Below are 55,989 nucleotides of genomic sequence, written 5' to 3'. Positions count from 1 at the left end.
GTTGGGCGACAGCCATGCGGCCGCCCTCTCGCAGGCCATGCGGCAATTGGCCGGGCGGCAAGGGCTACGCTTCGTCGAATTGACGAAATCCTCGTGCCCGGCGCTCGCCGGGATCTCGCGCTACATTCCGGATCATCCTGGACACCGGGAAGAATGCGAGGCCTACGCGCACAAGGCGCTCGACCTGCTGGAGGCCGATCCGACGATCAGGACGGTGGTGATCGCCGGCTTCTGGTCCGCGAATTTCCAACTGGAAAATACCGGGGAGCGGTTCGTGCAGGACGACGAGACGGTGGCCTCGGTGTCGCCGGCGCAAAGCCGGAAGAATCTCGGCATCGGCATGGATGCGGTCGTGAGTCGCCTGCAGCAGGCGGGCAAGCGGGTCGTCCTGATCAAGGACGTGCCGCGCTTCGATTTCGATCCCCTGCGACGGACAGTCGCTAATTTCATCCCGGTGCGTCGCACGCTCGCCGCGATCCTGTCGCCGGAACGCGGGCTGGAGGAGGGACAGGCGCCGCAGGCCGACCTCAGCAACGCAAACGATCCTTCGGCGGCCATCATCGACCGGGTGGGGCGCGATCATCCGCTGGTCCAGGTGGTCGATCTCAAAGGCGGCCTGTGCATCGCCGACCGATGCCGCTTCGCCGATGGCCAGGACCTGTACTACACAGACCCTCAGCATCTGTCCGAAGCGGGCGCAATGCGGGCCCTGACATTCGCACAGATCGCCTTGGCGCCGTAATCCGGGGTGGCTCGAGCCATGGATGAAGCGGGGCTTCGGCCTAGCTTGCTCCGAGGTGATCGGCTAGGTTGCCCGTCACTGCTATATTTCGAACCTTAGTAGCCCGATGAACGGCATCACCGACCCAGGATTTCACCGATGATTTTCGCCATTACCTGCATCGACCGGGCCGATGCTTCCGGCGTGCGCGCCGCGACCCGCCCGGCTCATCTCGAACATCTGAAGTCGCTGGGTAAGAGCCTGGTTTTGGCCGGTCCGTTCCTGGCCGAGGACGGCGCGACCCCGACCGGCAGCTTCCTGCTGGTCGAGGCGGTGGACAAGGCGGCGGCCGAAGCCGTTGCGGTCCAGGACCCCTATGCCGCGGCCGGCCTGTTCGCCTCGGTTACGGTCCAGGCCTATCGGATCAGTTTTCTCAACCCGCCGGCGGCCTGAACGATCATGGCCTACTGGCTGATGAAGTCCGAGCCGTACGAATATTCCTGGTCGCAACTGGTGGCCGATGGCCGGAACGTCTGGACCGGCGTCAGGAATTACCAGGCGGCGAACAATCTCAGGGCGATGCAGGTCGGCGACCGCGCCTTCTTCTACCACTCGAACGAGGGCAGGGAGATCGTCGGCGTGATGGAAATCGCCAAGACCGCCTATCCGGATCCGACCGACGAGACCGCTCGCTTCGTCGCGGTCGAGGTCACGCCGCTGATGGCTGCGGTAACGCCGGTCACCCTGGCGGCGGTCAAGGCCGATCCGCGGCTGGTCGATTTCTCGCTGGTCCGGCAGTCGCGCCTGTCCGTCGCGCCGGTGCGGGACGGCGAATGGGCGATGCTGTGCGAAATGGCGGGCATTTCCGCCTGATGTTCGTCTCGTTTGGATGACGCATGTGAGTTTGGACGAGAGGGCCGGGTATAGTCAGGCCGGACGTCCGTCGGGCCTGGTCGGCTGGGCGGTCGGCCTGTACCTGCGCTGGCGCAACGCCGATCTCAACGCCGCCGCGGTCGACGCGCTGGTGCCGTTCCCCGGCGACCGGGTGTTGGAGATCGGCTTCGGCCCGGGCGAGGCGCTGCGGCGGCTTTCGGCCGTGCGCGAGATCGGCAAGATCACCGGCATCGACCATTCCGCGACCATGCTGGCGCTGGCCGACCAGCGCAACCAGCCGGCCGTCGCGTCGGGCGCCATGGAACTGCATCTGGCCAGCATCGATGCGGCGCCGTTCGCCGAACGCAGCTTCGATGCGATCCTGGCGATCGATTGCGTCCAATATTGGCCCGACCTCATCGCCGATCTGGCCGTGGTGCGCCGCCTGCTCCGGCCCGGTGGCCGCGCCCTGTTCGCGCTGCGCGGCGACGAGGTCCAGGCCGACGGGCTGAGCCCGGCCAAGCTGCGCCAGGCGCTTGCGGCCGCCGGCTTCGTCCATATCACGACCGAGCGAGCCCAGACCCGCCCGGCACCCTCGACCCTGCTTCTGGCCCGCCGGCAGGTTTAGGAACCGGACGGGCCTCGGGCGGTTCTGATGGATGATCCATCACGAGGAGCGACCGAGATGTTCCAGACCAGGGAAGTGACGATGGAAGTCGTGGCGCTGCCGAACGGGCGGTTCGCGGTGCAGGCGATCGGTTCCGACACGCTCGATCCGATCGCCGGCGAGTTCGCCTCGCGATCCGAGGCCGAGGCCTGGCTGCTCGATCGCTCGATGGCCGATGACGAACGCGCGTTCGACACCGGCATCGTCAAGCCCGGCGACGGCCAGGGCGTCGCCTGACAGGCGCCTAGTCGCCGGCCAGGAAGTCCCGGTAGAACTTCGCCAGGTCCGGCACCGCGGCGTCGTAGAGACGCTTGCCCTTGTCCGGCGTGGCGAGACCCGGGTTGGAGCCGATCCGGCCGTCCGGGTAGCGGGTGCGGAAATCGCTCGGACCATAGATGCGGCCCGACGGTGCGCGAGGCGGGTCGAGCGCTACCTGCTTGATCGTTTCCGGAAACGCCCATTGGGTGACCGACACCTCGGACGCGGTTGCGTGGCTGCCTTCGTCGGCGCCGAAAAGCTCGCGGGCGACGCCCGAGGCCTGCGGGCTGTCCCACCAGTTCACCAGCTTGCAGCGCAGCGGCGCATCGACCGCGGCCTTGCCCAGCACGCCCTCGGCGGCGGCATAGACCTCATAGAAGGCGGCGTTGACCGTGGCGATGTTGCCGCCATGGCCATTCAGGAAGAAGAAGCGGCGGAAGCCGTGCCGGGCGAGCGACAGGACATAATCGTGGATGAGCTGGATCAAGGTCGACGGCCTGACGGTCATCGATCCGGCGAAATCCATGTGGTGGACCGCCATGCCGACACCGATGGTCGGCCCGACGAAGGCATCGGCCGCCTCGCCGACGCCGCGGGCGATCACCTCGGCGCATAGAGCATCGGTGCCGATCAGGCCGTTCGGCCCGTGCTGTTCGGTCGAACCGATCGGCATGATGATGCCGTTCGATCGTTTCAGGTAGGCTTCGGCCTCGATCCAGGTGGCGTGTTGCAGCAGCATGGGGAACTCCGGGAAATGGCTGGCTTGTCTCCCTGGCAGAATCTCCCGATACTCCGGCGCGCACAAGGCGATGTGCCAATTCGCCCCGAAAAATCGGGGCGGCACTCCCGAACCGAGACCTGATCGATGCGCTGCCGCCTTTGCGACCATGACTGCACCCTCGCGTTCGAGCGGCTCGTCCTCGATCGGCACCTCGTCGAATATTACGTCTGTCCGGACTGCGGCGCGCTCCAGACCGAGCAGCCCTATTGGCTGGACGAAGCGTACGGCAACGCGATCGCGGCGCTCGACACTGGCATCGTCACGCGCAACCTGGTGGCCCAGGCGATCGTCTATCTGGTCGAGCGCATCGTCCGTCCGGTCGGGCAACTGATCGATTTCGGCGGCGGTACCGGCATGCTGTGCCGGATGCTGCGCGACATCGGCTACGATGCCTGGCTGATGGATCGCTATGCCGATCCGGTCTTCGCCCGCGGCTTCGCGCTCGGACCCGACCAGGTGCCCGAAGGCCCCGTCGCCATCCTGTCCTGCTTCGAGGTCTTCGAGCACTTCGCCGAGGTCGGCCCCGATATCGACCGGCTGTTCGCGCTGCGCCCGGCCGTGCTGGTCGCCTCGACCGAACTCTACGACGGCCAGGGCGCCGACTGGCCTTACCTTGTGCCGGAAACCGGCCAGCACATCTTTTTCTACGGCCGCCGGACTATGGCATTCATCGCCGCGCGCCACGGCTATCGCTATATCGGTCGCGGCCAGTTCCATTTCTTTCTGCGCGAACCGCCGGGCGCTTTCCGTCAGTGGGCGCTGCGCCTGGCGGTCTCGCGGTTCGGGCTGCGCGCTGCCCGGTTGGCGGTTGCCTGGCGGCTCGACGGCCGCTTTTCCCGCCAGGACCAGGCTGCTCTCGCGCGTCGGTAAGCTGCCGCGCCTCCGGCATCTTGTTTCGGCACGAAAATCTATCGATACTCCGGCGCGCACAACGGGGCGAATGTGCGCATCGACAGAGCGGCTGGAACGACGGCCGCGGCGGACCGTCGTCACGGGACCGCTCAAAGACCTGAGGAGGAAGGTAGCCTACCATGTCCGATCACAGCCTGTTCCCCGTCCCGCCCGGGTTCGCCGGCCCCCACACGACCGATGCCGCCGCCTATGATCGGATGTATCGCCGTTCGGTCGAGGAACCCGACGCCTTCTGGGCCGAGCAGGGCAAGATCGTCGACTGGATCAAGCCGTTCACCAAGGTCAAGAACACGAATTTCGCCGGCGACGTCTCGATCAAATGGTTCGAGGATGGCGTGCTGAATGCATCGGCCAATTGCATCGACCGGCATCTGGCGACCCGGGCCGACCAGGTCGCGATCATCTGGGAAGGCGACGATCCGGGCACGTCGCGCAACATCACCTATCGCGAATTGCACGAACGGGTCTCCAAGTTCGCCAACGTGCTGAAGAGCCGCGGCGTCAAGAAAGGCGACCGGGTCACGATCTATCTGCCGATGATCCCCGAGGCGGCCTATGCCATGCTCGCTTGCGCGCGGGTCGGTGCCATCCATTCCGTGGTATTCGGCGGCTTTTCGCCGGACAGCCTGACCGGCCGCATCCAGGATGCGAGCTCGACCGTCCTGATCACCGCCGACGAGGGCATGCGCGGCGGCCGCAAGGTGCCGCTGAAGGCCAATGCCGACGTGGCGCTGAAATCCTGCCCGGAGGTCTCGACCGTGCTGGTCGTGCGCCATACCGGCGGCAAGGTCGCCTGGGACGATGCCCGCGACGTCTGGTACCACGACGCGATGGACAAGGCGTCGGCCGATTGCCCACCGGAGCCGATGAATGCGGAGGACCCGCTGTTCATCCTCTATACCTCGGGCTCGACCGGCAAGCCCAAGGGCGTGCTGCACACCACCGGCGGCTATCTGGTCTATGCGGCGCTGACCCATCGCGAAGTCTTCGATTATCGCGACGGCGAAGTCTACTGGTGCACGGCCGACGTGGGCTGGGTCACCGGCCACAGCTATATCCTCTATGGCCCGCTCGCCAACGGCGCCACGACCTTGATGTTCGAGGGTGTTCCGAACTATCCGGACGCCGCCCGTTTCTGGCAGGTCATCGACAAGCATCAGGTCTCGATCTTCTACACGGCGCCGACCGCGATCCGCGCGCTGATGCGCGAAGGTCTGGAGCCGCTGCAGCGGACCAGCCGCACCTCGCTGCGCCTGCTGGGATCGGTCGGCGAGCCGATCAATCCCGAGGCGTGGCTCTGGTACCACGAGCATGTCGGCAACAGTCGCTGCCCGATCGTCGACACCTGGTGGCAGACCGAGACCGGCGGCATCCTGATCTCGCCGCTGCCGGGTGCCATCGCCGCCAAACCGGGCTCGGCGACCAAGCCGTTCTTCGGGGTGAAGCCCGTCATCGTCGATGCCGAGGGCAAGCCGCTCGAGGGGGCGGCCGAAGGCAACCTGTGCATCGACGACAGCTGGCCCGGCCAGATGCGGACGATCTTCGGCGATCATCCGCGCTTCATCGAGACCTATTTCTCGATGTATCCCGGCCGCTATTTCACCGGCGACGGCTGCCGGCGCGACGCGGACGGCTATTACTGGATCACCGGCCGGGTCGACGATGTGATCAACGTCGCCGGCCATCGCCTGGGAACGGCTGAGATCGAGAGCGCGCTGGTCGCCCATGCCAAGGTGGCCGAGGCGGCGGTCGTGGGCTATCCGCACGACGTCAAGGGCCAGGGCATCTACGCCTATGTGACGCTCATGGCCGGGATCGAGCCGTCGGAGGAGCTGCGCAAGGAACTGGTCGCCTGGGTCCGGCGCGAGATCGGTCCGATCGCGTCCCCCGATCTCATCCAATGGGCGCCGGGCCTACCCAAGACTCGCTCGGGCAAGATCATGCGCCGCATCCTGCGCAAGATCGCCGCCAACGAACAGGGCGCGCTCGGCGACACCTCGACCCTGGCCGACCCGGCCGTGGTCGATGGGCTGGTCGAGAACCGGATGAACCGGTAGAGGGAGTTACAAGGTTGCCGCCACCCGGTCCAGGTGACGCCGCGTGTAGCGGACGTAGAGTGGCAGGGCGATCAGCCCGTAGCTGATGACCGTGCCCCAGACGATGCCGGCCATGCCGAGGCGGTCGGCGAGCAGGAATTTGAGAGCCACCGCGACCAGCGCATAGCTGACCGAGGTCAGGATCTGGAAACGGATCACGCCGGCGCCGTTCAGCAGCATGCCGAACACGTTGCCGGTGCTCTGCATCACCAGCCAGACGGCGTTGGCGGCCAGTAGGCCGAACGGCAGGGCGGTGTCGCGGCCCAGCCACAAGGCGATGACCGGGTTGGCGATGACCAGCAGGATGCCGGCGCCCAGCAGACTGATGCCGAATGCCATGGCGACGCCGCGCCACAGCGCGCGACGCGCCCAGCGATGATCGCCGCGCGCCAGCGCTTCGCCGAACGCCGGCCACAGCGGCAGCAGCGCCACGATGACCACGGCCTGGGACGCACCGAAGATCTTGCCGGCGATGCCGACCGCTCCGGCGCTCTCGGGGCCGAGCAGGCGGATCGCGATCAGATTGTCGGCCGCCGTCGCCAAGGTCGCGGAGCAGGCGAGCGCGAAATAGAGCAGGCCCAGGCGCGCGACCGGCTGGAAGTCCGCAAAATTCACCGCCGCCCAGCGCGGCCGCAGGCTGTGGCGCCGCCACAGTCCGATGCCGTTGCACAGGGCGGCCAGCAGGGGGCCGGTGCCGAGCGCCACCGCAAGGCCGGCCATGCCGAGGTCGAAGCGGGTTGCCGCCACGAACAGGACGAGCGTCAGGACGACGCCCGAGGCGTCCCACGCGCTGTTCTGGAAAGCCTCCTGCAGGCCGGTCCTGATTTTGGCGGCGAGGCTGAGGGGCAGAATCAACAGCGCTACGAGGACGCAGATCGCCCCGGCGGGCTTGGCGTCGCCGGCGGCGTTGGTCCCGGCGACGTTCAGCCAGCCGGCCCAGTCCGCATGGACTACCAGAAAGGCGAGCACGATCAGCAGGACGGCGGCGATTCCGCCGACGACCAGGATGGCGGTCGAGATGGCGTGCCGGATCCGTTCGTGCTCTTCGCGCCCGGTCGCGGCCGAGATCGTGGTGATGAGCCCGTTGCCGATGCCGAGATCCGCGAGCGGCAATACCGAGCCCAAGGCCGTGACCGCCGACCACAGGCCGAATCGCTCCGAACCTAGATAGCGATAGGCGAGCGGGATGATCAGCAGGCCGCTCAGGATCTGCAGCATGCGGACCGGAAATCCCGCGAGCATGGACAGCAGCATCCGGCGATTGCGCCGCTGGGCGTGAGGTTGGGTCACTCAGGCCAGTTCGCGATAGAGGGCGGCATGCGCCTCGGCGGTCCGCTGCCAGGTGAAGTCCCGGGCGCGCAGGGAGCCCGCCTCCCCAAGGCTCTGCCGCGTGGCGTCGTCCGCGATCAGTCGGCCCAGCTGATCGACCAGCGTGTCGGGGCGGTCCGGATTGAAATAGATCGCCGCATCCCCGCCGATTTCCGGAAAGCAGCTGCATTCCGCCAGCACGGTCGGACAGCGGTTGATGAAGGCTTCGAGGATCGGCAGGCCGAACCCTTCGTAGCGCGACGGGAACAGGAAGGCTGCGGCATGGGCGTAGCACCAGGCGAGCGTCGGGTCGTCGGCCTGGATCTGTCCCACGCGGTCCTGGGCGCCGGCTGTCTGGAACGGCGCCAGCTCCGCGGTTGAGAGCGGTCCGCCGCCGATGCAGACGAGGTGCAGGTCTGGAGTTGCCGCCATCAGGGCCGCCAGCGCGGGGGCCACGCCGTCGAAATTCTTGTAGCCGCCGCGCTTGCCGACGAACAGCAGGAAGCGGTCGGGCAGGCCCGCGGGATGGCCGAGGCTCGGACGCCACAGCAACCGCTCGCCGACACCCAGATGGATCACCCGCACCCGGTCGGCCGGCACGGTGCTGAAGCGCAGCAGGTCGGCCTTGGTCGCCGCCGAGATTGCCACGACCAGGTCGGCCGCCTCGACCATGGCGAGCTTGCCGGCATGGGGATCGCCGATGCCGGCGGCGATCGCCTGGGGCATGACTTCCGGCGTCATGTCATAGACCGTCGCCACGACCCGCTTGGCCGGCTGGGCGCGGACACGGGCGAGCGCCGCGCCGTCGTACCAGCTGGCATGCCAGATCTCGAACCGGCCCCGGTCGAGGGCGGCGCGGCTGCCGAGCTGGTTGATGGCGCGGATCACCCGGCGCGATCCGGGAAAGCGGGGTGGCTGCCACCCGCTGAACGCCGGCGACTGCGCCAGGTGCCGGTTGCAGGTCAGCCGGAATGGCAACAGCGGTGTCACGCCGGCCGCCGGCAATTCCTCGACCAGATGGGTGAAATAGCGCGAAACTCCGCCCTCGAGCTGAGTCGAGAAGATTTCGTCGTCGAACAGGACGCGCAGCATCGAAGCTCCGGGCGGGTGACACCGCGCTTGATAGGGCGCCGGACGCCGCCCGGCAAGCAGTTGGCGATTCTCGGGGTGGCTGCAATTCTGATATGCAGATCACGCATATCATATTACCGTGGCGGAACGATGGCGACCGATCAGAAGTCGCTGCAGCGACCGCCGCGTTCCCAATCGCCATAGCGAGTGGGCTCAGGCCCGCTGGGTCCCCCGATTTCGGGTACCGCCGGTTCGGTGACCGGGGCATGATCGGGTTTCTTCGGCGGGACGGGATCTTTCGTCACGACGGGTGGAATGAGATGGGTGGTCTTGTCGGTCATGTTCCATATATGACTCACGGAACCGTCCCGCCAAGGGGCTAGACGGAGGGGCCATCTTGTTCCGGTGTGGCCACGGTCACACCAAACGCAACCGTCAGGTGATCTATTGAAGCCGCACGAATAGAGATATCCGCGGCCTTTTGCCGGATTTGATCCCGGCGGTGCGCCCCGGGCTTACGAGCAGGCAATATTTTGCAAACCTAAGCGGAACGATTGCCCGTTATGGGTGTTAGCCACATGATTTGGCGCGTTCAGGATAAGATGGCAGATAGTACTTTGCTGACCTCCACACCCGTACCTACAGCCCGCGGCGTCGCCGTGGATCTGCTTGGCTCCGTTTTGCGCCGGCGTCGGCCGCTCGACGATGCGATCGACGAAGCGCCGGATTTGCCGAGCCTGTCGGTTCGGGATCGCGCGTTCTCTCGACTCCTGGTTGCGACGGTCTTGCGCCGCCTGGGTCAGATCGACGCGCTCATCAGCCACTGCCTGGCTACTCCGTTGCCGCCGCGCGCCGCCCAGGTGCACGACATGCTGCGCCTCGGCATTGCCCAGTTGCTGTTCCTGCGGACGCCGGCCCATGCCGCTGTGGCGACGACGGTCGATCTGGCCGACGCCCGCGGTTTCATGACCCATAAGGGCCTGGTGAACGCCGTGCTGCGCCGCCTGTCCCAGGACGGGCCGGGGCTGGTGCTGCTGCAGGATGCGCCGCGCCTCAATACCCCGAAATGGCTCTGGCAGGCCTGGTCCGACGCCTATGGCGAGGACACGGCCCGCAAGATTGCCGAAGTGCATCTGCGCGAGGCGCCGCTCGACATCACCGCACGGGTGGATCGGGCCGGCTGGGCCGATCGGCTGGACGCGACGCTGCTGCCCAGCGGTTCGCTGCGCCGGGCGGCCGGCGGAGCCATCGCCAACCTGCCGGGTTATAGCGAAGGCGCCTGGTGGGTCCAGGATGCCGCCGCCGCCATTCCCGCCAAGCTGTTCGGCGACGTGTCCGGCCGCCGCATGATCGATCTGTGCGCCGCCCCGGGCGGCAAGACCGCGCAGCTCGTCGCCGGTGGTGCTCAGGTGACGGCGATCGATCGTTCGCCGCGCCGGCTCGATCGCATGATCAGCAACCTGCATCGCCTGTCGCTCAAGGTCGATACGTTCAGCGCCGACGCCGTCACCTGGCGTCCGTCCGAGCCGGTCTGGGGTGTGCTGCTCGACGCACCCTGCACCGCGACCGGTGCCATCCGCCGCCATCCGGACGTGCCCCATCTGAAGACGCCGGACGACGTGGCCCGCCTTGCCGCCGTGCAGGAACGGCTGCTGACCTCGGCGGTCGAAATGTTGGAGCCGGGCGGGATGCTGGTCTATTGCACCTGCTCGCTCGAGCCGGAAGAAGGGCCGCAGCAGATCGAGAAGCTGCTGTCCAAGGGCCTGCCGGTCGCGCGCAAGCCGGTAACCGCTGACGAGATTGGCGGCCTGGCGGAAATCCTGACGGCCGACGGCGACGTGCGGACCCTGCCGTGCCATCTGGCCGATTACGACGGCATCGACGGGTTCTTCGCCGGCCGGCTGATCCGGACGGCCTGACCCGCCCTTATCCTCGACCCAGCGGCCCCGTCTCGATCGGACGGGGCCGTTTCGTGTCTTACGGGACGCCCCGTTGCCCGATCGGATAGGCCCATGTCCGTCACCCTGGTCGCCGAACTCACTCTGCTCTGTCTGGTCTTGAGCCTGATCGCGACGGGCGGCGTGCTGTGGTGGCTGAAGCATCGCCGGATCCTGGACGAACCGAATCATCGCTCCAGCCACACCACCCCGACCCCGCGCGGCGGCGGGCTGGCGCTCGTGCCCGTGCTGGCGCTGGCCTGGGGCCTGCTGGCCGTGCTGGGGCTGGCGCCGCTCGCCACGCTCGCCATCGTCGCCGGGGCGGTCGCGCTTGCGGCGCTGTGCTGGCGCGACGACCGCGGCGGCCTGCCGGTGCTGCAGCGATTCGGTGCCCAGCTGGCGACGATCCTGTTCGGCCTGTTCTTCGTGCGCGGCGCCGGGCATGTGTTCCAGGGATTGCTGCCGCCGGTGCTGGACTATGCGGCGACGGCGCTGCTGTGGGTCTGGTTCGTCAATCTGTTCAATTTCATGGACGGCATCGACGGCATCACCGGCGGGCAGACCGCGGCGATCGGTTTCGGCGCGGCGCTGGTCGCCTTCGTGTCGGCCGACCCCAATAGCGGCGCTTTGCCGCTGGGCTTGTCCCTGGGTGCCGTGGCCCTGGGGTTCCTTGCCTGGAACTGGTCTCCGGCCAAGCTGTTCCTGGGCGATGTCGGCTCGATTCCGTTGGGCTACGTCATCGGCTGGCTGATGCTGAGCATGGCCGGCGACGGCCATTGGGCGCCGGCGCTGATCCTGCCGCTCTATTACCTGGTCGATGCGACCATCACGCTGCTACGCCGGGCGGTACGGCTCGAGCGGGTCTGGCACGCCCATCGCGAGCATTTCTATCAGCGTGCCGTGCAGGGCGGGCTCGGCCATGGCGCGGTGGTGCTGCGCATCCTGGGTGCCAATCTCCTGTTGATCGGCCTGGCGGCGCTGGGGCTCGCATGGCCGTGGCCCGCGACCGTGCTGGCATTCGTCGTCGTGGGCGGCCTGCTGTGGGAGCTCGCCCGCCGCAATACGGCGGCTGCACCCCTGGTTTGAGCGGCCCGACCTTCGCTTGATCGGGCAGGCGGGCGGCCCTATGGTCCGGCCTTCGTTTGGTAACCGACCCGGACGCCCGCCCATGACCCATGCATTCGATCGCCCGATCCGTCGGGCGCTGATTTCCGTTTACGACAAGAGCGGCCTCCTGCCGTTTGCGCGCGCGCTGGCCGAACGCGGGATCACGCTGATCTCGACCGGCGGCTCGTCCAAGGCGCTCTCGGATGCCGGTCTGGCCGTGACCGACGTGGCCAGCGTGACCGGCTTCCCGGAGATGCTCGACGGCCGGGTAAAGACCCTCCATCCGGCAATCCATGGCGGCATCCTGGCGCGGCGCGATCTGGCGACCCATCGCGACGCGCTGGCCAAGCACGACATCGGCGAGATCGACCTGGTCGTTTCCAACCTCTACCCGTTCGAGGCGACGGTCGCGAGCGGCGCGGGCTGGGACGATTGCATCGAGAAGATCGACATCGGCGGCCCGTCGCTGATCCGCGGTGCCGCCAAGAACCATGATTTCGTGACGGTCGTGACCGATCCGGCCGACTATGACCTGGTACTGGCCGAGCTGGCCGCCAACGATGGCGCCACGACGCTTGGCGTCCGACGCCGGCTGGCCGGCATGGCCTATGCCCGCACGTCGGCCTATGACGCGGCCATCGCGGCCTGGATGGCGACGGAGCGGGGCGAGACCTTCCCCTCGACCCTGTCGATCGCCGGCGAGCGCAAGCAGCTGCTGCGCTATGGCGAGAACCCGCATCAGCAGGCGGCCTTCTATGCCATCGCCAAGGACAGCCGCCCCGGCGTTGCGACCGCGACCCAGGTCCAGGGCAAGGAACTCAGCTACAACAACCTCAACGATACCGACGCCGCGTTCGAGGCGGTCGCCGAGTTCGATCAGCCGGCCGTCGCGATCATCAAGCACGCCAATCCCTGCGGCGTGGCGATGGGATCGAGCCTGATCGAGGCCTATCGGCGCGCGCTGGCGTGCGATCCGGTCAGCGCGTTCGGCGGCATCATCGCGCTCAATCGCCCGCTCGACGCGGCGACGGCCGAGGCGGTCGCCTCGCTGTTCGCCGAAGTCATCATCGCGCCGTCGATCGACGATGCGGCGCGCGAAATCCTGGCGCGCAAGACCCAGCTGCGCCTGCTCGCGACCGGCGGCATGCCCGATCCGGCGGCGGCGGGCATGACCTTCCGCTCGCTGTCGGGCGGCTTCCTCATGCAGAACCGCGACTCTGGCCGGGTCAGCGAATCCTCGCTCCAGGTGGTGACCAAGCGGGCGCCGACCGCGGCCGAGATGGCGGACCTGCTGTTCGCCTTCCGCGTCGCCAAGCATGTGAAGTCCAATGCGATCGTCTATGCCAAGGACGGTGCCACGGTCGGCATCGGCGCTGGCCAGATGAGCCGGGTCGACAGCTCGCGCATCGCGGCCTGGAAGGCGGCGGAGGCCGGCATCGCGGCAGCCGGCGGTGACAAGCAGGCGGCCAGCCCGGCGATCGGTTCGGTCGTGGCGTCCGATGCGTTCTTTCCGTTCGCCGACGGCCTGCTGGCCGCCGCCGAGGCCGGCGCCACGGCGGTCATCCAGCCGGGCGGCTCCAAGCGCGATCCCGAAGTGATCGCGGCCGCCGACGAGAAGGGACTGGCCATGGTCTTCACCGGTCTGCGCCACTTCCGTCACTAAGGACACGGAAGCCATGAGCACGTTCGACGTCCAGGCCAAGGTCCGCTCCGTACTGGACCGGGAAGCGGCGGCGATCCGGGCGATCCGGGTCGATGCGACCTATGAGGCCGCGATCGATGCATTGCGGCTGTGCCGTGGCAAGATCGTCGCAACCGGCATGGGCAAGGCGGGCTTCCTCGCCCGGAAGTTCGCCGCGACCCTGAGTTCGACCGGCACGCCGGCGGTGTTCATCCATCCGGCCGAGGCAGCGCATGGCGACCTGGGCCTGATCGCCGAGGGCGATTGCATCGTCGCCTTCTCGACCAGCGGCAAGACGCTCGAGATCGTCGAACTGATCGAACTCTCGCGCCACCTGACCAGCGCGCAAGTCATCTGCATCACCTCGCATCCGGAAAGCGAGCTGCGCCGGCTATCCGACGTCGTGCTCGATATGGGCGTGATCGAGGAGCCATGCCCGCTCGGCCTGACGCCGTCGGCCAGCATGGCGGCAATGTCGGCGATCGGCGACGCTCTGGCCCTGACTCTGATGGAACTGAAGGGCGTCACGCGGCGCGAGTACGGCCTGAGGCATCACGGGGGCTACCTCGGCCATAAGGCCCGCCTCGCCAACGATGTCGAATAGCGTCGGCTCGTTGCCGGATCATGGGCACCCTTCGATACGCGATGAAAACGATCCTCGGGGCGGCTGTGCTCTGCGGCGCCCTGCTGACCCCGGCCAGCGCGTCGGCCGGCACGACGGTGCATTTCCTGACCGAGGATAGCGGTCGTTTCAGCTACGTCGAGGATGGCGAGATCAAGGGCATCCTGGTCGACCTGGTTCGCGAGGTCGCGCGCCGCGCCGATATCGATGCCACGTTCGACCTGCTGCCCTGGAAACGCGCCTATGAAGGGGCGCTCGGCAATGCCGACACTTGCGTTTTCGCCACGACCATGACCGAGGAGCGCCGGCCGCTATTCAAGTGGGTGGCGCCGCTGGTCTTCAACAACTGGGCGCTGCTCGGGCTGAAGTCGCGCCACATCCGGCTAACCCGCCTCGACGAAGCCCGGCCCTATGTCATCGGCGTCTACCAGGGCGACGCCCGGGAGACGTTCCTGCGTCAGCGCGGCTTTTCGCTGGCACCGGTCAGCCGCAACGAATTCAACATCAGCGGCCTGGAGAGCGGCCGGATCGATCTCTGGGCTTCCAGCATCTACACGCCGCTGCAAATGGGGCCTGATGTCGCCGCCAAGATCGAGACCGTCTTGGAATTCCACGCGGTCGAACTGGGTGTCGCCTGCAACATCGCCGTGCCCGACGCCACGATCGAGCGGTTGAACCGGGTCATGGCCCAGGTCCGGGCCGAGCACGGCTACAACCAGGGCGACAGCGCCGACGAGGCGAATTGAGCCGGTGCCGCACGGCTTGACCGGGGCCTTCGATCGGGCATGATCGCTGTTTCCGCCGATCGCAACGGGAGCGCGACCGATGCCGCCGAAAGCCCACTCATTGCCTTTGGCCGATGCAACGACGACCGCGTCGGTCCATGATTGGCTGGAGCATTTCGCCGCGTGCGTGCGCGCGGTCGACTATCGGGCGGCCCGGCCATTCTGGCATGCCGACATCATCGTCTTCGGCACCTACCAGGAACTGATCCACGGCCTCGGCCGCTGGACCGATACGCAATGGGACAATGTTTGGCCCCGCACCGAGGGCTTCGCCTTCGACCTCGACAATACCGCCGTCCTGGCGAGTGCCGACGGCAGCATGGCAACGGTGATCGCGCCCTGGACCAGCATCGGCTTCCATCCTGACGGTGCGCGGTTCGACCGGCCCGGACGGGCGACCATCATGCTCGCCCGGCAGGAGGACGGCCGTTGGCTCGGCGTCCATTCCCATATGTCGCTGCAGCGTGGCGTGCCCCAAGACAGCCACGGCGTGAGGCCGGTCAAGGCGCGATGAACGGCCTTACGCGACGCTGACCTGGTAGCCTTCCTCCACGATCGCTGCCGCAAGGTCGGCGCGCGGTACCCGGCTGTCGATCTCGACCCGGCCGGTCGCGAGATCGACGCGCACGGCGGCGCCGGCATCGCGCTGGGTGACGGCGGAGGTAACGGCGCGAACGCAATGGGGGCAGGTCATGCCGGACACGATGAAACTCTGCATCGATCGAACTCCTTCTCCAACAACATGGGGCTTCCCACCATGGCAAGGTCAAGGAGCGTGGCTTCGCGGATTTTCATGCTAGGCTCCCGGTCGGATGGAAGCACATGGGAGGGGTGAAGATGAAATTCGCGGTAACGGGTGTGGTGTTGGCGGCGGCATTGGCGGCCACGGGCGCAGCGAAGAAACCGGCCGACGACAGCGTGTTGAAGCAGATCCAGCATGCGGGCGTGCTGAAGATCGGCACGACGGGCGATTACAAGCCGTTCAGCTTCAAGACGCCGGACGGCACGCTGGTCGGCGCCGACATCGAGATGGCGAAGGATCTGGCGGCCACCCTGGGCGTCCGGCCGGAATTCGTGCCGACGACCTGGAAGACGATGCTCGACGACTTCAAGGGCGGCAAGTTCGACGTGGCGTTGGGCGGCATCACGATCAACCCGGACCGCGCCGCGGTCGGCGATTTCTCGATCCCCAACGTCAGTGACGGCAAGCGGCCGATCGTGCGCTGTGCCGACAAGGACAAATACACCAGCCTGGATGCGATCGACGTGCCCGCCACCAAGGTCGTGATCAACCCCGGCGGCACCAACGACAAGTTCGCCCACGAGCATTTCACCAAGGCGCAGATCGTGGTCTGGCCCGACAACAAGACGATCTTCGAGCAACTGGTGGGCAGCCAGGCCGACGTCATGGTGACCGACGGGGTCGAGGTCGACTTGCAGTCGAAGTTGCATCCGGGCGTGCTGTGCCCGGCCGCAGTCGCCGCACCCTTCACCCACTTCGACGATGCCTATCTCCTGCGCAAGGACAAGGATCTGCACGCCGTGGTCGATGGCTGGATGTGGCAGGCGATCGCATCCGGCAAATGGAAACGGACCTACGACGCGGCCATGAACTAGGCCGCATCGCTCGGTCGCTCCGTCAGCCGCTATTTCCGGCAATTCGCCGTGGAATAGCGGCTCATGTCGATGTTGCCGTACTGGTTGGGCAGGGCATAGATCGCGGCCGACCCGCCGGGATCGCACACGCCGGCCGGCAGGGCCACGGCGCCTTCGGGGGCACAGCCGCCCGCGAACAGCGGCAGCAGGAGCGTGGCGGCGAAAAGAGGCAGACGAACGTTCATCACGAAGCACCCTTTTTTGGCTTGGCAGGCACGCCTACCGGGATAGCGCCTCCTATGAACGAAGGCGGTGCCGGTTGGTTCCAGGGTTGCACCCGCGGGCCGATTTACCCGGTTTCCGAAAAGCAAACGGCCGGCGGGTTTCCCCTGCCGGCCGTTTCGTCTTGGCGCCGAATGCGGATCAGACCGTGAGCGCCCTCAATTGCCGGCCGATCACGGTCAGCATGGCGAGGTCGGGTGGCGAGATGCGGCTGACTTCGGCCACCATCTCCTGCACCTTGCCCATGGCGTCGGCGCGCCGCGCGGTCCAGGCGTCGAGCCGGGCTGCGACCGGCCCCGTGCTTTCGGACAGGACATGGCCGACGATCTCCCGCTGCATCGACGAGAAGTCATCGACCAGCGCGCCGATCGCCAGCCGCTGCCACGGCGTCGACGCCGGCAGCGCATGGGCCTTGTCGCGCAGCATGCCGAGGCCGAGCCGCGCGCCGGTCGCGAAATACAGCCGGCCCAGTTCGACCATGTCGAGCTTGGTGCCCTCGTCGATCCGCACGATGTCCATGGCGGCCGACAGGCTGTCCAGCGCCACGACGCGTTCGGCCAGTTCCATCGAGACGCCCTGGGCGACGTAGGCCTGGACCCGGTCCTCATGCGCCGCACGCTCGCTGTCCGGCAGCAGGCTCAGGAGCTTCGCCGACAGCGCCTTGATGCCGGGGCCGAACTCCTTGATACGCGGCGTCACGCCGAGGTTCTGGCCCGACTGCAGGAACCACCGCGCCGCCTGCTCGGCCACGGTGCGCACCGCCAGCAGCAGCTTGGTCTGGGTCGCGGCCGGGATGATGTTGTCCAACACCTCGATCGAGCGCCACAGGCTGGGCAGGTCGAACACGACGCGGGTGATGCGATAGGCCCGCGTCACGTCGGCGGTCGACCGGCCGGTCTTGCCCTGCATCTCGCTGACGAAGCTTGGTCCCAGGCGGTTGATCATGGCGTTGGTGACCACGGTCGCGATGATCTCGCGCCGTAGCCGGTGCGCCTTCAGGTCGGCCTTCGAAAGCTGAACCATCTGGCGCGGGAAATAGGCCAGCAATTCCTCTTCCAGCTCCGGCTCGTCCGGCAGGTCGGTGGTCAGCAGTTCGGCATAGATCGCGTTCTTGGCATAGGCGAGCAGGACGGCCAACTCGGGCCGGGTCAGGCCGCGCTTGGCCGCGGCGCGCTGGATCAGGGCTTCGTCGTCCGGCAGATACTCGATCGCGCGGTCCAGCTTGCCGGCCCGCTCCAGCGACCGCATCAGGCGGGCGTGCTCGTCGAGCAGTGCCGGCGCCTCGGCTTCGGCGATCGTGACTGCCTGGGTCTGCAGGTAATTATCCTCCAGCACCAGCAATCCGACCTCGTCGGTCATGGTCGCGAGGAACGCGTTGCGCTTGTCGGCCTTGAGCTTGCCGGAGCTCAGCATCGCGCTGGCGCCGATCTTGATGTTGACCTCGTGGTCCGAGGTATCGACGCCGGCGGAGTTATCGATCGCGTCGGTGTTCAGGCGGCCGCCGTGCAACGCATATTCGATGCGTCCGCGCTGGGTCAGGGCCAGGTTGGCGCCTTCGCCCACCACCTTGGCGCCGATCTCGCGCCCGTCGATGCGCAGCGCATCGTTGGCCCGGTCGCCGGCTTCGGCCGCACTCTCGGTCGATGCCTTGACGTAAGTGCCGATGCCGCCGAACCACAGCAGGTCGACCGGCAGCTTCAGCAGCACGCGGATGAGATCGTTCGGCGAGATCGTCGCCGATTTGAGGCCGAGCCGCGCCTTGGCCTCGTCCGACAGCGTCAGCGACTTTGCCGATCGCTCGTAGATGGCGCCGCCCTTCGACAGGAGCGAGCGGTCGTAATCGTTCCAGGTCGAGCGCGGCAGGTCGAACAGGCGCTTGCGCTCGAGCCAGGTCCGGGCCGAATCCGGTTCCGGATCGATGAAGATATGCATGTGGTTGAAGGCGGCCAGCAACCGGGTGTGCTGGGACAGCAGCATGCCGTTGCCGAACACGTCGCCCGCCATGTCGCCGATGCCGATGCAGGTGAAGTCGGTGGTCTGGATGTCGGTGCCCAGTTCGCGGAAATGCCGTTTCACCGCCTCCCACGCGCCCCGGGCGGTGATGCCCATCGCCTTGTGGTCGTAACCGATCGAGCCGCCCGACGCGAAGGCGTCGCCCAGCCAGAAGCCGTATTCGATGGCGCAGCCGTTGGCGATGTCGGAGAAGGTGGCCGTGCCCTTGTCGGCGGCCACGACCAGGTAGGGATCGTCGCCGTCGCGCCGCACCACGTGTTTGGGCGGCACGATGCCCGGCCCCTCGATCGTGTCGGTGATGTCGAGCAGGCCGTACATGAGGGTCTTGTAGCAGGCGACGACCTCGGCCATGACCGCCTCGCGGTCGCCCGTGGCCGGCCGCTTCACGACGAAGCCGCCCTTGGATCCCACCGGCACGATGACGGAATTCTTGACCTGCTGCGCCTTCATCAGGCCCAGGATCTCGGTACGGAAATCCTCCTTGCGATCGGACCAGCGGATGCCGCCGCGCGCGACCTTGCCGCCGCGCAGGTGGCAGCCTTCCATGCGCGGGCTATAGACGAAGATCTCGACCAGCGGCCGCGGCTGCGGCAGCAGGTCGATTTCCTGGCTGGCGAGTTTGATCGACAGGTACGGCTTCGGTTTCCCGTCCGCACCCGGCTGGTAGAAATTCGTGCGCAGCGACTTGCGGACCAGCAACAGGAAGCTGCGGAGGATCCGGTCTTCGTCCAGGTTCGAGACCTGGTCGAGATCGGCCTCGATCTCCGCAGCCAGCTTGTCGGCGGCAGCATCCCGGGCCTTCGCCTTGATCGCGGGATCGAACTGCGCCTCGAACAGGCGCACCAGCTTGTGGGCGATTGCCGGGTGCGCGCTGACCGTGTCTTCCATGTAGGCCTGGCTGAACGCCGAGCCGGCTTGGCGCAGCACCTTGCAATAGGTGCGGATGACGACGATCTCGCGCGCGGCGAGGCCGGCCAAGGCCACCAGGCGGTTGAAGCCGTCGTCCTCGACCGTGCCGGCATAGACCGCCGGGAACGCTTCCTCGAAGCGCGGGCCGACTTCGGCCAGGTCGACCGGCATCTGGCCGCGGGTGATCAGCTCGAATTCCTGGACCCAGGCCTTGCTTGCGGCGTCGCGCGCCTTCACCCGGAACGGGTTCTCGGTGATCACCTTCATGCCCAGGTTTTCCAGCATGGGCAACACGTCCGACAGCGGCACCGGCTTGCCGGTCGAGAACGTCTTCAGCCGCAACTCTGACAGGGCGGCGCCGGGCGTGCGGTAGAGCGCCAGCGCGATCGGCGCACCGGCTTCCAAGGTCGCGATCTTCTTGATGTCCTCGACCGCCGACGTCGCGGTGAAGCGTTCGGTATAATTCGTCGGGAACGCGTCGGCATAGCGGCGCAGCAGGGCGTGCGCTTCGTTCTCGTCGAAGGTGTTGCCGAGAGCCTCGCTCAGCTTGTCGGCCCAGACGCGACCGGCCTCGACCAGCTTCTTCTCGAGCGCGACCGGATCGACCTCGGGCACCTGGCTCGGATTGGTGTTGATGATGAAATGGATGCGGGCCAGCACGCTCTCGTCGAGCTGAACCGCGTCGGAGGCGAGCTTGCCGTTGTAGGTGGTCTCGAGAATGTCGGCCATCCGCCGGCGGACAGTCGAGCTGTAGCGGTCGCGCGGCACGTAGACCAGGCAGCTGATGAAGCGCTCGAACGGGTCGCGCCGGGTGAAGGCGGCGATGCGCTGGCGTTCCTGCAGGTTGAGGATGCCGATCGCGGTCGAGAACAGCTCGGCCTCGGTGATCTGGAACAGCTCGTCGCGCGGGAACGCGTCGAGGATATGCTGCAGTGCCTTGCCGTCGTGGCTGTCCGGTGCGAAGCCCGAACGCTCGACGGTGCGCTGGACCTTGCGGCGCAGGACGGGGATCGACCGGGGCGATTTCGCGTAGGACGACGAGGTGAACAGGCCGACCACCAGCTTCTGGCCGACGACTTCGCCCGCCGCGTTGAAGGTCTTGATGCCGATCGTGTCGAGCTGCACCGGGCGATGCACGGTCGAGCGCCGGTTCGACTTGGAGATCATCGTGAGCTGCGGCGAGCGCAAGAATTGCTGCACGTCGGGCGACAGGGTCGTGAAATTCCTGAGCCCGTCGAACACCAGGTAGGAATCGTCGCGCAGCACGCCGCGGCCCACGCCGGGGATGACCTTCAGGCCATCCTTGTCGAAGGCATATTCGCGATAGCCCAGGAAGGTGAAGTTGCGGTCCGCGAGCCAGGTCAGGAAAGCCGAGACCTCGACGGCTTCGGACGCCGGGACGGGCAGGGCGGCATTGCCGATCTCGTCGGCGATCTGCCCGACCTTCTTGGTCATGGCTTCCCAGTCGACCACGGCGGCGCGCACGTCGCCCAAAACCGTCTCGAGGTCGGCGATGATGCGCTTTTCCAGCGCGCTGTCGGCCCGGCCGGCGATCTCGATCTGCATGACCGACTCGCGCTGCGCGTCCGGGCTCGTCTCGTCGACCGAGATCAGCTTGCCGCCGCCGGCACGCACGACCGGGACGACCGGATGGATCACCAGATGGACGACCAGCTCCAGCGCGTTCAGGCACGCGGTCACGCTGTCGACCAGAAAGGGCATGTCGTCGTTGACGATCTGCACCACCGTGCGACCGGCGGTCCAGGCATTCGCCTTGTCGGCGGGCGACAGCACCCGGATCTTGGCTTTGCCGGGTCGCCGTTCGGCCATGAATTGCCACAGCGCCTCGGCCGCAGCGACCAGGGCCTCGGCGGGCCTTGGCAGGATATCGTCGGGCGGCACGTTCTTGTAGAACGTCCTGACAAAGCGTTCGTCGACGCCGCTCTTGGCTTTCGCGGCGGCGGTCGCCACCTTGTCGATGAGGGCCAGTTTCTCGGTTTCCGCGTGCAGCGGCATGGATATCTCCCGGATGTCGGCCGAAGCCTGGTGCCTCTCTTGCGTCGATTGGTCCCGATCGATCGACGCCGGGGCTGCGCTTGGGCTTCGCCTTCTTCGTTCTTCTCTATTACAACGGCATGCGCAAAGCGATCGGCGGTTTTCCGCTGGGATATGAATGCCTTAAAAAGCGGCACCAATTGCCTACGCAAGCGGCAACCTAACCGATTGGGGGAATGCGACAACCCCCAATCTTGCTAAGACCTCTAAGTGACGGAGGCGAAAACGGAGCGTTTGACCCTGAAGACGACCCTGAAAAGCACGCTGCGGTCGACTCGACACGATCGTTTGCAAGCCGCCGCCTGCCAGCTGAAGCGCGGCAATTCCGCGGCTTTCTTCTTCCTGCAGTGGTTGCGTGCGCCCGGCCGCATGGGTGCCGTGGTGCCGTCGAGCCGCCGGCTCGCCGACGCGATGGCGCGACAGATTCCGTCCGAGGCGCGCCACGACACCGCACCGGTCGTCGAGCTGGGCGGCGGTACCGGCAGCATCACGCGCGGTATCCTCGATTCCGGGATCCCGCCGCACCGGCTGATCGTGCTGGAGCGCGACCAGCGCCTGGCCGACCTGCTGGCCAAGCGGTTTCGCGGCATCATCGTGCTGTGCGGCGACGCGCAGGACTTGCAGTCCCTGCTGGCCGACCGGGGCATCACCCGGGTCGCCGCCGTCGTCTCGGGCCTGCCGCTCCTGCTGTTCCCGGAAGAGGCGCGCAAACAGGTGGTCGATGCCTGCTTCGCGGTGCTGGCGCCCGGCCGCCCCTTGGTGCAGTTCACCTATGGTTTCAACGCGCCGCTGCCCCCGCACGAGCATCACCTGCATGCCCGCCGCGTCGCGCGCGTGTTCCGCAACGTGCCGCCGGCTTTCGTCTGGACCTTCCGGGCGGCGGCCTGACGCTCATTCCATCTGGTGCAGTGCCAGCAATCGCTGGTAGCTGCCGTCCGCGCGCATCCGGGCAAGGCCGGTATTGAAGGCGGCAAGCAACTGCTCCGCATCCGGGCGCTGCTTCGAAAAGCTCACGAACAGGGGCTGCTGGGACAATACGCCCTGGGTCAGCGCCAGCAGCGGCGCCAGGTCCGGTGCGCGGCTGCGGATGATGAAGCGCAGGGTCAGTTCGTCGTCGAGTGTGAGATCGATGTGCCGGGCCGCGACCATCTTCAGGTTCAGCAGGATATCGGTGACCGCCGGTCGCTCGAACAACGGCGATGCCAGGAACTCCGGCTCGTAGGTGTATCCGGCGATGGTGCCGACCGTGAGCCCGGCCAAGTCTTCGAGGGAGCGGAACTCGAACGGTGAGCTCGCCGCCTTCACGAAGACCAAGCGACTCATGGCGATCGGTGCGCTGAACAGCAGCGTCTGCGCCCGATCTTCCGTGCGCCAGGCCGACGGCAGGATGTCGAACCGGCCGGCCTCGGTTTCCTCCAGTGCACGGATCCAGGGCAGCATCGTGACCGACGTATCGTAGCCGGCCTGCCGCATGATCCGGGTGGTGAGATCGTTCGCGAAGCCGTCGCCCGGCAGGGCGGCGTCGGAATAGGGTGCGTAGTTCTCGCAGCCGGCGATGGTTAACGTGTCCGCCCGGGCGGCGGTGGACAGCGCGATCGCGAGGGCGCCGATCAGCGATCGGAAAAGAAACTTCGTCATCCGGGCAAAGGCTCTTGTGTTCCGAACCGCGTCTCGACCATCAGCTTGGTCGGATTTCGTGAAGGAAAGATGTCTATCCCAAGCGAATCGCGAAGGTCGCCGTCACCAGGGTCGGGTCCTCGGGGTCGGCCCGGACCGTGAAGCCCAGACGGCGGACCAGGTCGATCATGCCGGTGTTCTCGTGCAGGATGGTGCCCCAGACCTCGGCCAGACCGCGGTCCCGGGCATAGTCCAGGATCAGGTCCATCAGCGCGCGACCGAGGCCGCGGCCCTGCCAGTCGCTGCGCACGATGACCGCGAATTCCGCGCGCTCGTTGTCCGGGTCGGCCGCGATGCGCACCACGCCATAACCGTCGTCGAACTGTCCCGTCTCGAGCGGCGGCAGGGCGACGAACGCCATCTCGCGGTCGTAGTCGATCTGGGTCAGGCGGGCCAGCAGCTGGACCGGCAGGGCCTTCATGGCGGCGAAGAAGCGATGCTGGATATCCTCCGGCCGCATCCGCTGGAAATTCCGCTCGAAAGCCGGCGCATCCTCGGGCTTGACCGGCCGGACCAGGATCTGGGTGCCGTCCTTGAGCGCGATCCGCCGTTCGAGTGCCGACGGATAGGGCAGGATCGCAAAGGGCGCGCGTCGGCCCAGGCGGATGCGCGCGTCGAGCGCCATGACGCCATGCGGGTCGGCGAGCAGCGGGTTGATGTCGAGCTCGACCAGTTCCGGCAGGTCGGCCGTCATCTGCGACAGCTTGACCAGGCTGAGCGCGATCGCGTCGAGGTCGGCCGGCGGCACGGTGCGAAATCCGGCGAGCCGGCGCGAGACCCGCGTCGACGCGATCAGGTCGCGGGCCAGCATCATGTCGAGCGGGGCCAGCGCCAGCGCCTTGTCGCCGATCACCTCGACCGCCGTGCCGCCACGCCCGAACAGCAGCACCGGGCCGAAGATCGGGTCCGAAACCAGGCCGATGATCAGCTCGATCGCATCCGGACGCGTCACCATTTCCTGGACCGCGAAGCCTTCGATCCGGGCGTCGGGCTTGGCCGCGCGGATGCGCGCCAGCATGGCGTGGGCGGCGATGCCGGCCGCTTCCGGCGTGGCGAGATCCAGGGCCACCCCGCCCATGTCGGACTTGTGCGTAATGTCGGGCGAGATGATTTTGACCGCGACCGGTCGATCGATCTCGCGGGCCGCGTCTGCCACCTGATCCGCCTGGGCCACCCGCCGGACCGTGGCGACCGGAATGCCGTAGGCCGCGAGCAGCGCCTTGGAATCGGCCTCGTCCAGCCATTCCTGCCCTGCTGCGCCGGCGGTGGCGACGATCGCGCGCGCGGCACCGAGGTCGGGCGCGAAACCCACCGGCGTCGCCGGCGGGACACGGATCAGCAATTGCTGGTTCCGGCGGAACTCACGCAAATGCATGAAGCCGGTCACGGCCCGCTCGGGCGTTTCGTAGCTGGGCAATCCTGCCTCGGCGAAACGGCTGCGCGCCGCCCGGGCCGCCCCTTCGCCCAGCCAGTTGACCATCACCTTGGACTGCGCCCGCACGTCGAGCTTGCGCAGTGTCGCGATCACCGCCTCGGCGGATTCCAGGGTCGTGGTGACCGCCTGGGGACAGTTCAGCACCAGGCAGGCGTCGGTCTCGGGATCGGCCAGCACGATCTCCAGCGCCGCCGCATAGCGCGCACCGTCGGCATCGCCGATGATGTCGACCGGATTGCCGCGCGACCAGGTCGCCGGCAGGATCCCGTCCAGCGCCGCCAGGGTCGCCGCCGACAGTTGGGCTAGCGTGCCGCCGACCCCGATCAGCGCGTCGGTCGCCAGCACGCCGACACCGCCGCCGTTGGTCAGGATGGTCAGGCGGTCGCCGGGGATGCGCCGTGCATGGCTCAGAGTCTCCAAAGCCGAGAACATCTCGTCGAGCGAGCCGACGCGCAGCATGCCGGCACGCCGGAATGCCGCGTCATAGACCGCGTCGGCACCGGCGAGCGCGCCGGTGTGGGACGTGGCCGCCGTGGCACTCGCCAGATATCGCCCCGCCTTCAGGATGATGACCGGCTTGGTGCGCGCGGCGGCGCGGGCCGCGGACATGAATTTGCGCGCTTCGGTCACGCCTTCGACATACAGCAGGATCGCGCGCACCTGACCGTCGTGGGCCAGATAGTCGAGCATGTCCCCGACATCGACGTCGGCCATGTCGCCCAGCGAGACCATGTGGCTGAAGCCGATGCCGCGGCTGGTCGCCCAGTCGATCAGGGTCGTCGCGATCGCGCCGGACTGGGTCAGGCAGGCGACGTCGCCGGTCAGTGGCGGAATATGGGAAAAGGTGGCGTTGAGCCCGATGCCCGGAACTGCGACGCCCAGGCAATTCGGTCCGATCACGCGCAGCAGGTGCGGCTTGGCGGCATCGAGCAGGGCCTGGCGCAGGTCGGCGCCGTTCGCCGCACCCCGGCCGAAATCGGCGCTCAGCACGATCGCGGCGCGGCAGCCGCGCGCGCCCAGCGCGTCGACCAGGGCCGGCACGCCGACCGCCGGAGTCGCGATCACGGCCAGGTCGGGCACGACGGGCAGATGATCGATATCCGGGTAGCACAGCACGCTCTCGATCGCGGCATGGCGCGGGTTGACCGGCATGATCGGGCCGGCGAACCCGCCGCGCAGCAGATTGCGGGAGACCACGGCGCCGACCGACTGGGGCCGGTCGCTGGCACCGATGAGGGCGACCGAGCGAGGGGCGAACATTCGGCCGAGATTGCGGATCGACATGGGGCGCGGCTCCTCGGTCGGGTCGGGCGGCATTCAGGATAGGCGGGTGGGGTCCGGACTTCCATCGCCGCTTGCACCGGCGCCGCTTCCGTCTAACTTGAAGGGCAGGGAGACAGGTCATGAGCGAAGGGATCGAGCGGTTGCGGCGCTGCATTGCGGGCTTCACGCGCCTCGTGGAGACGGCGCCGGACGAGCCGCGCGCGCTCGAGGAAGGCGCGCGGCTGCTGGCCGATCTGGTGGCGGTCGACGATTGGTTGCCGCCCGAATGCGCCGTGCCGGATCGCGAGCGCTATCAGCAATACCTGCTGCATTGCGACCCGCTCGAACGCTTCTCGGTGGTCAGCTTCGTCTGGGGGCCGGGCCAGGCGACGCCGATCCACGACCATGGCGTCTGGGGGCTGATCGGTATGCTGCGCGGTGCGGAACTGTCGCACGACTGGGACTTGGCGGCCGGGCGCAGGACCGGCACGACGCGGCTCGAGCCGGGCATGGTCGCCGCCGTCTCGCCGCGGATCGGCGACGTGCACCAGGTCGAGAACGCGTTCGGCGACCGCAGCTCGATTTCCATTCACGTCTATGGCGCCAACATCGGTGCCGTCGCCCGACGCGTGTTCCGCGAGACGGGCGCCGCGGTACCGTTCGTTTCCGGCTACACCAACGCGACGGTGCCGAACCTGTGGGATCGCTCCGCCGCCGTGCGCGCCGGCCTGCCCGATCGTGCCTGACGGCCCAATCTATCTCGATCATCAGGCGACGACGCCGGTCGATCCGCGCGTGCTCGCGGCGATGCTGCCCTGGTTCACCGAGCGGTTCGGCAATCCTCATTCGGTCGATCACGCCCATGGCTGGACGGCGGAAGAGGCGGTCGAGCAGGCGCGCCGCGAGGTCGCCGCCCTGATCGGTGCCGAGGCGCGGGAGATCGTCTTTACGTCCGGTGCCACCGAAGCGAACAACCTGGCGATCCGCGGCCTGGCGCCGGCGCTGGTTGCGGCCGGGCGGTGCCAGATCATCGCGTCGCCGCTGGAACATCCTTGCGTGATGGCTTGCCTCGACACGCTGGCGTCCGAGGGGTTCACCATCCGCTTCCTCGCCGTCGGCCCCGCAGGACTGGTCGATCCGGCGGAGGTGGCGTCGCTGCTAGGGCCCGCGACCGGGCTCGTCTCGGTCATGGCGGCCAACCATGAGATCGGTACGGTGCAGCCGATCGACGAGATCGGCCGGCTGGCCCGGGCGGCGGGCGCGCTGTTCCATGTCGACGCAGCGCAGGCGGCCGGCAAGATCCCGCTCGCCATGGCCGGGGTCGACCTCATGACCCTGTCGGCGCACAAGCTCTATGGCCCGAAAGGCATCGGCGCCTTGGCCGTGCGGCGCACTGTCCGGCCGTTGCTGAAGCCGCTGATCCTGGGCGGCGGGCAGGAACAGGGCTTACGTTCCGGCACGGTGCCGGTGCCGCTCGCCGTCGGGTTCGGCGCCGCCGCGGTCCTGGCCGGGGCCGAGATGGGTGCCGAGACCGCCCGTCTGGTGCAACGCCGTGATCGCCTGCTCGACCGGCTGCGGGGCGCCGGCCTGATAGTGCATCTGCACGGCGATCCCGTCCGACGGTTGGCGGGTAATATCAATTTCCGGATCGATCGTCTCGATGCCGAAACGATCATCGCTCTTGTCCGCGATCGGGTGGCGCTATCGACCGGTGCGGCCTGCGCGTCGGCCGAACGGGCGCCGTCCCGGGTATTGCGGGCGATCGGCCTGGGCGATACGGAGGCGCTGGGCGCCCTCAGGATCGGGCTCGGTCGCAGCACCAGCGAGGCCGATGTCGATGCGGCGGCGGCCGCGCTCATCGAGGCCTGTCGGGAATTGGGCGCTTGAGGTAGGTTTCCCGCCCATGGTCATCAAGCAACTGGTCTATCTGCTGGCGCTGGCCCGCGAGAAGCATTTCGGCCTCGCCGCCGAACGCAGCCACATCAGCCAGCCGACCCTGTCCGCGGCGATCCGCCACCTCGAGGACGAGCTGCAGGTGCCGATCGTCGAACGCGGCAACCGCTTCATCGGCTTCACCCCCGAGGGCGAGCGGGTGCTCGAATACGCCCGCCGCATCGTCGCCGATTGCGACGCGCTGCGGCAGGACCTGTCGGAACTGCGCCAGGGGCTGACCGGGCATCTGCGGATCGGCGTCGTGCCGTCGGCGCTGCCCATCGTTTCGCGCATCACCGGGCCGTTTGCGGTCAGTCACCCGCGAGTCTCGGTTTCCATCCTGTCGCTGACCTCGATCGAGATCCAGAAGCAGATCGAGGAGTTCACGCTCGACATCGGCCTGACCTATCTCGACAACGAGCCGCTGACGCGGATGCGGACGCTGCCGCTCTACCGGGAACATTACATCCTGCTGACTCCGGCAGACGGGCCGTTCGCCGGACGCGACCGGGTGAGCTGGGCCGAGGCGGCCGAGGCGCCGCTCTGCCTGCTCAGCCCCGACATGCAGAACCGGCGCATCGTCGACAAGATCTTCCAGTCGGTCGGCAGGACGCCCCACCCGACCATGGAAACCAACTCGATCGTGACGCTGTGCCTGCATGTCAGCGCCGGCCACCTGTCGAGCGTCATGCCTCATACACTGCTCGACATGCCCGGGTTGCCCGGCGGCACCATCGCCCTGAAACTGGTCGAGCCCGAGGTGTCCTATATGATGGGCATCGTCATGCCCGACCGACAGCCGGCCCAGCCGCTCGCTCGGGCGCTGTTCGCCCTGGCGCCGACCCTGGGGCTGGAACAGGCCGTCCATTGGCCACCGCAATCGAACCGATAGAAGAGAACATGGAAACCACAGAAGTCTCCGACCATATCGCCGAGGCGGCCGACCATCATCACGGCCATCCGGACCATCCGGTCAGCGATGCGACCTTCCGCAAGCGCGTCGGGCTATTCATCAGCCTGCTGGCCGTGCTGCTCGCCATCACCGGCACGGGCGGCAGCAACGCGATGAAGACCGCGATCAACGCCAATATCGAACGGTCGGACGCCTGGAACTTCTATCAGGCACGCAACATCCGCGAGACCGCGACCAAGCTCGCGCAGGAGCAGTTGGAACTGTCGCTGGCGACACGCGCCGACCTGCCCGATGCCGCCCGTGCCGCGATCGGCAGCCGGATAGATGCCTACAAACAGACGATCCAGCATTTCGAGAGCGACCCCGCGAACGACGGCAAGGCGGAGTTGAAGGCCAAGGCCGAAGCGGCCGAGGGTCACCGCGACCTGGCCCAGGCGCGCGGCGAGAGCTTCGAGATCGCCGAGGCGCTGCTGCAGATCGCCATCGTGCTGGCGTCCACCTGCATCCTGACCGCGTCGCGTCAGCTGCTGCTGGTCTCCGCTCTGTTCGCCGGCATCGGCGTCGTGCTGTCGGTCAACGGCTTCCTGCCCTTCTTCGAGTGGCCGTTCGGACATTGATTGGGGCAGGTCCGGTTCAGCGCAGACACTCGATGAAGACCGTCGACCGGCGCGCGTGTTCCGGCACGCGACCATGCGTCTTTCCGGCGGCGGTGGTCTCGTACGGGATCGCCTTGGCATCGAGGAACTCGCGGACCGAGGATGCCTTGATGGCAAAATTGGCGTTCTGCGCGATGGTTCCGGCAGCTGCGAGCGCGGCCGTGTTCAGCGCGCTCTGAACGACGCCGACGACAGCGCCGTCCGCATCGAAAACCGGGCCGCCGGAATTTCCCGATTGGATCGGCGCACTGATCTGGATCTGCCGGGCACTATCGGCCAGGCCGGAGAGCGCGCTGACGATGCCTTCGGAGATGTTCATGTCCGTCGTCAGGAGGCCGGATAGCGGGAAGCCGGCGACAATCACCGTCTCGCCCTGGCGTGCGGCCTTGTCGCGGAGGGCGACCGGCTCGCCGAGGCGGACCGCAGGACGCAGGACCGCCAGGTCGCCGATCTTGTCGGTGACGATCAGGGTCGCCGCGGTCGGCTCGCCGTTGGCAAGGCGGGTGCGGATCGAGGTGCAGCGATCGACGACGTGATTGTTGGTGAGGACCTCTCCGGCGGTATTGAAGATGAAGCCCGAACCGGAGCCGGAGCCGGACGGCGGTCTGCCGCCGGGGGCCTGGGGCGCCGGCGTGGCTGCGGATGCAATCCGCACCGGTGATGGCCCCGGTCCGTTCGGCGGCAGACCGGCTTGAGCGAGAACGGAGTCGAGGGCGCCGCGCGCCGGGATCCAGGTGGTCGCCGATGCGGCGATGCTCTGGACTTCGGTCGCGCTCAGATGGGCCGCCAGACCGTCGGCGTATTTCTGATGCTTGGGTCGCTCCGGTCCGTTCGGCGGCATTCGTTGGATGGCGACATCGAGCCAGAACAGCGCCTGGGAATAGCTCTGCGCAACCCCGAGACCTTCGGCATAGTGCGTCCCGAGATTTGCGAGCGACACGGCATGGCCTTGTTCGGCTGCCTTGATCGTCCAGCGGATTGCTTCCTTCACGTCGGGGGGCGTTCCACGGCCCCTGCGATACATGAAGCCGAGGTTCGACTCGGCGTCGGCATTGCCTTGCTCCGCCGATAGCTTGAACCAGCGAAATGCCTCGTCGTCATTCGGACCGAGCTTCCCGGACTGGTAGACAATGGCGACGTCCTTCTGTGCGATCGCATCGCCCTTCTGGGCCGGCCCCATGAACCATTTCAGGGCCGCGTTGGCATCGACCGGCGTACCGAGTCCGAGGAAGTAGATGCCGCCCAACTCCTGCTCGGCTGCGGAATTGCCCTGCTCCGCGAGGGGCTGCAGGATCGCGATGGCGCGGCCGTAGTCTTTGGCCCGGATCGCTTCGCGCGCATCTGCCAAACTGCCTTGCTGGGCGGCGGCCTGACATGCCGCTGTCAAGCCGACGGCGAGGATCAGGACGAATTTCCCGACGGCGCGTAGCGACATTTTCCATCCAACTCAAGTTGCTTCCTCTGGCTAACCTTTAGATTGAGCGCAGTATCGCTGCCCAGCGAAAAACGCGGTTTCGCCGCGGATGGTTAGCTCCGATGGGCAGGCCCAATCTATTTCGCATCTGCACAGACGGCTTTTCGCTATCGCAAAATAGATAAAAACGAATGGACCCTGGTTCGCGCCGAGCGCAAATAGCCAGAGGGGACCAATTGTCTGGTGGGACCCAAAGGGTTGCGTGGGAGGAACATTATGGCGCATTCCGCGCCCTTCGATCCGGTGACCGCCCGGGACGTCATCGACGGTCTGAAGCATCTGCAAGGCGCAACTTTGCCGATCCTCCATGCGCTGCAGGCACGGTTCGGCTGCGTCGATGCGGCCGCCGTGCCGCTCATCGCAGACGCGCTCAATCTTTCCCGGGCGGAGATCCACGGCGTCATCAGCTTCTATCATGATTTCCGCGATGCGCCGGCCGGGGCGCACGTCGTCAAGCTATGCCGCGCCGAGGCGTGCCAGTCGATGGGCTGTCGCGATCTCGAACGTCATGCCAAGGCGCGCCTGGGCGTGGCGATGGGGGCGACCATGGCGGACCGGCGCGTGACGCTCGAAGCGGTCTATTGCCTGGGCAATTGCGCGCTGTCGCCGGCCGTCATGATCGATGGCGAGCTTCATGGCCGGGTCGATGCGGCGCGGTTCGACGAACTGATGGCCGAGATCGGAAGCCGGTCATGAATGTCCGCGTCTTCGTACCGATCGATGCTGCCGCCCTGTCGGTCGGGGCCGAGCGGGTCGCCGTCGCCATCGCCCGGGAAGCGGTCGCGCGCGGTGTCGCAATCGATCTGGTCCGCAACGGTTCGCGCGGACTGTTCTGGCTCGAACCGCTGGTCGAGGTCGAGACCCCGGCGGGCCGGATTGCTTATGGGCCGGTCACGCCGGGCGATGTCGCCGGTCTGTTCGACGCGGGGTTCCTAGGCGGCGGCGCCCACGCGCTCGCGCTCGGCCCGACGGAGGAGATCGACTATCTGAAGCGGCAGGAACGCCTGACCTTCGCGCGCTGCGGCATCGTTGATCCGCTGTCGCTCGACGACTACCGCGCCCATGGCGGCTGGAAGGGTCTGGAGACGGCGCTGACCCTGACCGGCGCCGAGATCGTCGAACAGGTGACCCAAGCCGGCCTGCGCGGCCGCGGCGGCGCGGGATTCCCGACCGGCATCAAATGGCGCACCGTGCTGAACGCGCCGGCCGACCAGAAATACGTCGTGTGCAACGCCGACGAGGGCGACAGCGGAACTTTCGCCGATCGCATGCTGATGGAGGGCGATCCCTATTCATTGATCGAGGGCATGGCCATCGCTGCGATTGCCGTGGGGGCCACCCGGGGCTTCGTCTATATCCGCTCCGAATATCCCCACGCGTTCAAGACCTTCTCGGCGGCGATCGATCGCGCGACCGCGGCGGGCCTCATCGGCGCGTCTGTCATGGGCACCGGTCCGGCGTTTCATCTCGAAGCCCGGCTCGGCGCCGGCGCCTATATCTGCGGCGAGGAGACGTCGCTGCTGGAAAGCCTCGAAGGCAAGCGCGGGCTGGTGCGCTTCAAGCCGCCGCTGCCGGCGATCGAGGGCCTGTTCGGCAAGCCGACCGTCGTCAACAACCTGGTTTCGCTCGCGACCGTGCCAGTCATCTTCGAGAAGGGCTGGCAGGCATACCGCGACTTCGGCATGGGCCGCTCGCGCGGGACATTGCCGATCCAGCTTGCCGGCAACGTGAAGCGGGGCGGCCTGATCGAGCGGGCGTTCGGCATCACGTTGCGCGAACTGATCGAGGACTACGGCCAGGGCACGGCCAGCGGCCGGCCGTTCCGCGCAGTCCAGGTCGGCGGTCCCTTGGGCGCTTATTTCCCGGAAAGCCTGCTCGACACGCCGCTCGATTACGAGGCGTTCGCGGCGGTGAAGGGCATGGTCGGCCATGGTGGCGTCGTGGTGTTCGACGACCAGGTCGACCTCGCCGAACAGGCGCGCTTCGCCATGGAGTTCTGCGCCGAGGAAAGTTGCGGCAAATGTACGCCGTGCCGGATCGGCTCGACCCGCGGCGCCGAAGTGATCGAGCAGATCATTGCCGGGGAGTCCGTCGCCAAGAACCTCGTGCTGCTCGACGACCTCTGCACCCTGATGCTCGACGGCTCGCTCTGCGCGCTGGGCGGCCTCACGCCCTATCCGGTGTTGAGCGCCCTGACCCATTTTCCCGACGATTTCGACCGTTCGGCTGCAGCGCCCCCGGCGCGCGCCGCGGAATAGGAGCCGCTTTCCATGTCGCTCATCCACGAGACCGATTTCGGCACGCCGCCAAGCCCATCCGCCCAGATGGTCACGCTGGAAATCGACGGCATGGCCGTAACCGTGCCGGTCGGCACCTCGGTGATGCGTGCGGCGGCCGAGATCGGCACCAAGGTTCCGAAACTGTGCGCGACCGACAGCCTGGAGCCGTTCGGCTCATGCCGGCTGTGCCTGGTCGAGATCGACGGACGGCGCGGCACACCCGCGTCCTGCACCACGCCGGTCGAGGCCGGCATGAAGGTCAAGACCCAGACCGAGCGTCTCGCCAAGCTGCGGCGCGGGGTCATGGAACTCTACATCTCCGATCATCCGCTCGACTGCCTCACCTGCGCCGCCAATGGCGATTGCGAGTTGCAGGACATGGCCGGCGTCGTGGGTCTGCGCGAAGTCCGCTACGGCTACGAGGGGCACAATCATCTGGACGCCGGCAAGGATACGTCCAACCCGTATTTCACCTTCGACCCGTCGAAATGCATCGTCTGCTCGCGCTGCGTCAGGGCGTGCGAGGAGGTGCAGGGCACCTTCGCGCTGACCATCGACGGGCGTGGCTTCGCGTCGGCCGTGTCGCCGGGCGGCACGGACTTCTTCGCGTCCGAATGCGTCTCGTGCGGTGCCTGTGTCCAGGCCTGCCCGACCGCGACGCTGATGGAGAACTCGGTCATTGAGGCCGGTCAGGCCGAGCATAGCGTGATCACGACCTGCGCCTATTGCGGCGTCGGCTGCGGCTTCAAGGCCGAGATGCGCGGCACCGAGGTCGTGCGCATGGTGCCCTGGAAGGATGGCGCCGCCAACCACGGCCATTCCTGCGTCAAGGGCCGCTTCGCCTGGGGCTATACGACCCATAAGGAGCGGATGCTGAAGCCGATGATCCGGTCGAAGATCAGCGATCCCTGGCGCGAAGTGAGCTGGGAGGAGGCGATCGGCTATGCCGCGTCCGAGTTCAGGCGCATCCAGGCGAAATACGGCCGGGATTCGATCGGCGGCATCACCTCCTCGCGCTGCACCAACGAAGAGACCTACTTGGTGCAGAAGCTGGTGCGCGCCGGCTTCGGCAACAACAACGTCGATACCTGTGCCCGCGTCTGCCATTCGCCGACCGGCTACGGTCTCAGCGCGACGTTCGGCACCTCGGCCGGCACCCAGGATTTCGACAGCGTCATGCAGGCCGACGTCATCCTGGTGATCGGGGCCAACCCGACCGACGCCCATCCGGTGTTCGGCAGCCGGATGAAGAAACGCCTGCGCGAAGGCGCGCGGCTGATCGTCGCCGACCCGCGGCGGACCGATCTGGTGCGCACGCCCCATGTCCAGGCGGACTATCACCTGCAGCTGAAGCCCGGCTCCAACGTGGCGCTGCTGAATGCGCTCGCCCATGTCGTCGTGACCGAGGGCCTTGTGGCGGAAGCTTATGTGGCCGAGCGCTGTGAGCCGATGGAGACCGCACGTTGGCGCGCCTTCATCGCCGATCCGCGCCATTCGCCCGAGGCGGTCGAGGCGATCACCGGCGTGCCGGCGGCCGACCTCCGCGCCGCCGCCCGGCTCTATGCGACCGGCGGCAACGCCGCGATCTATTACGGCCTGGGCGTGACCGAGCATAGCCAGGGCACGACGGCGGTCATGGGCATGGCGAACCTCGCCATGATCACCGGCAACGTCGGGCACGAGGGCGCCGGCGTGAACCCGCTGCGGGGGCAGAACAATGTGCAGGGCTCCTGCGACATGGGCTCGTTCCCCCACGAATTCACCGGCTACCGCCATGTCTCGAACGACGCGGTGCGCGAGAGCTTCGAGGAAGTATGGAACGTCACGCTCCGCGGCGAGCCGGGCCTGCGCATCCCCAACATGCTGGATGCCGCGGTCGACGGCACGTTCAAGGGGCTCTACATCCAGGGCGAGGACATCGCCCAGTCCGACCCGGACATCACCCATGTCACGGCCGGCCTCGCCGCCATGGAATGCGTCGTGATCCAGGATATCTTCCTGAACGAGACGGCGAGCTTCGCCCATGTCTTCCTGCCGGGCTCGTCGTTCCTGGAAAAGGACGGTACCTTCACCAACGCGGAACGCCGGATCAGCATGGTCCGCAAGGCCATGCCGCCGATGGCAGTCTACGCCGACTGGCAGGCGACCATGCTGCTGTCGAACGCGCTCGGCTATCCGATGAACTACCGGCACCCGTCGGAGATCATGGACGAGATCGCGCGTCTGACGCCGACCTTCGCCGGCGTGTCCTTCGCCAGGATCGAGGAACTGGGCAGCATCCAGTGGCCGTGCAACGACAAGGCACCGAACGGCACGCCGACCATGCATGTCGACGGCTTCGTGCGCGGCAAAGGCAAGTTCGCGATCACCGAGTTCGTGCCGACGGAAGAGCGCAGCACCGCGCGCTATCCGTTGATCCTGACGACGGGCCGCATCCTGTCGCAATACAACGTCGGCGCGCAGACCCGGCGGACGGAGAACGTGGTGTGGCACGAGGAGGATCTGCTGGAGATCCATCCGTTCGACGCGGAGTACCGGGGCATCGCCGACGGTGATTGGGTCTCGCTGGCGAGTCGTGCCGGGGAGACCAGCCTCCGCGCGAAAGTCACTGACCGGGTGCAGGCTGGGGTGGTATATACGACGTTCCATAATCCGGAAACGGCGGCGAACGTGGTAACGACCGATTTTTCCGACTGGGCGACCAATTGCCCTGAATACAAGGTCACGGCGGTTCAGGTCCGGCTGACCAACCATCGCTCGGGCTGGCAGGATCGCTACGCGGCGCTGCGCGAGGAAACGACGCGCATCGTCGATCCCGCGGCGGCGGAATAGCGACGCCATGACGGCAGCGCGCTTGGCAGACGCTCCTTCGGTCCAGCGTGCAGGCGTGGTGCCGCGTCAGGCCTGGCGCCTCGGCGCGTTGGCGGAAAACGTTACGGCGCAGCTGATCGAAGAGGTGCCGGTCGCCCTTGTCTACAATGGCGTCAGCCACGCGGTCATGCTGGCCAGCCCCAGCGACCTCGCTGATTTCGCGCTCGGGTTTTCGTTGAGCGAAGGGATCATCGCGACGCCGGACGAGTTGCTGGACCTGGAAATCGTGTCGGCGGGCGAGGGGATCGAGCTGCGCCTGACCATCACGGCGCGCCCGTTCGCCGGGCTCAAGGATCGTCGCAGGGCATTGACCGGACGCAGCGGCTGCGGGCTGTGCGGGGTCGAAAGCCTGGCTGATGCGATGCGCCCGCTGCCGAGGCTCGACGATCGGACTCCGCTGTCGCTCGAAGCGATCCATCGCGCGCTCGACGGGCTGGCGCCGATGCAACGGCTCAATCGGCAGGCGGGCGCGGTCCATGCCGCCGCCTGGGCCGATCCGGACGGCGCCATTCGACATCTCGCTGAGGACGTCGGGCGGCACAACGCATTCGACAAGGTGATCGGCGCGATGGCCGGTCGGCGCGGGGGCCGGCCGCCCGGTTTTGCGGTGCTGACCAGCCGCCTCAGCTACGAGCTGGTGCAGAAGGCCGCGACCACGGGGATTTCGGCGCTGGTGGCGATCTCGGCGCCGACAGCCCTCGCGGTCGAGGCGGCCGACCGTGCGGGCATCTGCGTGGTGGCACTCGCCCGTGCCGATGCGGTCACGGTCTATGCGCATCCCGCCCGGATCGCCAATCTCGCCGGAGTAGCCTGATGCACGCCGATCGCCTGATCCGGATGGCCAACCAGATCGCCACCTATTTTTCCTCCTATCCGCACGACGAGGCGGTCGCGGGAATAACCGACCATCTGAAGCAGTTCTGGGAACCGCGGATGCTCGTGACGATCAAGCAGCATGTAGCGGACGGCGGCACGGGCCTGCATGGCCTCGTACCCGAGGCGGTCCGCCGGCTGTCCTGACCGGCGCCCGCTATCGAACGAAAACGGCAAGGTGGTCAAACACCGACGCGAAATCCGACAGGGGTCGCGCACATTAGGGGGGTCACAGACGATGAGTTCATTCTTGGATCGGGCGCATACGATCGCGCCGCCAGGCTATAACCGGTTCATGGTGCCGCCCGCGGCGCTCGCGGTGCATCTGGCGATTGGCCAGGCATACGCTTTTTCGACCTTCAACCTGCCGCTGACCAAGCTCATCGGAATCACGAAGTCGGCGCCCGACGATTGGAACCTGGCGGAACTGGGCTGGATCTTCTCGATCGCGATCGTCTTCCTGGGCGTTTCGGCGGCCGTGTTCGGGCGCTGGGTCGAGAACGTCGGTCCGCGCAAGGCGATGTTCACGGCGGCGCTCTGCTTCGGCGGCGGTTTCCTGATCTCTGCCGTCGGCATCCATCTCCACGCCTTGTGGCTGCTGTACCTCGGCTACGGCGTGCTGGGTGGTTGCGGCCTCGGCATCGGCTATATTTCCCCGGTTTCTACCCTGATCAAGTGGTTTCCCGACCGGCCGGGCATGGCAACCGGAATGGCCATCATGGGCTTCGGCGGCGGCGCCATGATCGCGGCGCCCTTGTCGGTGTTCCTGATGAATTATTTCAAGAGCGCCACGTCGACCGGCCTGGTCGGCACATTCGTCGTGATGGGCGTGATCTATTTCGTCTTCATGATGATCGGCGTCTATGCGGTTCGCGTGCCCGCCGCCGATTGGAAGCCTGCGGGCTGGGTGGCGCCGACGCAGCCGAAGAAGCTGGTGACGACGAGCCAGGTCCATGTCGACATCGCCTGGAGGACGAAGCAGTTCTGGCTGCTCTGGGCCGTTCTGTGCCTGAACGTGACCGCCGGCATCGGCGTGATCGGCCAGGCGTCGCCGATGATCCAGGAGATGTTCGGCACCCGCATCACGCCCACCACCGCGGCCGGGTTCGTCGGGCTCCTCAGCCTGTTCAACATGGGCGGTCGCTTCTTCTGGGCGACGACCTCGGACTATCTCGGCCGGCGCAACACCTACATGGTGTTCTTCCTGCTGGGCATCGCGCTCTATGCCCTGGTGCCGACGACCGGCCAAATCGGCTCGGTCACGTTGTTCGTGGCAGCCTTCGCCATCATCATCTCGATGTATGGCGGCGGGTTCGCAACCGTGCCGGCCTATCTGCGCGACGTCTTCGGCACCATGCATGTCGGCGCCATCCACGGCAGGCTGTTGACCGCCTGGTCGGCCGCGGGCGTGCTGGGCCCGGTTCTGGTGAACTATATCCGCCAGTACCAGATCGAAGCCGGCGTGCCGAAGGCGCAGGCCTACTCGATCACTATGTACATCATGTGCGGCCTGTTGCTGGTCGGCTTCCTCGCCAATCTCGCCATGCGGGCCGTCGAGGAACGTCATCATTATCGTGAAGTCGCTTCGGCGCATTCCTGAGAAGGGGAAGCATCATGACCGCTCGTCTCGTCGTCCTCTGGCTCGCCGTCGGCATCCCGCTGCTGTGGGGTGTCGAACAGACTCTGGAAAACGCGCTGAAACTGTTCCAGTAACGCAGGCAAGTGAGGAGCTGGCGCCTGGCGCCGGCTCCTCGGACTTGCTCGGCCGGGAGCGTTTCGTCATGGTCAGGCTTCTCACGCTCGGGCAGTGTGCCGACAAGGGGCTCGACGTCGAGGTGCTGTGCCTGGGCTGCCTGCGACGCAAGACCGTACCGGCCAGGACCCTCGCCGCGAAATTCGGCGCCGACCTCATGCCGCTCAACCTCAACGGCAAGCTCAAGTGCGGTGTCTGTTCCACGACGCGCTGCGAGGCCAAGGCCGTGGGTGGGTAAGCGTCACCCGCCGACGCGTTTGGCCATATGGACGATGTTGCGGCCGTCGTCCGTCGTCTCGCGCCCCGTCTCGGCATAGCCCAGACCAAGGTAGAGCGTGATGTTCCGAGCCATGAGCGCATTGGTGTAGAGCCTCACTTCGCCGAGGCCGCGGCGCACCGCTTCGGCCTCGGCGAAGGCAACCAGCGCCCGGCCGATGCCGCGCCCGCTCAGGCCGTCGGCCGCGGCCACGCTCCAGATCAGCAGATGGTCGTCCAGGATCGCGACGACGAGGGCGCCGGCTTCCGTGCCATCGGCGAGATGGGCCAGCCATGCGTCGTGATCGTCGAGCAACTGCCGGTAGTCCGCCCGATACGGCAGCGGTTCCAGGCCGAGCACGGGAAGCCATTGCGCATACGCGCTGCGCTGCAGTCGGGCGAGCTGGTCGACCTGGTCCGGGCGGACGGGGTGCAGATGCAAGCCGGCGCCGATCGCCACGATGGTCCGGTCCATTTTCGCTCCCCGATTTCAGTCGCCGTTCGTACTTCGCATGCGCCCGTCTCGCGCCGCAAGCGGGCCGCCTCCGGTATTTCGCTCGAAGGTGTGCTTCCTGTGCAACGGAAGGCGGTGGGACTCATCTCATGCCAGGGGGGCAAGCGATAAAAGCGCGCCCAATTGTCCCAAAGGCGTGGTAAATATCCAGACGCGCGACGTGCAAGGTGCCGCCGCGTTGAAAGACGGCTGCCGATGCCCCTGCCCGGGGTGACGCGGTCGGCGCGAAGTAGTAAACTTCGGCAGCAGCAGAAAGACTGCCCTGCGGGAGACGGGTGCGGAGCAGAGCTCCCGCCACAATGGAGATGAGTAGGCGACATGAGCAAGGGCAGGGATTTCCGGCAGCCGCGGCGGCGTGGGTTCGATGATGATATGCCGCAGCCTTACGATACGCGGGGGCCGGCAGCACGCCCGGCAGCGCGCCCGTTCGGCGGTCCGTCATCGTTCGATCAGTCCCCCGCAGCGGGGCCGGTGGTCGAAGCGACGGTAAAATGGTTCAACCCTGAAAAGGGCTTTGGTTTCGCGGAGCTGGCCGATGGGTCGGGCGATGCCTTCCTGCATATCGGCGCGCTACAGGCCGCCGGTCATGAAGCGGTGGCGCCGGCCTCGAAGCTGAAGGTCCAGGTCGGCCAGGGCGCCAAGGGCATGCAGATCACCCGCGTGATCGAGGTCGACGAGAGCACGGCCCAGGCTCAGCCGCCGCGCGCTCCGCGCCCCGGTGGGTTCGGCGGTGCTCCCGGCGGCATGGCCGGCAGCCGTCCGCCGCGCTTCACGCCGGACGCGTCGTCGGCGGTGGCACTCGACGGCAGCGTCAAGTGGTTCAATCCCGAGAAGGGCTTCGGCTTCGTCGCGACGCAGGATGGCGGCAAGGACGTGTTCGTCCATATCTCCATCCTGTCCCAGGCGGGCATCTCGCACCTCGTCGAAGGCCAGACGGTCTCGATGAAGGTGGTGGATACCCCGAAGGGTCGCGAAGCGCTGTCGATCTCGCTCGGAGACTAGACGGACGAGGTTCCCGGCGGATAGTGCCATCCGCCGGACCAAACCAGATCAGGCCACATGCTGCCCAGACGGGCGGGATGTGGCCTTTTCTTTGCGCATTGCCGTGGCCCCTGGGTGCTCAAGCATTAAGAGACGGGCAAGGTGGGGTTTGCTACGGTTGCCGTCATGCGCGCTCGCGGTCCAAGCACAGGGAGAGAAGCACGCCAAGCCGGGCCGATGGCCCAGGCTTCCATTCTGCTGTGCGCGATCGCCCTCTGTATCGTCTTTCTCGCCTTCGACGTCGCCATCGTGCTGCGGGCTCGAACCATCGAGCGGGGCGAAGGGATCACCAGTGCCCACAACCTGGCGCTGGCGCTGTCCCAGCATGCGGAACGGACGTTGCAGGCCGCGGACCTGGTATTGGCGGGCCTCTCGCAGCGGATCGAGGACGACGGGCTGCAACCCGGTTTCCTCGATCGTCTGAACGTCATCCTGGCCAGCCGGGCCCAGCAGGCGCCGCAGATCCGCGAATTGGTGCTGATCGGGATCGACGGGCATTGGCAGGCCAGTTCGCTGCCGCAGCTGCGTACGGATATCGACAATTCGGGTCGCGATTATTTCATCTACCTGCGGGACCATCCGGACGCCAGGACCTTCGTTTCCGAACCGATCTTCAGCCACTCCAGCGGCAAGCTGACGATCATCATGGCTCGCAGGATCACCGGCCCTGACGGGCGGTTCCGGGGGGTACTCGTCGCAGCGCTCGACGGCGGCCAGTTCCAGCAGTTCTACAAGAACTTCGACATCGGCGCCGAGGGTACGATCTCGTTGATCCGGCTCGACGGGGTCGCGCTCATCCGGCATCCGTTCCGGGCCGATCTGATGGGGCGGAGCGATGCCGGCGAAACCGTGCTCAAGCAGGAACTGCCAAAGGCTCCGGCCGGGGAATATGTGAACAAGGGGCGCTACGACAAGATCGTCCGCTTCAAGGCCTACCGCCGGCTCGACGCCTATCCGCTGGTCGTGGTCATCGGCCTGTCCGAGCGCGAATGGATGGCGTCATGGCGCCAGGACACCATCGAGCAGACCTCCGCGGTGCTGGTCGTGGATATCGCGATCCTGCTGTTCGCGTGGTTCCTCTATCGCCAGGTGAAACGCCGGGCGACGACCGAAGCGCGCTTCGCCGACTGGGCCCAAGCCTCGACCGACTGGTTCTGGGAATGCGACACCGCCAATCGCATCACCTACATGTCCGAAGGCATCCGGCGGATCGGCGACGATCCGGTGGCGGCGATCGGTCGGGATCGGACCTCCTACGTCAAATTCAGCCCGGACGTGGTGCCGGGGGCGGTGCAGGATCATCTGGAAACGATTGCGGCGCGCAGGCCGTTCCGCGACTTCGTCTATCAGTTGCCGGTGCCGGACGGGCACGCCTTCATCTCGGTCAGCGGCAAGCCGCGCTTCGACCGCGGCGGTCAGTTCCTGGGCTATCGCGGCACGGGGCGCGACGTGACCGAAGAGGTGCGCAATGGCCGTGCCAGAGCGCGCGAGGCCGAGGTCCTGGCCACTACCTTCATGACGATTCCCGACGGGATCGAGGTGCTGGACCCGGAGCTTCGCCTGGTCAATGCGAACGAGCGCTTCTTCGAGATCTTGAAGCTCGACCGCGCCGAAATTCTTGGGGCCGAGGACCCAGGCGCCCAGCTTCGTCAGACCCTGATCCGGCGCGGCGATGTAGGTCCGGGTGACCCGGATCGGATCATGGACGACTATGCCCAGCGGATCCGCGTGCTGGAGCCGACCGTCTATGAACGGCAGCTCTCGGACGGGACCTGGATCGAGGTGCGGCGCAATCCCATGAAGAACGGCCTGGGTTATGTCGTGCTGTTGCGCGATATCACCGAACGGCGCGCCCGCGAGATCGAGCTGGACCGACGGCGGATCCAGACCGAGAGCCAGGCGGCCGAATTGGCGGCGGCGGCGGACGATCTGCGGGCAGCGCGGGCGGCGGCTGAGGCGGCGAGCGAGGCCAAGAGCGAGTTTCTGGCCAACATGAGCCACGAGATCCGCACGCCGATGAACGGCGTGATCGGCATGAACGCCCTGCTGCTGTCGACCGGCCTCACTGCCGAGCAGCGCCGCTTCGCCGATGCGGTCAAGCTGTCGGCGGAGGCGCTGCTGACCGTCATCAACGACATTCTCGACCTGTCGAAGCTCGAGGCCGGCAAGCTCGAACTCGAGGCGATCGATTTCGATCTGGAGACGCTGATCGAGGATGTGGTCGAGTTGATGGCGCCCCGCGCCTATGCCAAGCAGCTCGAGCTGGTCGTCCTCGTCGACGGGACCGCAAGCCAGCCATTCCAGGGCGATCCGACGCGGCTGCGCCAGATCCTGCTGAACTTCCTGTCCAATGCGGTGAAGTTTACGGCCCAGGGCTTCGTTTCGGTCGAGGTAAAGGCGAGCGCCGGCATGCGCGACCGGATCCGGATCGAAGTCGCGGACACGGGGATCGGTCTCGACGACACGGCCAAGGCGCGCCTGTTCGAGAAATTCATCCAGGCGGACGATACCATCGCGCGCCGCTTCGGTGGCACGGGGCTCGGCCTCAGCATCTCCAAGCAACTGGTCGAACTGATGGGCGGCACTCTCGGCGTCGATGACAGGCCGGGCGGCGGTGCGCTGTTCTGGTTCGAGGTGCCGCTCGCCCCGGCCCAGGGACCGATTGCAGCCCGGCGCGTCTTGTCGGGCACGGATCTCGCCGGCCGTCGACTGCTGGTCGTCGACGATCTCGACATCAACCGGCTGATCCTCGCGCGGCAACTGACCGGCTACGGCGCCGATGTCGTCCAGGCCGACGACGGCCCGGCGGCACTCGCCGCCCTCGCTGCGGCGCAGATGGATGCCCATCCGTTCGATCTCGTCCTCGTCGACGAACTGATGCCAGGCATGAACGGGGTCGAACTCGCCGATCGTATCCGCGCGGAGGCGGTCGGTCGTCCGCCGCGTCTCGTGCTGATCTCGTCGGTCGGGACGCCGCTCAAGGCTGATCCTGCGGCGGTGGTCGGGTTCGACGCCTTCCTGACCAAGCCGGTGCGTCATCAGATCCTGGTGGGCACGATCGATCGGCTGCTCGGTGATCGGGCGATTGAAGCGGAGCGGCTGCCGGAAGATCCGGTCGAGCAACCTAGGGGCGAGCAGGGTCCTCATGTGCTGATCGCCGAGGACAACGCGATCAACCAGGAGATCGCGGCGACGATCCTGCGGGGTGCGGGCTATCGGGTCGATCTGGCGAACGACGGTCGCGAGGCGGTCGAAGCCGCCACTCGTCACCTTTACGATCTGGTATTGATGGACGTGCAGATGCCGGGCGTCGATGGGTTGCAGGCGGCGCGGGAAATCCGCGCCGTACCGGGGCCATCCGGGCGGGTCCCGATCGTGGCCCTGACCGCGAACGCCATGCTGGGCGATCGCGAGGCCTGCCTCGCCGCAGGAATGAACGACTATGTCTCGAAACCATTCGAGCGGGTCGGGCTGCTGGCGACCATCGCGCAATGGATTTCCGGCGGCGTGTCCGATGTGCCGGCGGAAGCGGTGGCCGCGGCGGCGGGAGGCGGGCTCGATACCGGTCATCTCGATCGGTTGGCGGAAATGATGTCCGACACGCGATTTTCCTTGATCGTCGAAAGCTATCTCGGGGCAATCCCGGTGCAGCTGGCGGAATTCGCGACCATGACGAGGGCCGCAAATTTCGAAGGCATGGCGCGGGCATCCCATGTCCTGAATGGGTCGTCGGGCAACCTCGGCGTGCGCGAGATGCAGCGCCTGTCGGCCGAACTGGAGCAGGCCGCCCGGGCAGAAGATGGAGCGGCGATCGAACGTCTGCTCGTCGCCGTCGAGGCGGCCGCGCGGTCCAGCGTCAATGCCCTCGGTGCGTATCTTGCCGCCCGACGGAGCCGGATCGGGGTCAAGCAGGGGGCCGATTCATGATCTCGACGTCGGAACGCCGCAACAAGATCATCATGGCCATCGACGACCAGGCCGAAACGCTGCTGCTGATCCAGGGCTTCGTCGAAAGCGCCGGGTTCAGCTTCGTGGGCGCCCGTCGCGGCCGCGAGGCGGTCACACTGACAGCGCGCATGGTGCCGCGGCTGATCCTGCTCGACATCCAGATGCCCAACATCGACGGATTCCAGACCTGCCGGCTGCTGCGCGCCAATCCGGCGCTACGGATCGTGCCGATCGCGTTCCTGACCGCGCTCAAAACCAGCGAGGACGTGACCGCCGGGCTCAGTGCCGGCGGCAATGATTTCATCGTGAAACCGTTCGACCCGGACAAGCTGATCGAACGGATCGAATATTGGACGACGCGGCGGATCAGCTGATCTCAGGCGAGCGCATCCTCGAGCAGCCGTAGCGCCGCGACCGCGAAGGCCTGCATGTTCCCGGCGCGATCCGGCGAGCCGGTTTCGATCGTGCGGACCAGACGAGCGGGGCCGTCGATGGCGAGGCAGGCATGGCCGGCGGCATCGCCATAGCGATTGCCCGCCGGGCCGGTCGCGCCGGTTTCCGCCAGCCCCCAGCTCGCCTCGAACTTGCCGCGGACCGTCCGGGCCAGCAACTCGGCATAGGGTTCCGATGATGGACGCATGCCGGTGATGTCGTCGGGTGTGATGCCGAGCAGCGCCTGTCGCGCCACGCCGGTGTAGACGACGGCGCCACCCAGGAAATAGGCCGACGCGCCGGGCACGGCCAGCAGCGCCGCCGAGATCAATCCGCCGGCCGAGGATTCCGATACGGCGATCGTTTCGCCCCGCTCGATCAAGCGTCGGGCGATGCGGGTCGCGATGCTGTCCAGGTCCATGGGCGATGCTCCTCCGCACCGATGATGGCGTGGCGTCTGGTGGCGGATCAAGGGGTCACGATGCCCTCTTGCCGGCACGCGCGCGGTGGGCCGCGACCTTCGCCCGGTTGCCGCACACCGCCATGCTGCACCAGCGCCGACCATGGGCCTTGGTCTTGTCCAGGAACACAAGCGTGCAGGCAACGCCCTCGCAGGTGCGGATCAGGCGGAAATCCGCATGGCAGACGAGGTCGGCAATGGCGGCGGCGAGAGGTTGCAGCAACTGGTCGGCTGTCGTCCAGCGGCGGACGCGGTGGCTGTGCGGACCATGCCCGCGGCCGTCGATCCCGATCTGCAGATAATTGTCGTCGCGCGCCAGCAGCTGGTTCAGCGGCGCCAATTCCGCGGTTGCATCAGGGCCGAGCGCCTTGCCTTCGTGGCGCCGGACGAAACCATGCAGCCAGTCGCGCAGGTCCCGCGCCTGGACAGCCACGCGATCGAGCGCCGGGCGGTCGCCCAGGCGGAACAGGACTGCGACGCCGGGCTCGATCGCGCCGGCCTGTTCCAGCCAATCCACCAGATCGATGCCGTCGACCAGCCATTCGGTCGAGCCGCCGGCGGCGGCGGTCGCCACGCTGTTCAGGAAATCCAGCGCCAGATGATCGCCGACGAAGAACGCTGCGGGTCGGGGGGCGGGGGCGATGTTCATACGGTGTCCTCGGAGCCGGCATTCGTACCAGCTCTCGATAGGTAACTATCAAAAACGTGTTTGACAAGTTACTTAGATTAGAGTAACCATCAATACGCTACTTAATTGGTTACGCTCCCTCGCTTCCTGCTCACCGTTTCGGAGTCGCCCATCATGGTTCAGTTCCGCACCGCCGCCGTCGACGGACACGAGATCTTCTACCGCGAGGCCGGCGATGCCACGCGTCCCACGCTGCTGCTGCTGCACGGCTTCCCGAGCTCGTCCCACATGTTCCGCGACCTCATCCCGCTGCTCGAGGATCGCTTCCACATCGTGGCACCCGACCTGCCGGGCTTCGGCTTCACCCAGTCGCCGGCCGGCTTCGTCTATTCGTTCGACAATCTGGCGCGAGTCATCGAGGGCTTCACCGATGCGGTCGGCCTTACCCGCTACGCGCTCTACGTGTTCGACTATGGCGCGCCGGTCGGCTTCCGCTTGGCGCGCGCCCGGCCGGAGCGGGTCACCGCCATCATCTCCCAGAACGGCAATGCCTACGAGGACGGGCTGAGCGCCGACTGGGGGCCGGTGCAGACCTATTGGCGCGATCCGACCCCGGCGAACCGCAATGCGTTGCGGGCCATGCAGACGCTGGAGACGACCAAGTGGCAATATACCCACGGCGTCGCGGATCCGACGCAGGTCGCCCCGGAATCCTACACGCTGGATGCGGCGCTGATGACGCGTCCGGGCAATGACGAGATCCAGCTCGACCTGATCGGCGACTATGCCAACAACGTGGCGCTCTACCCGGCCTTCCATGCCTATTTCGCCGAGCATCAGCCGCCGCTCCTGGCAGTCTGGGGCCGGAACGATCCGTTCTTTCTGCCGGCCGGTGCCGAAGCATTCTGCCGCGACCTGCCGAAGGCCGAGGTGAACTTGTTCGATACCGGCCATTTCGCGCTCGAAACCCATGCGGCCGAGATCGCGGCCAAGATCCGTGATTTCCTCGACCGCACCGTCGTCTAGAGCCGGCGGGCGTGGAAATCCGACCGCAATTGCCAGGTCGCCCCGTCGTCCAGCGAGCACTCGCCCAGCCAGCGGAAGCTGCTGGGCGTGATCTCCCGGAAGCTCCAGCGTACCGGCACGCCGGCGTCGGTCTTGCCGAGCTGGACGATGTCCGCGCCTTCGGCGCGGCCGATCTGGCGGGAGTAGAACTGGTGAAGCGGATCGCTCCACACGATGTGCCAGGCGTCGATGGCGGGATCGTAGACGCGTAGCGTGGTGCCGTAGAACCTGCCGGGCAGGATCCAGACATCCTGGATCGCCCGGCCTTCCAGCGCCCAGGCAAAGCGGACACGGCCCTGTCCGGTCGATTGCGTCCCGTCGTCGGCGGTCAGGACGGCATCCATTTCCCAGGCGCCGACGAACTGGCCGTAAAGGTCCATCTTATCGGCACGGTCCGGGGCGGGGCCTGCGGAAAACAACAGATCGGCGAGCGAGAATGATGTGGCGTTCATGGTCGGGAGGCTCCTTGTTGGGAGCCCTGTCGTAGGACGAGTGCGATCGCCGCCGCTTGGGAAAAATTGCTATGATGGCCGCATGAGTGCGATCACCGAATTGCTGGCGTCCGGACCCGGCTGGAGCGTGCGGAACATCGTCTGCACCGCCGGCCCGGGCGATCGTCCGTTCGAGGAACGGCACGATGCCGTCTGCATCGGCATGGTGCTCGGCGGCACGTTCCAATACCGCACCCAGCAGGGCCGGGCCACGCTGGCACCCGGCGCGCTGCTGCTCGGCAACGCCGGCGCCTGCTTCGAATGCGGCCATGACCATGCGGCGGGCGATCATTGCCTGTCGTTCCATTTCGAGCCGGGCCTGTTCGACGCGATCGTCGCTGCCGTGCCGGGCGTTCGCCGTGCCGATTTCCGGCATCCCCGCCTGTCGCCCTCATCCGCCTTGCTGCCGTTCGTCGCGGCTGCCGAGGCGGCGGCGGACGATCCCGCCGCCCTCGAGGAAGTGGCGCTGGGCCTCGCCGGCGCGGTCGCGGCAACGCTGGCGGACAGCCCGACGAGGTCGCCCGGCCGGCGCGACGAACGGAGGATCGGCGAGGTGCTCCGCCTGCTGGAGGTCACGATCGACGAGACCTTCCCGCTGATCGATCTCGCCGCCCGGGTGGCGATGAGCCCCTATCATTTCCTGCGGACCTTCCGCGCCGTGGTCGGCGTCACCCCGCACCAGTTCGTCCTGGGCGAACGCCTGCGCCGCGCCGCCGTCCGCCTGCGCCGGTCGGGCGAGCCGGTGTCCGCCATCGCCTACGACGCGGGCTTCGGCGACCTGTCGACTTTCAATCGCCGCTTCCGGCGGGTGATGGGGGTGAGCCCGACGGAATACCGGCGGAACACGCCAGGCTGAACGACCCCGCTATGGCGATCCCGCGATTGCACCCGCCTCCGCGCCGAACACCTCGCCGAACGCCACCCGCAGGGCCGCATCCACTTCTGGCATCGAGACCAGGATGCCCTGGGCGGCGAGCGAGGTCACGCCGTGCTGCAGGATGCCGCAGGGTACGATGCCATCGAAGTTCTTCAGGTCCGGCTCGACGTTCAGCGAGACGCCGTGGAACGTCACCCAATGGCGCACACGCACGCCGATCGCCGCGATCTTGTTTTCGCTGCCGTCGCGCTCGACGACCCAGATGCCGACGCGGCCCTCGCGCCGCTCGCCCTTGACCTGGAAGCGGGCGAGGGTGCGGATCAGCCACTCCTCCAGGTCGTGCACATAGCGCCTGATGTCGCCGCCATGGCGCTTCAGGTCGAGCATGACATAGCCGACTCGTTGTCCCGGCCCGTGATAGGTGAATTGCCCGCCGCGGCCGGTGCGATAGACCGGCAGGCCTGCGGCATCGATCAGGTCTTCGTCCTTGGCGCTGGTGCCGGCGGTATAGAGCGGGGGATGCTCCAGCAGCCAGACCTGCTCGCCTGCGGTGCCGTCGTGGATCGCGGCCACGCGCGTCTCCATGTCCCGGCTCGCGCTTTCGTAATCGACCAGCCCGTCGCTGATCCGCCATTCCATGCTCATTGCCCGAAACCGCCCGTTCGCCCGGATCCTGTCAATCGATCGCGTGTTTTTCCGGCCCGCAGGGCAGATCTGTCACGTCGGCCGAAACCATCGCTTGATATGGTAATCCCGATTTGCTATCCACCCCGAACCTCAACGGACCGCCCATGCTTCGGGCGGGTAAGTATACGACGTGCGGTCGTGGCGGAATTGGTAGACGCGCAGCGTTGAGGTCGCTGTGGGGGAAACTCTGTGGAAGTTCGAGTCTTCTCGACCGCACCATCTCTCTTCTAAGAAAAATCTGATCTGATTCGCGTGACGTGCCCCTTGTGCACGGGCACGCGCATCGGCTTACCTGTGGGCCAGGGGTGGAGCGACGTTCCATCACAAGGGGTTCTGGGGAAGAAAAGCCGATGGCCGAAGATCTGCGCGACGCCGCCCTCGATTATCATCGCTATCCGACGCCGGGAAAGATCGGGGTCCACGCCACCAAGCCGCTGTCGACCCAGCGCGACCTGGCGCTGGCTTATTCGCCGGGCGTGGCCGAGGCCTGCATGTTGATCGTGCGCGACCCGGCGGAGGTCGCCAACATGACCTCGCGCGCCAACCTGGTCGGCGTCATCACCAACGGCACCGCCGTGCTGGGCCTGGGCAACATCGGCCCGCTCGCCTCCAAGCCGGTGATGGAAGGCAAGGGCGTGCTGTTCAAGAAGTTCGCCGGCATCGATGTGTTCGACATCGAGGTCGAGGCGCTCGACCCGGATCTGTTCGTCGAGGTCGTGGCGGCGCTGGAGCCGACCTTCGGCGGCATCAACCTGGAAGACATCAAGGCGCCGGAATGCTTCGAGATCGAGGCGAAGCTGCGCGCGCGCATGAAAATCCCGGTGTTCCACGACGACCAGCACGGAACGGCGATCATCGTTGCGGCGGCGATCCGCAACGCGCTCAGGCTGCGCGGCAAGAAGCTGGACGAGATCAAGCTCGTGGCGTCGGGCGCCGGCGCTGCGGCGCTGGCGTGCCTCGACCTGCTGGTCGACATGGGGCTCCGCGTCGAGAACGTCTGGGTCACCGACCGGTTCGGCGTGGTCTGGAAGGGCCGGGTCGAGGAGATGGACCCGCGCAAGGATCGTTACGCCAAGGACACCAACGCGCGCACGCTCGCCGACGTGATCGGCGGGTCCGACGTGTTCCTGGGCCTGTCGGCGCCGAACGTGCTGAAGCCGGAACTGCTGGCCCAGATGGAGGCCGGCCCGATCATCATGGCGCTGGCCAACCCGACGCCGGAAATTTCGCCCGAGGAGGCGCGCGCGGTGCGTCCGGACGCGATCATCTGCACCGGCCGGTCGGATTATCCGAACCAGGTCAACAACGTGCTGTGCTTTCCCTACATCTTCCGCGGCGCGCTCGACGTCGGCGCCACCACGATCAACGAGGCGATGAAGATCGCCTGCGTCGAGGCGCTGGCCGATCTCGCCATGGCCGAGGCGTCCGACGTGGTCGCGGCCGCCTATGGCGACCAGACCCTGACCTTCGGGCCGGAATATCTCATTCCGAAGCCGTTCGATCCGCGCCTCATCACCACGCTCGCCCCCGCCGTCGCCAAGGCGGCGATGGACAGCGGCGTCGCGACCCGGCCGATCACCGATTTCGACGCCTATCGCCAGCGGCTGGAACAGTTCGTCTTCCGCTCCGGCCTGGTCATGAAGCCAGTGTTCGAGCGCGCGAAGCAGGATCCGCGCCGCCTGGTCTATGCCGAGGGCGAGGACGAGCGCGTGCTGCGTGCGGTGCAGACCGTGCTCGACGAAGGCATCGCCAAGCCGATCGTCATCGGCCGGCGCGAGGTGGTCCAGAAACGGCTGGACCGGCTCGGCCTGCACATCAAGATCGACAAGGATTTCGAGCTGTGCGACCCGCAGGACGATCCGCGGTTCCACGCCTATTGGACCCACTACCACGGGATCATGGAGCGCAAGGGCGTCTCGCCCGACTTCGCCCGCCACATCGTCCGCACGCGCAACACGGTGATCGCGTCGCTGATGGTCGAGCGCGGCGAGGCCGATGCGCTGATCTGCGGGGCGGTCGGCGATTTCCAGCGCCATCTGCACCATATCGTCGACGTGGTCGGCCTGCAGCCGGGTGTCGACCGGCCGTTCGCGCTGTCCGTGCTGATCCTGCCGACAGGCACGTTCTTCCTGGCCGACACGTTCGTCGCCCATGACCCGTGCGCGGAGGATCTGGCCTGGATCGCCGTCCATGCCGCGGCGACGGTGAAGCATTTCGGCTTCGAGCCCAAGGTGGCGCTGCTGTCCCACGCCAGTTTCGGCAACTCGAACGCGCCGTCGGCGATCAAGATGCGCAAGGCGCTGGAGCTGATCCGCGAGCGCGCGCCGGAGCTCGAGGTCGAGGGCGAGATGCAGGCGGACCTGGCGTTCTCGGTCGAACATCGCACCCGCGTCTTCCCGAACTCGCGCCTGTCTGGCCAGGCCAACCTGCTGATCATGCCGACGCTCGACGCCGCCAACATCGCCTTCAACCTGCTGAAGGCGCTGGGCGACGGCCTGGCGATCGGCCCGGCGCTGCTGGGCGTGCGCAAGCCCGCCCATATCGTGACCCCGTCGACGACGGTGCGCGGCCTCGTCAACATGAGCGCCATCGCGGTCTACGACGCCCAGATCACGATCGCCACGGCGGCTGAGGCGGAAGCCGGCACGACGGGCATCTAGCATGGGGCGGGCCTGGGAGGCTGCGATGATCGGACGGCGTTTCATCTGCAGCCTCGCGGCCGTTCTTCTGTTGCTCGCCGGTTCCGGCGCCGCAGAGGCGGCGAAGCCGGTTCCGGCGGAACTCCAGATCGCCGGAGCAACCTTGGTGCTGACCACCGAGGCCAAGGGCGTGCAGATCTACAAGAGCGTCGCCGACGCCGACGGTCATTTCAAATGGATGCTCGAGGCGCCGCTCGCCCGCCTGGCGACCCGCGGCAAGCCGGCGCTCTACCACTATGTCGGTCCCTCCTGGGAATCGCCGGACGGCAGCAAGGTCGTGCGCGACACGGACGCGCCGGTGAAGTCGGTTGCCGCCCCTGATGCGGCGGCCGATATCCCATGGCTGCTGCTCAAGGTCACCGCCGACCCGGCTCCGGGGGTGCTGAGCAAGGTCGGCTTCGTGCAGCGGATCGAAACCCATGGCGGTCAGCCGCCGTCGGCGGCGCCGATCCGGGTCGATACCCGGATCGGCGTGCCCTATACCGCGACCTACCGGTTCTACGCGAAAGCGCCTTAGACCAGCGGCCGATTCAGCATCGGAAAGCCCTTCTGGTGCCACGTCGGATAGGATGGCTTGGCGTCGCTCGCCGCATCGAGCTTCGCAACCTGTTCCGGCGTCAGGTTCCAGCCGACCGCGCCGATGTTCTGCACCAGCTGTTCCTCGTTGCGGGCGCCGATGATGATCGACGACACGGTCGGCCGCTGCAGCAGCCAGTTGAGTGCGACCTGCGGGATCGATTTGTCGACCTCCTTGGATACGGCGCCCAGCGCGTCGACGATTGCGAACAGCCGCTCCTCGGGATAGGCCGGGCCGGTGCCGGCGATGTCGTGGGCGCGACTGCCGGGCTGGGCCGGCTGGTCGCGGCGGATCTTGCCGGTCAGTTTGCCCCAGCCCAGCGGGCTCCACACGACGGCGCCGACGCCCTGGTCGCGGCCGAGCGGCATCAGTTCCCACTCGTAATCCCGGTTCAGCAGCGAGTAGTAGGCCTGGTGCGCGACGTAGCGCGGATAGCCGTAGCGGTCGGCGGCGGCAAGCGATTTCATCATGTGCCAGCCGGCGAAGTTGGAGCCGCCGACATAGCGCACCTTGCCGGCCCGGACGAGCTGGTCGAGGGTCGAGAGCGTCTCTTCGACCGGCGTGTGATTGTCCTGGCCATGCAGCTGCAGCAGATCGATGTGGTCGGTGCCGAGCCGCTTGAGCGCCTTGTCGACGGCCTCGACCAGGTGGAAGCGCGACGAGCCATAGTCGTTCGGCCCGTCGCCGGTCGGGAATGTCGCCTTGGTCGAGATCAGCAGCCGATCGCGCTTGCCCTTGATCGCGGCGCCCAGGATCTCCTCGGCGGCACCGTTCGAATAGACGTCGGCGCTGTCGAACAGGGTGACGCCATGGTCCAGGCAGACATCGACCAGGCGATTGGCGGCGGCGACGTCGGTCGAGCCCCAGGCCTTGAAGAAATCGGTCGTGCCGCCGAAGGTCGCGGTGCCGAAGGCTAGGGCGGGTACGCGAAAGCCCGAGGCACCGAGGTAGCGATATTCCATGGGTCGATCTCTCTGGTCAGTGGATTTCGTATGAGTACATGAGGGCGGCGCCGGCTTTCTCAAGCCTTGGGCAGTTCCGTTCCGATCCAGTCGAGCACCGATCCGTATGTCGGCGCCCAGCCGAGCACGCTACGAGCCCGGTGCGCGCGCACGCGGCTGTTCGAACCGAGCGAGAAGACCGCCGTCTGTCGTCCGAGCGCGGCGATCGCCTGCTCGGCCGGCCAGGGCTGCGGCGCGCCGAGGCCGAGCCGCGTGGCGATGGCCCCGACCATGGCGCCGAACGAGGTTTCGCCATTCTCGACGAAGCAGAAAGTGCCGGCCGGCGCCTTGTCCAACGCCAGCAGGTAGAGGGCGGCCACGTCGGCGATATGGACGGTCGACCAGATGTTGCGGCCGCGGCCGATATGGCGGGCGATGCCGGTCTTGTGCGCCTCGGCCGCGAGCCGCGGCAATTGGGCGCTTTCCGGCTCGGCGCCCAGGCCGGTGCCGTAGATCAGGCTGTTGCAGAGCACGATCGATCGTACGCCGGGGGCGGCGAGCACGAACCGGTCGAGCGCCACGCGCGCCGCCTTCTCGGGCGCCGGGTTGAAGGGCGTATCCTCGTCGAAGATCCGGTCCGACGGTTCTCCCATCGCCTCGTCCGCGACGATGCTGCTGCCGCTGGTATGGATCAGCGCCTTGCCGGAGCCGGCGAGCGCGGCGACGATCGCTTCGATCGCAGGACGATCATCGCTGCTCGCCGCATTGATCACAGCGTCGGCCGCCTGGGCCTCGCGGCTCAGCAGGGCGGTATCGTCGAGCGTGCCCAGCACCGGCTCGACCCCGGTCCGGCGCACGGCGCCGAGCTTGGCCGGATCGCGTACCAGCCCGCGCACCGCATGGCCGGCCAGGACCAGGCGGCTCGCGACGGAACCGCCGATGAAACCGCTGGCACCCGTCACGAAGATCTTCATGGACCGTCCTTTCCATCGCCGAACCCGGGCCCGAGAGATGGCGCTCGGCACGGGCGTTTACCATCCCGAATGCTGCGCCGACACCCTTGGCGCGCCCGGTTCATCGGCCTAGGGTCGGTAGGCTCCGGTCGCCGCTGCCTCTCGATAATTGACGGCCGAAAACTCCGATGATACGAACGTAAACAACGATAAGCAGGCCCCGCCGCAATCTGGTCGAGGGCTGCGTGAAAGGGGAGGCGGCATGCTGTCCAGCGATGTCGGCAAGAAATCTCGTGGGCGCAAGAGCTTGGCGCCGCCGCGTCCTCCCGTGGCCGGCCTGCCCGGGGCGATCGTCGAGACGCTCGGCAAGAAGATCCTCAACGGCGAACTGTTGCCCGGCGACGTGCTGCCGGCCGAAACCGTCTATCTCAGCCAACTGGGCGTCAGCCGCACCACCTTGCGCGAAGCGATCAAGGTGCTGGCCGCCAAGGGGCTGGTGCTGGCCAAGCCCAAGACCGGCACCGTGGTGCGGGCGCGGGACCATTGGAACCTGCTCGATCCCGCGGTCCTCACCTGGCAGGCCGCATCGGACGGGTTCGCCGACACGATGGGCGAATTGTTCGAGATCCGCCGCCTGGTCGAGCCGGAGGGGGCGGCACTTGCCGCCCGGCGTCACGACGCTGCATCCGCGATCGCCATGCGGGCGGCATTCGAAGCGCTGGCGCCTCATGCCGACGCCGGTCCCGACGCGCTCGACGTCGACATCGCCTTTCATCTGACCATCCTCAAGGCGGCGGGCAACCGATACCTGAACTCGCTCGGCGCCGTGGTGGACACGGTCATCCGCTCGACCGCGCGCCTGGCGCTCGGCCGACCGGGGGGCCTCGGTCATTCCATGGGGCTGCATCGCGCCGTGCTCGACGCGGTGCTGGCGCGCGACGAGACCGCGGCGCGCGCCGCCATGCACCGGCTGCTGGCCGATGCGGAGGACGATGCCCATCAGGTGCTCGAGCACGACCGTTAGCTCACGGGAAATTGAGGGAAGCAATCGCCGGCTCGGCCGGTCTTTCTGTCGGGGAGTCATGGCGCCCGCCTCTCTGCATTCCCACATGGCTGAAAGCGTCGGCAACAGGGGCGCCGATCATCCTCGAAGGAGACCATCATGCGGAAGCTGGGTTTCATGCTGCTCGTCGCGTCGGCCGGACTCGCCGCCTGTGCCGGACCTGCCGATCCATCGGTCGCCGACGGCTCGACCGCCTACCGCACCGGCAGCCGGATCAAGCAGCCGGATGGGGTGCAACCGAACCTGAGCTATTACGGCCAGAATGAGTTGAGCCGGTCGCCAGACCAGACACTCACGGGGGCGATCCTGCATTCGCCGCGGACGCCGGTGCCGCCCCCGCCCGAGCCGCCAGCGGACTGACGGGGTTCGCCGGCGCCGCCGATGCCACTGGGCAGGGCGGCGGACCCGCGCTAAATAGGGGAGGTCCCTCGAGGGAGATCCCTGATGCTGTCGAACCAGATGCCGTCGTTGAACTTTGATCTAGGGGAGACGGCGGACGCGATCCGGGAGAGCGTTCTGAGTTTTTCGGCGGCCGAGATTGCGCCCCGGGCGGCGGAG

At 67.1% G+C, this 55,989-nt stretch carries 53 protein-coding genes and 1 tRNA gene (1 of these 54 only partly in view); 37 read left to right on the top strand and 17 right to left on the bottom strand.

Features of this window, described 5'->3' with window-relative positions:
* The 5 genes from VGV37_RS10110 to VGV37_RS10090 form a co-directional block, all read left to right on the top strand.
* Positions 1 to 742: the 3' portion of an acyltransferase family protein gene (locus tag VGV37_RS10110; protein ID WP_326879540.1), read on the top strand. Its footprint begins 1,409 nt before the window's first position; the window shows 742 of its 2,151 coding nt (coding positions 1,410-2,151); the start codon falls outside the window, past its left edge; the stop codon is at positions 740 to 742.
* Between the two features lie 138 nt (positions 743 to 880).
* Entirely contained in the window at positions 881 to 1,174 is a 294-nt protein-coding gene (locus tag VGV37_RS10105; RefSeq protein WP_326879539.1) for a YciI family protein, read from the top strand.
* A gap of 6 nt (positions 1,175 to 1,180) precedes the next feature.
* Complete coding sequence (locus VGV37_RS10100; protein ID WP_326879538.1) at positions 1,181 to 1,594, top strand: EVE domain-containing protein; 414 nt, start codon at positions 1,181 to 1,183, stop codon at positions 1,592 to 1,594.
* Between the two features lie 25 nt (positions 1,595 to 1,619).
* Positions 1,620 to 2,222 carry a class I SAM-dependent methyltransferase gene (locus tag VGV37_RS10095; RefSeq protein ID WP_326879537.1) on the top strand — a complete coding sequence of 201 codons (603 nt, stop codon included), beginning with the start codon at positions 1,620 to 1,622 and terminating at the stop codon, positions 2,220 to 2,222.
* A 57-nt stretch (positions 2,223 to 2,279) separates the two neighbouring features.
* On the top strand, positions 2,280 to 2,498 hold the full coding sequence (locus VGV37_RS10090; RefSeq protein ID WP_326879536.1) for a hypothetical protein: 219 nt from the start codon (positions 2,280 to 2,282) through the stop codon (positions 2,496 to 2,498).
* A 7-nt stretch (positions 2,499 to 2,505) separates the two neighbouring features.
* Here the strand turns inward: VGV37_RS10090 and VGV37_RS10085 are convergent, their stop codons facing one another.
* Positions 2,506 to 3,258 (bottom strand): creatininase family protein, encoded by a 753-nt coding sequence (locus tag VGV37_RS10085; protein WP_326879535.1) that lies wholly within the window; start codon positions 3,256 to 3,258, stop codon positions 2,506 to 2,508.
* 126 nt (positions 3,259 to 3,384) lie between these two features.
* Between VGV37_RS10085 and VGV37_RS10080 the strand changes: the two genes are divergently transcribed.
* Together VGV37_RS10080 and acs are read left to right on the top strand one after the other, a co-directional pair.
* On the top strand, positions 3,385 to 4,170 hold the full coding sequence (locus VGV37_RS10080; RefSeq protein ID WP_326879534.1) for a class I SAM-dependent methyltransferase: 786 nt from the start codon (positions 3,385 to 3,387) through the stop codon (positions 4,168 to 4,170).
* Positions 4,171 to 4,331: 161 nt separating this feature from the next.
* Positions 4,332 to 6,269, top strand: coding sequence for an acetate--CoA ligase (gene acs, locus VGV37_RS10075; RefSeq protein ID WP_326879533.1), 1,938 nt, complete (start codon positions 4,332 to 4,334; stop codon positions 6,267 to 6,269).
* A 6-nt stretch (positions 6,270 to 6,275) separates the two neighbouring features.
* Here acs and VGV37_RS10070 read toward each other — a convergent pair whose 3' ends face one another.
* From VGV37_RS10070 to VGV37_RS10060, 3 genes are all read right to left on the bottom strand, one after another.
* Complete coding sequence (locus tag VGV37_RS10070; RefSeq protein ID WP_326879532.1) at positions 6,276 to 7,598, bottom strand: lipopolysaccharide biosynthesis protein; 1,323 nt, start codon at positions 7,596 to 7,598, stop codon at positions 6,276 to 6,278.
* Entirely contained in the window at positions 7,599 to 8,708 is a 1,110-nt protein-coding gene (locus VGV37_RS10065) for a glycosyltransferase family 1 protein (protein WP_326879531.1), read from the bottom strand.
* A gap of 140 nt (positions 8,709 to 8,848) precedes the next feature.
* Entirely contained in the window at positions 8,849 to 9,028 is a 180-nt protein-coding gene (locus VGV37_RS10060; RefSeq protein WP_326879530.1) for a succinate dehydrogenase assembly factor 4, read from the bottom strand.
* Between the two features lie 261 nt (positions 9,029 to 9,289).
* Between VGV37_RS10060 and VGV37_RS10055 the strand changes: the two genes are divergently transcribed.
* The 6 genes from VGV37_RS10055 (at position 9,290) to VGV37_RS10030 (ending at position 15,333) form a co-directional block, all read left to right on the top strand.
* Positions 9,290 to 10,606 (top strand): RsmB/NOP family class I SAM-dependent RNA methyltransferase, encoded by a 1,317-nt coding sequence (locus VGV37_RS10055; protein ID WP_326879529.1) that lies wholly within the window; start codon positions 9,290 to 9,292, stop codon positions 10,604 to 10,606.
* A 93-nt stretch (positions 10,607 to 10,699) separates the two neighbouring features.
* Positions 10,700 to 11,710, top strand: coding sequence for a glycosyltransferase family 4 protein (locus VGV37_RS10050; protein WP_326879528.1), 1,011 nt, complete (start codon positions 10,700 to 10,702; stop codon positions 11,708 to 11,710).
* 82 nt (positions 11,711 to 11,792) lie between these two features.
* A complete protein-coding gene (purH, locus tag VGV37_RS10045) occupies positions 11,793 to 13,394 on the top strand; it encodes a bifunctional phosphoribosylaminoimidazolecarboxamide formyltransferase/IMP cyclohydrolase (protein WP_326879527.1) in 1,602 nt (533 codons plus the stop codon).
* A gap of 13 nt (positions 13,395 to 13,407) precedes the next feature.
* A complete protein-coding gene (locus VGV37_RS10040) occupies positions 13,408 to 14,016 on the top strand; it encodes an SIS domain-containing protein (RefSeq protein ID WP_326879526.1) in 609 nt (202 codons plus the stop codon).
* Positions 14,017 to 14,057: 41 nt separating this feature from the next.
* Positions 14,058 to 14,780 carry an ABC transporter substrate-binding protein gene (locus VGV37_RS10035; protein ID WP_326879525.1) on the top strand — a complete coding sequence of 241 codons (723 nt, stop codon included), beginning with the start codon at positions 14,058 to 14,060 and terminating at the stop codon, positions 14,778 to 14,780.
* Between the two features lie 79 nt (positions 14,781 to 14,859).
* On the top strand, positions 14,860 to 15,333 hold the full coding sequence (locus VGV37_RS10030) for a YybH family protein (protein WP_326879524.1): 474 nt from the start codon (positions 14,860 to 14,862) through the stop codon (positions 15,331 to 15,333).
* Between the two features lie 6 nt (positions 15,334 to 15,339).
* On the opposite strand, the gene VGV37_RS10025 is transcribed toward VGV37_RS10030, so the two are convergent.
* Entirely contained in the window at positions 15,340 to 15,537 is a 198-nt protein-coding gene (locus VGV37_RS10025) for a heavy-metal-associated domain-containing protein (protein WP_326879523.1), read from the bottom strand.
* A gap of 119 nt (positions 15,538 to 15,656) precedes the next feature.
* On the opposite strand from VGV37_RS10025, the gene VGV37_RS10020 reads away from it, so the two are divergent.
* The gene (locus tag VGV37_RS10020; protein ID WP_326879522.1) at positions 15,657 to 16,436 is read left to right on the top strand and encodes a transporter substrate-binding domain-containing protein; all 780 of its coding nucleotides are present in this window, start codon (positions 15,657 to 15,659) and stop codon (positions 16,434 to 16,436) included.
* 29 nt (positions 16,437 to 16,465) lie between these two features.
* Here the strand turns inward: VGV37_RS10020 and VGV37_RS10015 are convergent, their stop codons facing one another.
* A complete protein-coding gene (locus VGV37_RS10015; protein ID WP_326879521.1) occupies positions 16,466 to 16,660 on the bottom strand; it encodes a hypothetical protein in 195 nt (64 codons plus the stop codon).
* Positions 16,661 to 16,838: 178 nt separating this feature from the next.
* The gene (locus VGV37_RS10010; protein WP_326879520.1) at positions 16,839 to 21,635 is read right to left on the bottom strand and encodes an NAD-glutamate dehydrogenase; all 4,797 of its coding nucleotides are present in this window, start codon (positions 21,633 to 21,635) and stop codon (positions 16,839 to 16,841) included.
* Positions 21,636 to 21,884: 249 nt separating this feature from the next.
* Between VGV37_RS10010 and VGV37_RS10005 the strand changes: the two genes are divergently transcribed.
* Positions 21,885 to 22,562: a hypothetical protein gene (locus VGV37_RS10005; RefSeq protein WP_326879519.1), complete on the top strand. Its 678-nt coding sequence runs from the start codon at positions 21,885 to 21,887 to the stop codon at positions 22,560 to 22,562.
* 3 nt (positions 22,563 to 22,565) lie between these two features.
* Here the strand turns inward: VGV37_RS10005 and VGV37_RS10000 are convergent, their stop codons facing one another.
* Together VGV37_RS10000 and VGV37_RS09995 are read right to left on the bottom strand one after the other, a co-directional pair.
* Complete coding sequence (locus VGV37_RS10000) at positions 22,566 to 23,312, bottom strand: substrate-binding periplasmic protein (protein WP_326879518.1); 747 nt, start codon at positions 23,310 to 23,312, stop codon at positions 22,566 to 22,568.
* Positions 23,313 to 23,385: 73 nt separating this feature from the next.
* The gene (locus tag VGV37_RS09995) at positions 23,386 to 26,070 is read right to left on the bottom strand and encodes a bifunctional acetate--CoA ligase family protein/GNAT family N-acetyltransferase (RefSeq protein ID WP_326879517.1); all 2,685 of its coding nucleotides are present in this window, start codon (positions 26,068 to 26,070) and stop codon (positions 23,386 to 23,388) included.
* A gap of 119 nt (positions 26,071 to 26,189) precedes the next feature.
* Between VGV37_RS09995 and VGV37_RS09990 the strand changes: the two genes are divergently transcribed.
* The 4 genes from VGV37_RS09990 to VGV37_RS09975 are packed head-to-tail and all read left to right on the top strand — an operon-like array spanning position 26,190 to position 29,511.
* Complete coding sequence (locus tag VGV37_RS09990) at positions 26,190 to 26,795, top strand: cysteine dioxygenase (protein WP_326879516.1); 606 nt, start codon at positions 26,190 to 26,192, stop codon at positions 26,793 to 26,795.
* Complete coding sequence (locus VGV37_RS09985) at positions 26,788 to 27,936, top strand: cysteine desulfurase family protein (protein WP_326879515.1); 1,149 nt, start codon at positions 26,788 to 26,790, stop codon at positions 27,934 to 27,936. The genes VGV37_RS09990 and VGV37_RS09985 overlap by 8 nt, the downstream gene beginning before the upstream one ends.
* Before the next feature lie 16 nt (positions 27,937 to 27,952).
* A complete protein-coding gene (locus VGV37_RS09980; RefSeq protein ID WP_326879514.1) occupies positions 27,953 to 28,873 on the top strand; it encodes a LysR family transcriptional regulator in 921 nt (306 codons plus the stop codon).
* 8 nt (positions 28,874 to 28,881) lie between these two features.
* A complete protein-coding gene (locus tag VGV37_RS09975; protein WP_326879513.1) occupies positions 28,882 to 29,511 on the top strand; it encodes a DUF4337 domain-containing protein in 630 nt (209 codons plus the stop codon).
* 16 nt (positions 29,512 to 29,527) lie between these two features.
* Here VGV37_RS09975 and VGV37_RS09970 read toward each other — a convergent pair whose 3' ends face one another.
* Positions 29,528 to 30,985, bottom strand: coding sequence for a trypsin-like peptidase domain-containing protein (locus tag VGV37_RS09970; RefSeq protein WP_326879512.1), 1,458 nt, complete (start codon positions 30,983 to 30,985; stop codon positions 29,528 to 29,530).
* 255 nt (positions 30,986 to 31,240) lie between these two features.
* Here VGV37_RS09970 and VGV37_RS09965 point away from each other — a divergent pair, with 255 nt between their 5' ends.
* The 8 genes from VGV37_RS09965 (at position 31,241) to VGV37_RS09935 (ending at position 39,038) form a co-directional block, all read left to right on the top strand.
* Positions 31,241 to 31,720: a formate dehydrogenase subunit gamma gene (locus tag VGV37_RS09965; RefSeq protein WP_326879511.1), complete on the top strand. Its 480-nt coding sequence runs from the start codon at positions 31,241 to 31,243 to the stop codon at positions 31,718 to 31,720.
* On the top strand, positions 31,717 to 33,282 hold the full coding sequence (locus VGV37_RS09960; protein WP_326879510.1) for a formate dehydrogenase beta subunit: 1,566 nt from the start codon (positions 31,717 to 31,719) through the stop codon (positions 33,280 to 33,282). The genes VGV37_RS09965 and VGV37_RS09960 overlap by 4 nt, the downstream gene beginning before the upstream one ends.
* Before the next feature lie 12 nt (positions 33,283 to 33,294).
* Entirely contained in the window at positions 33,295 to 36,135 is a 2,841-nt protein-coding gene (gene fdhF, locus VGV37_RS09955) for a formate dehydrogenase subunit alpha (RefSeq protein ID WP_326879509.1), read from the top strand.
* Positions 36,136 to 36,142: 7 nt separating this feature from the next.
* The gene (fdhD, locus tag VGV37_RS09950) at positions 36,143 to 36,988 is read left to right on the top strand and encodes a formate dehydrogenase accessory sulfurtransferase FdhD (protein WP_326879508.1); all 846 of its coding nucleotides are present in this window, start codon (positions 36,143 to 36,145) and stop codon (positions 36,986 to 36,988) included.
* Positions 36,988 to 37,194: a formate dehydrogenase subunit delta gene (locus VGV37_RS09945; RefSeq protein ID WP_326879507.1), complete on the top strand. Its 207-nt coding sequence runs from the start codon at positions 36,988 to 36,990 to the stop codon at positions 37,192 to 37,194. The genes fdhD and VGV37_RS09945 overlap by 1 nt, the downstream gene beginning before the upstream one ends.
* Before the next feature lie 91 nt (positions 37,195 to 37,285).
* On the top strand, positions 37,286 to 38,647 hold the full coding sequence (locus VGV37_RS09940; RefSeq protein ID WP_326879506.1) for an L-lactate MFS transporter: 1,362 nt from the start codon (positions 37,286 to 37,288) through the stop codon (positions 38,645 to 38,647).
* Between the two features lie 14 nt (positions 38,648 to 38,661).
* Entirely contained in the window at positions 38,662 to 38,760 is a 99-nt protein-coding gene (locus VGV37_RS30325) for an MFS transporter small subunit (RefSeq protein ID WP_414637964.1), read from the top strand.
* A gap of 68 nt (positions 38,761 to 38,828) precedes the next feature.
* Positions 38,829 to 39,038 (top strand): hypothetical protein, encoded by a 210-nt coding sequence (locus tag VGV37_RS09935; RefSeq protein WP_326879505.1) that lies wholly within the window; start codon positions 38,829 to 38,831, stop codon positions 39,036 to 39,038.
* A gap of 3 nt (positions 39,039 to 39,041) precedes the next feature.
* On the opposite strand, the gene VGV37_RS09930 is transcribed toward VGV37_RS09935, so the two are convergent.
* Positions 39,042 to 39,530, bottom strand: coding sequence for a GNAT family N-acetyltransferase (locus VGV37_RS09930; RefSeq protein WP_326879504.1), 489 nt, complete (start codon positions 39,528 to 39,530; stop codon positions 39,042 to 39,044).
* A gap of 411 nt (positions 39,531 to 39,941) precedes the next feature.
* Here VGV37_RS09930 and VGV37_RS09925 point away from each other — a divergent pair, with 411 nt between their 5' ends.
* The 3 genes from VGV37_RS09925 (at position 39,942) to VGV37_RS09915 (ending at position 44,932) form a co-directional block, all read left to right on the top strand.
* Positions 39,942 to 40,571, top strand: a complete 630-nt coding sequence (locus VGV37_RS09925; protein ID WP_326879503.1) for a cold-shock protein — start codon at positions 39,942 to 39,944, stop codon at positions 40,569 to 40,571.
* 216 nt (positions 40,572 to 40,787) lie between these two features.
* Complete coding sequence (locus VGV37_RS09920) at positions 40,788 to 44,537, top strand: response regulator (RefSeq protein WP_326879502.1); 3,750 nt, start codon at positions 40,788 to 40,790, stop codon at positions 44,535 to 44,537.
* Complete coding sequence (locus VGV37_RS09915; RefSeq protein WP_326879501.1) at positions 44,534 to 44,932, top strand: response regulator; 399 nt, start codon at positions 44,534 to 44,536, stop codon at positions 44,930 to 44,932. Before VGV37_RS09920 ends, VGV37_RS09915 begins: the two co-directional genes overlap by 4 nt.
* Before the next feature lie 2 nt (positions 44,933 to 44,934).
* Here the strand turns inward: VGV37_RS09915 and VGV37_RS09910 are convergent, their stop codons facing one another.
* Positions 44,935 to 45,411 (bottom strand): CinA family protein, encoded by a 477-nt coding sequence (locus VGV37_RS09910; RefSeq protein ID WP_326879500.1) that lies wholly within the window; start codon positions 45,409 to 45,411, stop codon positions 44,935 to 44,937.
* Between the two features lie 55 nt (positions 45,412 to 45,466).
* Positions 45,467 to 46,099, bottom strand: coding sequence for a CGNR zinc finger domain-containing protein (locus VGV37_RS09905; RefSeq protein WP_326879499.1), 633 nt, complete (start codon positions 46,097 to 46,099; stop codon positions 45,467 to 45,469).
* Between the two features lie 153 nt (positions 46,100 to 46,252).
* Here VGV37_RS09905 and VGV37_RS09900 point away from each other — a divergent pair, with 153 nt between their 5' ends.
* Entirely contained in the window at positions 46,253 to 47,104 is an 852-nt protein-coding gene (locus VGV37_RS09900) for an alpha/beta fold hydrolase (RefSeq protein WP_326879498.1), read from the top strand.
* Here the strand turns inward: VGV37_RS09900 and VGV37_RS09895 are convergent.
* A complete protein-coding gene (locus VGV37_RS09895) occupies positions 47,101 to 47,595 on the bottom strand; it encodes a hypothetical protein (protein WP_326879497.1) in 495 nt (164 codons plus the stop codon). The two genes, VGV37_RS09900 and VGV37_RS09895, sit on opposite strands and share 4 nt — an antisense overlap.
* A gap of 82 nt (positions 47,596 to 47,677) precedes the next feature.
* Between VGV37_RS09895 and VGV37_RS09890 the strand changes: the two genes are divergently transcribed.
* A complete protein-coding gene (locus tag VGV37_RS09890; RefSeq protein WP_326879496.1) occupies positions 47,678 to 48,490 on the top strand; it encodes an AraC family transcriptional regulator in 813 nt (270 codons plus the stop codon).
* A 9-nt stretch (positions 48,491 to 48,499) separates the two neighbouring features.
* Here VGV37_RS09890 and lipB read toward each other — a convergent pair whose 3' ends face one another.
* The gene (gene lipB, locus VGV37_RS09885) at positions 48,500 to 49,156 is read right to left on the bottom strand and encodes a lipoyl(octanoyl) transferase LipB (protein WP_326879495.1); all 657 of its coding nucleotides are present in this window, start codon (positions 49,154 to 49,156) and stop codon (positions 48,500 to 48,502) included.
* Between the two features lie 174 nt (positions 49,157 to 49,330).
* On the opposite strand from lipB, the gene VGV37_RS09880 reads away from it, so the two are divergent.
* From VGV37_RS09880 to VGV37_RS09870, 3 genes are all read left to right on the top strand, one after another.
* A tRNA-Leu gene (locus VGV37_RS09880) sits at positions 49,331 to 49,417 on the top strand.
* A 131-nt stretch (positions 49,418 to 49,548) separates the two neighbouring features.
* Entirely contained in the window at positions 49,549 to 51,858 is a 2,310-nt protein-coding gene (locus tag VGV37_RS09875; RefSeq protein ID WP_326879494.1) for an NADP-dependent malic enzyme, read from the top strand.
* Between the two features lie 25 nt (positions 51,859 to 51,883).
* Positions 51,884 to 52,414 (top strand): DUF3455 domain-containing protein, encoded by a 531-nt coding sequence (locus VGV37_RS09870; RefSeq protein ID WP_326879493.1) that lies wholly within the window; start codon positions 51,884 to 51,886, stop codon positions 52,412 to 52,414.
* Here the strand turns inward: VGV37_RS09870 and VGV37_RS09865 are convergent.
* Positions 52,411 to 53,436 (bottom strand): aldo/keto reductase, encoded by a 1,026-nt coding sequence (locus VGV37_RS09865; protein WP_326879492.1) that lies wholly within the window; start codon positions 53,434 to 53,436, stop codon positions 52,411 to 52,413. The genes VGV37_RS09870 and VGV37_RS09865 overlap by 4 nt on opposite strands.
* 59 nt (positions 53,437 to 53,495) lie before the next feature.
* Complete coding sequence (locus VGV37_RS09860) at positions 53,496 to 54,389, bottom strand: NAD-dependent epimerase/dehydratase family protein (protein ID WP_326879491.1); 894 nt, start codon at positions 54,387 to 54,389, stop codon at positions 53,496 to 53,498.
* 241 nt (positions 54,390 to 54,630) lie between these two features.
* Here VGV37_RS09860 and VGV37_RS09855 point away from each other — a divergent pair, with 241 nt between their 5' ends.
* Both VGV37_RS09855 and VGV37_RS09850 read left to right on the top strand, forming a co-directional pair.
* The gene (locus VGV37_RS09855; protein WP_326879490.1) at positions 54,631 to 55,392 is read left to right on the top strand and encodes a FadR/GntR family transcriptional regulator; all 762 of its coding nucleotides are present in this window, start codon (positions 54,631 to 54,633) and stop codon (positions 55,390 to 55,392) included.
* 138 nt (positions 55,393 to 55,530) lie between these two features.
* Complete coding sequence (locus VGV37_RS09850) at positions 55,531 to 55,791, top strand: hypothetical protein (RefSeq protein ID WP_326879489.1); 261 nt, start codon at positions 55,531 to 55,533, stop codon at positions 55,789 to 55,791.
* Positions 55,792 to 55,989: the final 198 nt, after the last annotated feature.

This window comes from Aliidongia sp., assembly GCF_035943795.1.
Classification (GTDB): Bacteria; Pseudomonadota; Alphaproteobacteria; order ATCC43930; family CGMCC-115725; genus Aliidongia.
This window is presented reverse-complemented; position numbering and strand designations above follow the sequence as displayed.

Excerpts from the sequence above, each read along its gene's own strand:
- VGV37_RS10105 (WP_326879539.1), top strand. The coding sequence starts at position 881 with ATGATTTTCGCCATTACCTGCATCGACCGGGCCGATGCTTCCGGCGTG.
- VGV37_RS10100 (WP_326879538.1), top strand. The coding sequence starts at position 1,181 with ATGGCCTACTGGCTGATGAAGTCCGAGCCGTACGAATATTCCTGGTCG.
- VGV37_RS10090 (WP_326879536.1), top strand. The coding sequence starts at position 2,280 with ATGTTCCAGACCAGGGAAGTGACGATGGAAGTCGTGGCGCTGCCGAAC.
- VGV37_RS10085 (WP_326879535.1), bottom strand. The coding sequence starts at position 3,258 with ATGCTGCTGCAACACGCCACCTGGATCGAGGCCGAAGCCTACCTGAAA.
- VGV37_RS10080 (WP_326879534.1), top strand. The coding sequence starts at position 3,385 with ATGCGCTGCCGCCTTTGCGACCATGACTGCACCCTCGCGTTCGAGCGG.
- acs (WP_326879533.1), top strand. The coding sequence starts at position 4,332 with ATGTCCGATCACAGCCTGTTCCCCGTCCCGCCCGGGTTCGCCGGCCCC.
- VGV37_RS10065 (WP_326879531.1), bottom strand. The coding sequence starts at position 8,708 with ATGCTGCGCGTCCTGTTCGACGACGAAATCTTCTCGACTCAGCTCGAG.
- VGV37_RS10060 (WP_326879530.1), bottom strand. The coding sequence starts at position 9,028 with ATGACCGACAAGACCACCCATCTCATTCCACCCGTCGTGACGAAAGAT.
- VGV37_RS10055 (WP_326879529.1), top strand. The coding sequence starts at position 9,290 with ATGGCAGATAGTACTTTGCTGACCTCCACACCCGTACCTACAGCCCGC.
- VGV37_RS10050 (WP_326879528.1), top strand. The coding sequence starts at position 10,700 with ATGTCCGTCACCCTGGTCGCCGAACTCACTCTGCTCTGTCTGGTCTTG.
- purH (WP_326879527.1), top strand. The coding sequence starts at position 11,793 with ATGACCCATGCATTCGATCGCCCGATCCGTCGGGCGCTGATTTCCGTT.
- VGV37_RS10040 (WP_326879526.1), top strand. The coding sequence starts at position 13,408 with ATGAGCACGTTCGACGTCCAGGCCAAGGTCCGCTCCGTACTGGACCGG.
- VGV37_RS10035 (WP_326879525.1), top strand. The coding sequence starts at position 14,058 with ATGAAAACGATCCTCGGGGCGGCTGTGCTCTGCGGCGCCCTGCTGACC.
- VGV37_RS10030 (WP_326879524.1), top strand. The coding sequence starts at position 14,860 with ATGCCGCCGAAAGCCCACTCATTGCCTTTGGCCGATGCAACGACGACC.
- VGV37_RS10025 (WP_326879523.1), bottom strand. The coding sequence starts at position 15,537 with ATGCAGAGTTTCATCGTGTCCGGCATGACCTGCCCCCATTGCGTTCGC.
- VGV37_RS10020 (WP_326879522.1), top strand. The coding sequence starts at position 15,657 with ATGAAATTCGCGGTAACGGGTGTGGTGTTGGCGGCGGCATTGGCGGCC.
- VGV37_RS10015 (WP_326879521.1), bottom strand. The coding sequence starts at position 16,660 with ATGAACGTTCGTCTGCCTCTTTTCGCCGCCACGCTCCTGCTGCCGCTG.
- VGV37_RS10010 (WP_326879520.1), bottom strand. The coding sequence starts at position 21,635 with ATGCCGCTGCACGCGGAAACCGAGAAACTGGCCCTCATCGACAAGGTG.
- VGV37_RS10000 (WP_326879518.1), bottom strand. The coding sequence starts at position 23,312 with ATGACGAAGTTTCTTTTCCGATCGCTGATCGGCGCCCTCGCGATCGCG.
- VGV37_RS09995 (WP_326879517.1), bottom strand. The coding sequence starts at position 26,070 with ATGTCGATCCGCAATCTCGGCCGAATGTTCGCCCCTCGCTCGGTCGCC.
- VGV37_RS09990 (WP_326879516.1), top strand. The coding sequence starts at position 26,190 with ATGAGCGAAGGGATCGAGCGGTTGCGGCGCTGCATTGCGGGCTTCACG.
- VGV37_RS09980 (WP_326879514.1), top strand. The coding sequence starts at position 27,953 with ATGGTCATCAAGCAACTGGTCTATCTGCTGGCGCTGGCCCGCGAGAAG.
- VGV37_RS09975 (WP_326879513.1), top strand. The coding sequence starts at position 28,882 with ATGGAAACCACAGAAGTCTCCGACCATATCGCCGAGGCGGCCGACCAT.
- VGV37_RS09970 (WP_326879512.1), bottom strand. The coding sequence starts at position 30,985 with ATGTCGCTACGCGCCGTCGGGAAATTCGTCCTGATCCTCGCCGTCGGC.
- VGV37_RS09965 (WP_326879511.1), top strand. The coding sequence starts at position 31,241 with ATGGCGCATTCCGCGCCCTTCGATCCGGTGACCGCCCGGGACGTCATC.
- VGV37_RS09960 (WP_326879510.1), top strand. The coding sequence starts at position 31,717 with ATGAATGTCCGCGTCTTCGTACCGATCGATGCTGCCGCCCTGTCGGTC.
- fdhF (WP_326879509.1), top strand. The coding sequence starts at position 33,295 with ATGTCGCTCATCCACGAGACCGATTTCGGCACGCCGCCAAGCCCATCC.
- fdhD (WP_326879508.1), top strand. The coding sequence starts at position 36,143 with ATGACGGCAGCGCGCTTGGCAGACGCTCCTTCGGTCCAGCGTGCAGGC.
- VGV37_RS09945 (WP_326879507.1), top strand. The coding sequence starts at position 36,988 with ATGCACGCCGATCGCCTGATCCGGATGGCCAACCAGATCGCCACCTAT.
- VGV37_RS09940 (WP_326879506.1), top strand. The coding sequence starts at position 37,286 with ATGAGTTCATTCTTGGATCGGGCGCATACGATCGCGCCGCCAGGCTAT.
- VGV37_RS30325 (WP_414637964.1), top strand. The coding sequence starts at position 38,662 with ATGACCGCTCGTCTCGTCGTCCTCTGGCTCGCCGTCGGCATCCCGCTG.
- VGV37_RS09935 (WP_326879505.1), top strand. The coding sequence starts at position 38,829 with ATGGTCAGGCTTCTCACGCTCGGGCAGTGTGCCGACAAGGGGCTCGAC.
- VGV37_RS09930 (WP_326879504.1), bottom strand. The coding sequence starts at position 39,530 with ATGGACCGGACCATCGTGGCGATCGGCGCCGGCTTGCATCTGCACCCC.
- VGV37_RS09925 (WP_326879503.1), top strand. The coding sequence starts at position 39,942 with ATGCCGCAGCCTTACGATACGCGGGGGCCGGCAGCACGCCCGGCAGCG.
- VGV37_RS09920 (WP_326879502.1), top strand. The coding sequence starts at position 40,788 with ATGGCCCAGGCTTCCATTCTGCTGTGCGCGATCGCCCTCTGTATCGTC.
- VGV37_RS09915 (WP_326879501.1), top strand. The coding sequence starts at position 44,534 with ATGATCTCGACGTCGGAACGCCGCAACAAGATCATCATGGCCATCGAC.
- VGV37_RS09910 (WP_326879500.1), bottom strand. The coding sequence starts at position 45,411 with ATGGACCTGGACAGCATCGCGACCCGCATCGCCCGACGCTTGATCGAG.
- VGV37_RS09905 (WP_326879499.1), bottom strand. The coding sequence starts at position 46,099 with ATGAACATCGCCCCCGCCCCCCGACCCGCAGCGTTCTTCGTCGGCGAT.
- VGV37_RS09900 (WP_326879498.1), top strand. The coding sequence starts at position 46,253 with ATGGTTCAGTTCCGCACCGCCGCCGTCGACGGACACGAGATCTTCTAC.
- VGV37_RS09895 (WP_326879497.1), bottom strand. The coding sequence starts at position 47,595 with ATGAACGCCACATCATTCTCGCTCGCCGATCTGTTGTTTTCCGCAGGC.
- VGV37_RS09890 (WP_326879496.1), top strand. The coding sequence starts at position 47,678 with ATGAGTGCGATCACCGAATTGCTGGCGTCCGGACCCGGCTGGAGCGTG.
- lipB (WP_326879495.1), bottom strand. The coding sequence starts at position 49,156 with ATGAGCATGGAATGGCGGATCAGCGACGGGCTGGTCGATTACGAAAGC.
- VGV37_RS09875 (WP_326879494.1), top strand. The coding sequence starts at position 49,549 with ATGGCCGAAGATCTGCGCGACGCCGCCCTCGATTATCATCGCTATCCG.
- VGV37_RS09870 (WP_326879493.1), top strand. The coding sequence starts at position 51,884 with ATGATCGGACGGCGTTTCATCTGCAGCCTCGCGGCCGTTCTTCTGTTG.
- VGV37_RS09865 (WP_326879492.1), bottom strand. The coding sequence starts at position 53,436 with ATGGAATATCGCTACCTCGGTGCCTCGGGCTTTCGCGTACCCGCCCTA.
- VGV37_RS09860 (WP_326879491.1), bottom strand. The coding sequence starts at position 54,389 with ATGAAGATCTTCGTGACGGGTGCCAGCGGTTTCATCGGCGGTTCCGTC.
- VGV37_RS09855 (WP_326879490.1), top strand. The coding sequence starts at position 54,631 with ATGCTGTCCAGCGATGTCGGCAAGAAATCTCGTGGGCGCAAGAGCTTG.
- VGV37_RS09850 (WP_326879489.1), top strand. The coding sequence starts at position 55,531 with ATGCGGAAGCTGGGTTTCATGCTGCTCGTCGCGTCGGCCGGACTCGCC.